General features: G+C 61.9%; 55 protein-coding genes, 1 tRNA gene and 1 riboswitch (1 of these 57 only partly in view). Of the genes, 26 read left to right on the forward strand and 30 right to left on the reverse strand.

Annotated features, from left to right (window positions below):
• Window positions 1-126 precede the first annotated feature (126 nt).
• Window positions 127-213, reverse strand: a tRNA-Leu gene (locus ACR0J1_RS03100).
• 131 nt (window positions 214-344) lie between these two features.
• Here ACR0J1_RS03100 and ACR0J1_RS03105 point away from each other — a divergent pair.
• Window positions 345-1,004: a DsbA family oxidoreductase gene (locus ACR0J1_RS03105; RefSeq protein WP_480730423.1), complete on the forward strand. Its 660-nt coding sequence runs from the start codon at window positions 345-347 to the stop codon at window positions 1,002-1,004.
• A 39-nt stretch (window positions 1,005-1,043) separates the two neighbouring features.
• Complete coding sequence (lipB, locus tag ACR0J1_RS03110) at window positions 1,044-1,700, forward strand: lipoyl(octanoyl) transferase LipB (RefSeq protein ID WP_480730425.1); 657 nt, start codon at window positions 1,044-1,046, stop codon at window positions 1,698-1,700.
• 346 nt (window positions 1,701-2,046) lie between these two features.
• Here lipB and ACR0J1_RS03115 read toward each other — a convergent pair whose 3' ends face one another.
• Window positions 2,047-2,466: an HIT family protein gene (locus ACR0J1_RS03115; RefSeq protein WP_480730426.1), complete on the reverse strand. Its 420-nt coding sequence runs from the start codon at window positions 2,464-2,466 to the stop codon at window positions 2,047-2,049.
• Between the two features lie 265 nt (window positions 2,467-2,731).
• Here ACR0J1_RS03115 and ctaD point away from each other — a divergent pair, with 265 nt between their 5' ends.
• From ctaD to ACR0J1_RS03135, 4 genes are all read left to right on the forward strand, one after another.
• Entirely contained in the window at window positions 2,732-4,390 is a 1,659-nt protein-coding gene (gene ctaD / locus ACR0J1_RS03120; protein ID WP_480730428.1) for a cytochrome c oxidase subunit I, read from the forward strand.
• Between the two features lie 171 nt (window positions 4,391-4,561).
• Complete coding sequence (locus ACR0J1_RS03125; protein ID WP_480730429.1) at window positions 4,562-5,590, forward strand: bestrophin family protein; 1,029 nt, start codon at window positions 4,562-4,564, stop codon at window positions 5,588-5,590.
• A gap of 83 nt (window positions 5,591-5,673) precedes the next feature.
• The gene (locus ACR0J1_RS03130; RefSeq protein WP_480529494.1) at window positions 5,674-6,273 is read left to right on the forward strand and encodes a DsbA family protein; all 600 of its coding nucleotides are present in this window, start codon (window positions 5,674-5,676) and stop codon (window positions 6,271-6,273) included.
• 46 nt (window positions 6,274-6,319) lie between these two features.
• A complete protein-coding gene (locus ACR0J1_RS03135) occupies window positions 6,320-6,799 on the forward strand; it encodes a DUF2244 domain-containing protein (protein WP_480529493.1) in 480 nt (159 codons plus the stop codon).
• Here ACR0J1_RS03135 and ACR0J1_RS03140 read toward each other — a convergent pair.
• The gene (locus tag ACR0J1_RS03140; RefSeq protein WP_480529492.1) at window positions 6,796-7,278 is read right to left on the reverse strand and encodes a GatB/YqeY domain-containing protein; all 483 of its coding nucleotides are present in this window, start codon (window positions 7,276-7,278) and stop codon (window positions 6,796-6,798) included. The genes ACR0J1_RS03135 and ACR0J1_RS03140 overlap by 4 nt on opposite strands.
• 183 nt (window positions 7,279-7,461) lie before the next feature.
• Between ACR0J1_RS03140 and carA the strand changes: the two genes are divergently transcribed.
• Both carA and ACR0J1_RS03150 read left to right on the forward strand, forming a co-directional pair.
• Window positions 7,462-8,628 carry a glutamine-hydrolyzing carbamoyl-phosphate synthase small subunit gene (carA, locus tag ACR0J1_RS03145; protein ID WP_480730432.1) on the forward strand — a complete coding sequence of 389 codons (1,167 nt, stop codon included), beginning with the start codon at window positions 7,462-7,464 and terminating at the stop codon, window positions 8,626-8,628.
• A 79-nt stretch (window positions 8,629-8,707) separates the two neighbouring features.
• Window positions 8,708-10,612, forward strand: a complete 1,905-nt coding sequence (locus ACR0J1_RS03150) for a glycosyltransferase family 2 protein (RefSeq protein ID WP_480730434.1) — start codon at window positions 8,708-8,710, stop codon at window positions 10,610-10,612.
• Here the strand turns inward: ACR0J1_RS03150 and ACR0J1_RS03155 are convergent.
• Window positions 10,569-11,216: a GntR family transcriptional regulator gene (locus ACR0J1_RS03155; RefSeq protein WP_480730435.1), complete on the reverse strand. Its 648-nt coding sequence runs from the start codon at window positions 11,214-11,216 to the stop codon at window positions 10,569-10,571. The two genes, ACR0J1_RS03150 and ACR0J1_RS03155, sit on opposite strands and share 44 nt — an antisense overlap.
• A 101-nt stretch (window positions 11,217-11,317) precedes the next feature.
• On the opposite strand from ACR0J1_RS03155, the gene ACR0J1_RS03160 reads away from it, so the two are divergent.
• From ACR0J1_RS03160 to ACR0J1_RS03170, 3 genes are all read left to right on the forward strand, one after another.
• Complete coding sequence (locus tag ACR0J1_RS03160) at window positions 11,318-11,962, forward strand: pyrimidine 5'-nucleotidase (RefSeq protein ID WP_480730437.1); 645 nt, start codon at window positions 11,318-11,320, stop codon at window positions 11,960-11,962.
• A 90-nt stretch (window positions 11,963-12,052) separates the two neighbouring features.
• Entirely contained in the window at window positions 12,053-12,301 is a 249-nt protein-coding gene (locus ACR0J1_RS03165; protein WP_480730439.1) for a hypothetical protein, read from the forward strand.
• A gap of 74 nt (window positions 12,302-12,375) precedes the next feature.
• Window positions 12,376-13,572, forward strand: coding sequence for a UbiH/UbiF family hydroxylase (locus tag ACR0J1_RS03170; protein ID WP_480730441.1), 1,197 nt, complete (start codon window positions 12,376-12,378; stop codon window positions 13,570-13,572).
• A gap of 30 nt (window positions 13,573-13,602) precedes the next feature.
• On the opposite strand, the gene ACR0J1_RS03175 is transcribed toward ACR0J1_RS03170, so the two are convergent.
• Entirely contained in the window at window positions 13,603-14,730 is a 1,128-nt protein-coding gene (locus ACR0J1_RS03175; RefSeq protein WP_480730443.1) for an aminotransferase class V-fold PLP-dependent enzyme, read from the reverse strand.
• Between the two features lie 231 nt (window positions 14,731-14,961).
• Between ACR0J1_RS03175 and ACR0J1_RS03180 the strand changes: the two genes are divergently transcribed.
• Window positions 14,962-15,663, forward strand: coding sequence for a GntR family transcriptional regulator (locus tag ACR0J1_RS03180; RefSeq protein WP_480730445.1), 702 nt, complete (start codon window positions 14,962-14,964; stop codon window positions 15,661-15,663).
• Here the strand turns inward: ACR0J1_RS03180 and ACR0J1_RS03185 are convergent.
• Window positions 15,660-16,118, reverse strand: coding sequence for an Lrp/AsnC family transcriptional regulator (locus ACR0J1_RS03185; protein WP_480730447.1), 459 nt, complete (start codon window positions 16,116-16,118; stop codon window positions 15,660-15,662). The two genes, ACR0J1_RS03180 and ACR0J1_RS03185, sit on opposite strands and share 4 nt — an antisense overlap.
• Window positions 16,115-16,570: an Lrp/AsnC family transcriptional regulator gene (locus tag ACR0J1_RS03190; RefSeq protein ID WP_480529482.1), complete on the reverse strand. Its 456-nt coding sequence runs from the start codon at window positions 16,568-16,570 to the stop codon at window positions 16,115-16,117. Before ACR0J1_RS03190 ends, ACR0J1_RS03185 begins: the two co-directional genes overlap by 4 nt.
• A 131-nt stretch (window positions 16,571-16,701) precedes the next feature.
• Between ACR0J1_RS03190 and ilvC the strand changes: the two genes are divergently transcribed.
• The gene (gene ilvC / locus ACR0J1_RS03195; protein WP_480730448.1) at window positions 16,702-17,724 is read left to right on the forward strand and encodes a ketol-acid reductoisomerase; all 1,023 of its coding nucleotides are present in this window, start codon (window positions 16,702-16,704) and stop codon (window positions 17,722-17,724) included.
• A 45-nt stretch (window positions 17,725-17,769) separates the two neighbouring features.
• Here the strand turns inward: ilvC and ACR0J1_RS03200 are convergent, their stop codons facing one another.
• Entirely contained in the window at window positions 17,770-18,225 is a 456-nt protein-coding gene (locus tag ACR0J1_RS03200; RefSeq protein ID WP_480730449.1) for an SRPBCC family protein, read from the reverse strand.
• Window positions 18,222-18,530, reverse strand: coding sequence for an ArsR/SmtB family transcription factor (locus tag ACR0J1_RS03205; protein WP_480730450.1), 309 nt, complete (start codon window positions 18,528-18,530; stop codon window positions 18,222-18,224). Before ACR0J1_RS03205 ends, ACR0J1_RS03200 begins: the two co-directional genes overlap by 4 nt.
• 78 nt (window positions 18,531-18,608) lie before the next feature.
• Here ACR0J1_RS03205 and ACR0J1_RS03210 point away from each other — a divergent pair, with 78 nt between their 5' ends.
• Window positions 18,609-19,511, forward strand: a complete 903-nt coding sequence (locus ACR0J1_RS03210; RefSeq protein ID WP_480730452.1) for a DMT family transporter — start codon at window positions 18,609-18,611, stop codon at window positions 19,509-19,511.
• On the opposite strand, the gene glmM is transcribed toward ACR0J1_RS03210, so the two are convergent.
• The 9 genes from glmM to ACR0J1_RS03255 form a co-directional block, all read right to left on the reverse strand.
• On the reverse strand, window positions 19,508-20,851 hold the full coding sequence (gene glmM / locus ACR0J1_RS03215) for a phosphoglucosamine mutase (protein WP_480730453.1): 1,344 nt from the start codon (window positions 20,849-20,851) through the stop codon (window positions 19,508-19,510). The two genes, ACR0J1_RS03210 and glmM, sit on opposite strands and share 4 nt — an antisense overlap.
• A 34-nt stretch (window positions 20,852-20,885) precedes the next feature.
• The gene (gene folP / locus ACR0J1_RS03220; protein WP_480730455.1) at window positions 20,886-21,884 is read right to left on the reverse strand and encodes a dihydropteroate synthase; all 999 of its coding nucleotides are present in this window, start codon (window positions 21,882-21,884) and stop codon (window positions 20,886-20,888) included.
• Entirely contained in the window at window positions 21,881-22,801 is a 921-nt protein-coding gene (locus ACR0J1_RS03225) for a dihydroneopterin aldolase (protein WP_480730456.1), read from the reverse strand. The genes folP and ACR0J1_RS03225 overlap by 4 nt, the downstream gene beginning before the upstream one ends.
• Window positions 22,802-22,904: 103 nt before the next feature.
• Complete coding sequence (locus ACR0J1_RS03230) at window positions 22,905-24,278, reverse strand: multicopper oxidase family protein (protein ID WP_480730458.1); 1,374 nt, start codon at window positions 24,276-24,278, stop codon at window positions 22,905-22,907.
• Between the two features lie 73 nt (window positions 24,279-24,351).
• Window positions 24,352-24,990: a cell wall hydrolase gene (locus tag ACR0J1_RS03235; RefSeq protein WP_480730460.1), complete on the reverse strand. Its 639-nt coding sequence runs from the start codon at window positions 24,988-24,990 to the stop codon at window positions 24,352-24,354.
• Between the two features lie 186 nt (window positions 24,991-25,176).
• The gene (locus ACR0J1_RS03240; protein ID WP_480730462.1) at window positions 25,177-27,738 is read right to left on the reverse strand and encodes a putative PEP-binding protein; all 2,562 of its coding nucleotides are present in this window, start codon (window positions 27,736-27,738) and stop codon (window positions 25,177-25,179) included.
• A gap of 36 nt (window positions 27,739-27,774) precedes the next feature.
• Window positions 27,775-29,973: a glycine--tRNA ligase subunit beta gene (glyS, locus tag ACR0J1_RS03245; RefSeq protein WP_480730463.1), complete on the reverse strand. Its 2,199-nt coding sequence runs from the start codon at window positions 29,971-29,973 to the stop codon at window positions 27,775-27,777.
• A 9-nt stretch (window positions 29,974-29,982) separates the two neighbouring features.
• Window positions 29,983-31,191, reverse strand: a complete 1,209-nt coding sequence (gene gltS / locus ACR0J1_RS03250; RefSeq protein ID WP_480730465.1) for a sodium/glutamate symporter — start codon at window positions 31,189-31,191, stop codon at window positions 29,983-29,985.
• A gap of 3 nt (window positions 31,192-31,194) precedes the next feature.
• Window positions 31,195-31,716, reverse strand: coding sequence for a DUF6446 family protein (locus ACR0J1_RS03255; protein ID WP_480730466.1), 522 nt, complete (start codon window positions 31,714-31,716; stop codon window positions 31,195-31,197).
• A 78-nt stretch (window positions 31,717-31,794) separates the two neighbouring features.
• Between ACR0J1_RS03255 and ACR0J1_RS03260 the strand changes: the two genes are divergently transcribed.
• Window positions 31,795-32,427, forward strand: coding sequence for a MarC family protein (locus tag ACR0J1_RS03260; protein ID WP_480730468.1), 633 nt, complete (start codon window positions 31,795-31,797; stop codon window positions 32,425-32,427).
• An 8-nt stretch (window positions 32,428-32,435) separates the two neighbouring features.
• On the opposite strand, the gene ACR0J1_RS03265 is transcribed toward ACR0J1_RS03260, so the two are convergent.
• On the reverse strand, window positions 32,436-33,365 hold the full coding sequence (locus tag ACR0J1_RS03265; protein ID WP_480730469.1) for a glycine--tRNA ligase subunit alpha: 930 nt from the start codon (window positions 33,363-33,365) through the stop codon (window positions 32,436-32,438).
• Between the two features lie 195 nt (window positions 33,366-33,560).
• Here ACR0J1_RS03265 and ACR0J1_RS03270 point away from each other — a divergent pair, with 195 nt between their 5' ends.
• Window positions 33,561-35,297, forward strand: a complete 1,737-nt coding sequence (locus ACR0J1_RS03270; RefSeq protein WP_480730471.1) for a serine protease — start codon at window positions 33,561-33,563, stop codon at window positions 35,295-35,297.
• A gap of 57 nt (window positions 35,298-35,354) precedes the next feature.
• Here ACR0J1_RS03270 and ACR0J1_RS03275 read toward each other — a convergent pair whose 3' ends face one another.
• The 5 genes from ACR0J1_RS03275 to metZ form a co-directional block, all read right to left on the reverse strand.
• Window positions 35,355-36,929: a thiamine pyrophosphate-binding protein gene (locus ACR0J1_RS03275; RefSeq protein ID WP_480730473.1), complete on the reverse strand. Its 1,575-nt coding sequence runs from the start codon at window positions 36,927-36,929 to the stop codon at window positions 35,355-35,357.
• Window positions 36,929-38,377, reverse strand: a complete 1,449-nt coding sequence (locus tag ACR0J1_RS03280; protein WP_480730474.1) for a TrkH family potassium uptake protein — start codon at window positions 38,375-38,377, stop codon at window positions 36,929-36,931. Before ACR0J1_RS03280 ends, ACR0J1_RS03275 begins: the two co-directional genes overlap by 1 nt.
• 51 nt (window positions 38,378-38,428) lie before the next feature.
• Window positions 38,429-39,241, reverse strand: a complete 813-nt coding sequence (locus ACR0J1_RS03285; protein WP_480730476.1) for a hypothetical protein — start codon at window positions 39,239-39,241, stop codon at window positions 38,429-38,431.
• Window positions 39,242-39,514: 273 nt separating this feature from the next.
• Window positions 39,515-40,618 carry a GTP cyclohydrolase FolE2 gene (folE2, locus tag ACR0J1_RS03290; RefSeq protein WP_480730477.1) on the reverse strand — a complete coding sequence of 368 codons (1,104 nt, stop codon included), beginning with the start codon at window positions 40,616-40,618 and terminating at the stop codon, window positions 39,515-39,517.
• Between the two features lie 182 nt (window positions 40,619-40,800).
• Complete coding sequence (gene metZ / locus ACR0J1_RS03295; protein WP_480730478.1) at window positions 40,801-41,991, reverse strand: O-succinylhomoserine sulfhydrylase; 1,191 nt, start codon at window positions 41,989-41,991, stop codon at window positions 40,801-40,803.
• Between the two features lie 58 nt (window positions 41,992-42,049).
• Window positions 42,050-42,127, reverse strand: a riboswitch (SAM riboswitch).
• Between the two features lie 129 nt (window positions 42,128-42,256).
• On the opposite strand from metZ, the gene ACR0J1_RS03300 reads away from it, so the two are divergent.
• Entirely contained in the window at window positions 42,257-42,946 is a 690-nt protein-coding gene (locus ACR0J1_RS03300) for a glutathione S-transferase N-terminal domain-containing protein (protein ID WP_480730480.1), read from the forward strand.
• Window positions 42,947-43,012: 66 nt separating this feature from the next.
• On the opposite strand, the gene ACR0J1_RS03305 is transcribed toward ACR0J1_RS03300, so the two are convergent.
• Window positions 43,013-43,417, reverse strand: a complete 405-nt coding sequence (locus ACR0J1_RS03305) for a cytidine deaminase (RefSeq protein WP_480730481.1) — start codon at window positions 43,415-43,417, stop codon at window positions 43,013-43,015.
• A 210-nt stretch (window positions 43,418-43,627) separates the two neighbouring features.
• Between ACR0J1_RS03305 and ACR0J1_RS03310 the strand changes: the two genes are divergently transcribed.
• Together ACR0J1_RS03310 and ACR0J1_RS03315 are read left to right on the forward strand one after the other, a co-directional pair.
• Window positions 43,628-43,951, forward strand: a complete 324-nt coding sequence (locus ACR0J1_RS03310; protein WP_480730482.1) for a 2Fe-2S iron-sulfur cluster-binding protein — start codon at window positions 43,628-43,630, stop codon at window positions 43,949-43,951.
• Window positions 43,951-44,727, forward strand: a complete 777-nt coding sequence (locus ACR0J1_RS03315) for an FG-GAP repeat domain-containing protein (protein ID WP_480730484.1) — start codon at window positions 43,951-43,953, stop codon at window positions 44,725-44,727. The genes ACR0J1_RS03310 and ACR0J1_RS03315 overlap by 1 nt, the downstream gene beginning before the upstream one ends.
• 93 nt (window positions 44,728-44,820) lie before the next feature.
• On the opposite strand, the gene purD is transcribed toward ACR0J1_RS03315, so the two are convergent.
• A complete protein-coding gene (purD, locus tag ACR0J1_RS03320; RefSeq protein WP_480730485.1) occupies window positions 44,821-46,083 on the reverse strand; it encodes a phosphoribosylamine--glycine ligase in 1,263 nt (420 codons plus the stop codon).
• 75 nt (window positions 46,084-46,158) lie between these two features.
• Between purD and xseA the strand changes: the two genes are divergently transcribed.
• Together xseA and ACR0J1_RS03330 are read left to right on the forward strand one after the other, a co-directional pair.
• Window positions 46,159-47,646 carry an exodeoxyribonuclease VII large subunit gene (gene xseA, locus ACR0J1_RS03325; RefSeq protein WP_480730487.1) on the forward strand — a complete coding sequence of 496 codons (1,488 nt, stop codon included), beginning with the start codon at window positions 46,159-46,161 and terminating at the stop codon, window positions 47,644-47,646.
• 3 nt (window positions 47,647-47,649) lie between these two features.
• Window positions 47,650-48,291: a glutathione S-transferase family protein gene (locus ACR0J1_RS03330; protein WP_480730489.1), complete on the forward strand. Its 642-nt coding sequence runs from the start codon at window positions 47,650-47,652 to the stop codon at window positions 48,289-48,291.
• Between the two features lie 2 nt (window positions 48,292-48,293).
• Here the strand turns inward: ACR0J1_RS03330 and ACR0J1_RS03335 are convergent, their stop codons facing one another.
• A complete protein-coding gene (locus ACR0J1_RS03335) occupies window positions 48,294-48,725 on the reverse strand; it encodes a hypothetical protein (RefSeq protein ID WP_480730491.1) in 432 nt (143 codons plus the stop codon).
• Between the two features lie 88 nt (window positions 48,726-48,813).
• Here ACR0J1_RS03335 and ACR0J1_RS03340 point away from each other — a divergent pair, with 88 nt between their 5' ends.
• From ACR0J1_RS03340 to ACR0J1_RS03360, 5 genes are all read left to right on the forward strand, one after another.
• Complete coding sequence (locus ACR0J1_RS03340; protein WP_480730493.1) at window positions 48,814-49,452, forward strand: lysoplasmalogenase; 639 nt, start codon at window positions 48,814-48,816, stop codon at window positions 49,450-49,452.
• Window positions 49,453-49,510: 58 nt separating this feature from the next.
• Complete coding sequence (gene ftsY / locus ACR0J1_RS03345) at window positions 49,511-50,647, forward strand: signal recognition particle-docking protein FtsY (RefSeq protein WP_480730494.1); 1,137 nt, start codon at window positions 49,511-49,513, stop codon at window positions 50,645-50,647.
• Window positions 50,648-50,735: 88 nt separating this feature from the next.
• The gene (locus tag ACR0J1_RS03350; protein ID WP_480730496.1) at window positions 50,736-51,638 is read left to right on the forward strand and encodes an EamA family transporter; all 903 of its coding nucleotides are present in this window, start codon (window positions 50,736-50,738) and stop codon (window positions 51,636-51,638) included.
• A 16-nt stretch (window positions 51,639-51,654) separates the two neighbouring features.
• On the forward strand, window positions 51,655-52,260 hold the full coding sequence (locus ACR0J1_RS03355; RefSeq protein ID WP_480730498.1) for an inner membrane-spanning protein YciB: 606 nt from the start codon (window positions 51,655-51,657) through the stop codon (window positions 52,258-52,260).
• A 108-nt stretch (window positions 52,261-52,368) separates the two neighbouring features.
• A complete protein-coding gene (locus ACR0J1_RS03360) occupies window positions 52,369-53,037 on the forward strand; it encodes a Crp/Fnr family transcriptional regulator (RefSeq protein WP_480529450.1) in 669 nt (222 codons plus the stop codon).
• Window positions 53,038-53,264: 227 nt separating this feature from the next.
• On the opposite strand, the gene ACR0J1_RS03365 is transcribed toward ACR0J1_RS03360, so the two are convergent.
• The 3 genes from ACR0J1_RS03365 to hflC form a co-directional block, all read right to left on the reverse strand.
• A complete protein-coding gene (locus tag ACR0J1_RS03365; RefSeq protein ID WP_480731303.1) occupies window positions 53,265-54,701 on the reverse strand; it encodes a Do family serine endopeptidase in 1,437 nt (478 codons plus the stop codon).
• A gap of 184 nt (window positions 54,702-54,885) precedes the next feature.
• Complete coding sequence (locus tag ACR0J1_RS03370; RefSeq protein ID WP_480529449.1) at window positions 54,886-55,080, reverse strand: DUF2065 domain-containing protein; 195 nt, start codon at window positions 55,078-55,080, stop codon at window positions 54,886-54,888.
• Window positions 55,080-55,713, reverse strand: partial view of a protease modulator HflC gene (hflC, locus tag ACR0J1_RS03375; protein WP_480730500.1) — the 3' portion only. It continues 260 nt past the right edge of the window; the window shows 634 of its 894 coding nt (coding positions 261-894); the start codon falls outside the window, past its right edge; it ends in the stop codon at window positions 55,080-55,082. The genes ACR0J1_RS03370 and hflC overlap by 1 nt, the downstream gene beginning before the upstream one ends.

A 55,713-nucleotide genomic window follows, 5' to 3' on the forward strand; every position in this document is an offset into this window, starting at 1 on the left:
CTCATCTTCCACTCCTCGGTGGTGACGATGAGCGACAAACACTCTCTTAGCAAATGACCCTATTTGGACCCATAAGGGCTGACGTCAGACACATTCGGTGAAGAAACCTGTTGAAAATCAAGCATTTGGTGCGGTCGAGAAGACTCGAACTTCCACGGGTGTTACCCCACAGCGACCTCAACGCTGCGCGTCTACCAATTCCGCCACGACCGCACTGTCAATAACTTGGTAGAGGGGCGTATAGACGTTGAACCGGGCGATGTGAAGAGGCAAAAACACCGGCGATTGAATTCGTACGCCCCGGCCATATCTTAGCCCGACATGCAACAATTCCGGAGCAGCCCATGACCTCGCCTGATCCCCGTCCCACCGTCCAGATTGACGTTGTCTCGGATGTTGTTTGTCCCTGGTGCATTGTTGGATTTCGTCAGCTTGATGCAGCTCTGAAACAAGAGAATGTGCTGGCCCGTCTGCGCTGGCATCCGTTTGAACTGAACCCGAATATGGGCCCCAAAGGCCAGAACCTGCGGGAACATATTGCCGAGAAGTACGGCTCGCCCCCCGAACAGAGCCAACAGGCGCGGGAGCGGTTGACCGCTTTGGGCACCGAACTGGGGTTTACCTTCAATTTCGACGACGACAGCCGCATCGTGAACACCTTTGCCGCGCATCAGTTGCTGGATTGGGCCGAAACGCTGGGGCGTCAGCACCCGCTCAAGCTGGCGCTTTTCGACGCCTATTTCACCCAGCAACAGGACATCTCGGGTTCTGAGGTGTTGTTAAACGTCGTCAAAACCGTAGGGCTGGACCCCGACGCAGCCCGCTCGGCGCTGGCCTCGGGCGCACATGCCCAGCCGGTGCGTGAGAAGCAGCAGTTCTGGACCAGCCGGGGCATATCCGGCGTGCCCTCGATGGTGTTCGGCGGCAAATACCTGCTGACCGGCGCGCAGGGCGCCGAAACCTATGCGCAGGTTCTGCAGCGCTGCCTGGCCGAGGCCGCCTGACCCCTTCCCCCTGCCCCGCAGACGGTCTAAGGAACGGTCATGGAATGGAAGACCACCGACGGGCTGATCGACTATGACGACGCCACTGCCTTTATGGAGGCGCGCGTCGCCGCGATTGCGGCGGGCGAAGCGGATGAGTGTATCTGGCTGCTGGAACACCCGCCGCTTTATACGGCGGGCACGTCAGCCAAGCGCGAAGACCTGACCGACCCCGAACGCTTTCCGGTCTATGACAGCAAGCGCGGCGGGCAATATACCTATCACGGGCCGGGTCAGCGCGTGGTTTATGTCATGTTGGATGTGGGCAAACGCGGCCATGATGTGCGCCGCTTTGTGCAGCAGCTTGAGGAATGGGTGATTTCGGCGCTGGCCGAATTCAACGTCACCGGCGAAATCCGCGAGGGCCGTGTCGGCGTCTGGGTCCAGCGTCACGACAAGCCCCTGACGGTGACCGGCCAGACCGCCGAGGACAAGATCGCCGCCATTGGCATTCGCCTGCGGAAATGGATCAGCTTTCATGGCATCTCGATCAATGTCGAACCCGATCTGTCGCATTTCACCGGCATCGTGCCTTGCGGCATTCAGGACCACGGGGTGACGTCTTTGGTCGATTTGGGCCTGCCTGTGACAATGGAAGACGTGGATGTGGCGCTGAAAAAGACCTTTAATCAGGTATTCGCGGCCGAGGGCGTATGACGGATTGACGCTGCGACCTGCGCGAATCGGCCTGATCGCGCCAGTTGAACAACAATCCCAAATATCGCGACGCTCTGTTTCGCAAACGCCCCGACTGTTTCCTTTGAATTGCCCCAATTCGCCTCAAATTCAGGGATTCTTCACATCCTCTCCTTACAAACGCCATCTGACCACATAGTATGTAAGGACCGTTCAAGAGTGAGTGGTGTGTTACCGGTGCTCGCAGGGCTGCCCAGCGAAATCCGAGAAGTGTTTTGGTTACGAGTCTGCCGTTCCGACCCCATATCGGAACGGCAATTCTCATTTTAGGGCCCCTGTTTTTTTGCAACAAAGTGACGCGCGCGCCTCAGGCCAATGCGGCGCGGATTTTGTCGGCATGTGCTGCGATCAGATCGAAATCGCCCATCTTGCCCGGCGGACGCATGGAAACACCCTCGTGCCGGGGCAGCACGTGGACATGCAGGTGAAAGACCTCCTGCCCGCCCGCGGCCTCGTTGAACTGCTGAACGGTGACGCCATCCGCATCAAAAGCTGCCTTCACAGCCCGCGCCATTTTCTGAACCGTTGCCATGACTGCCGCCAACTGCTCGGGCTTGGCGTCCAGCATATTGCGGCAGGGCGTCTTGGGGATGACCAGCAAATGACCGTCGGACCGGGGCATGATATCCATCAGTGCCACTGTATCGTCGTCTTCATAGACGCGGTTTGACGGAATCTCGCCGCGTAGGATCTTGGCAAAGATATTTTCGGGATCATAGGCGGTCATCGCGGGCCTCCGAGGGTTGGAATGTCCCCTCAGTTCTGATCCGGCCCCCAAGGCGGGTCAAGCCCCTTGAAATCACCGCCGCAATCCCCAGATACGCCGCATCCAGGGTCAAATTCCCGCGCGCAGCCCGCTGCCCGCGACAATTAATCTTGATCCAGATCAAACTCGGCCATTGAAGGTCGCCCCCTCGCATTCTAAAACCAGCAGGAATCCCACGCGTTGGAGAGGTCCAACAGCGCGGTGTAGTTGCAACAGGAGGCACCTAATGGCAGACGCAGCCATTCATGGTCACGACCATGAAGACCAGCGTGGGTTCTTTACCCGCTGGTTCATGTCGACCAACCACAAGGACATCGGGATTCTGTACCTGATCTTCTCGGCGCTCGCCGGTCTGATCTCGGTTCTGATGACCGTTTATATGCGGCTCGAGCTGATGCACCCCGGTGTTCAGTATATGTGCCTCGAAGGCTTCATGGCCGACCCGTGTACCCCGAACGGGCACCTGTGGAACGTGATGATCACCTATCACGGCGTTCTGATGATGTTCTTTGTGGTCATCCCTGCCCTGTTTGGCGGATTTGGCAACTATTTCATGCCGTTGCAGATCGGCGCCCCGGATATGGCGTTCCCGCGGATGAACAACCTGTCCTTCTGGCTGTATGTCGCTGGTACCTCGCTGGGTGTGGCCTCGCTGCTCAGCCCCGGCGGAAATGACCAGCTTGGGTCGGGCGTCGGCTGGGTGCTTTACCCGCCGCTGTCCACGACCGAGGGCGGCATGTCCATGGACCTTGCGATCTTTGCCGTGCACGTATCGGGCGCCTCCTCGATCCTCGGCGCGATCAACATGATCACCACCTTCCTGAACATGCGTGCCCCGGGTATGACCCTGTTCAAGGTGCCGCTGTTCAGCTGGTCGATCTTTGTCACTTCGTGGCTGATTCTGCTGTCCCTGCCGGTTCTGGCGGGCGCGATCACCATGCTGCTGATGGACCGCAACTTCGGCTTCACCTTCTTTGATCCGGCCGGTGGCGGCGATCCGATCCTGTATCAGCACATCCTGTGGTTCTTCGGCCACCCGGAAGTGTACATCGTGATCCTGCCCGGTTTCGGCATCATCAGCCACGTGATCGCCACTTTCTCGCGCAAGCCCATCTTCGGCTACCTGCCGATGGTCTGGGCGATCATCGCGATCGGTGTTCTGGGTTTCGTCGTCTGGGCCCACCATATGTACACCGTTGGCATGTCGCTGCGTCAGCAGGCTTACTTCATGCTGGCCACGATGGTTATCGCGGTGCCCACAGGCGTTAAGGTCTTCTCGTGGATTGCGACCATGTGGGGCGGTTCTATCGAGTTCAAGACTCCGATGCTGTTCGCCTTCGGCTTCCTGTTCCTGTTCACTGTTGGCGGCGTGACCGGCGTTGTGCTGTCGCAGGCTGGTGTGGACCGTGCCTATCACGATACCTACTATGTGGTTGCGCACTTCCATTACGTGATGAGCTTGGGTGCCGTCTTCGCGATCTTCGCAGGCGTCTACTTCTACTTTTCGAAGATGACCGGTCGTCAGTACTCGGAATTCTGGGGCAAGGTTCACTTCTGGCTGTTCTTCATCGGCGCCAACCTGACCTTCTTCCCGCAGCACTTCCTGGGCCGTCAGGGTATGCCGCGCCGTTACATCGACTATCCCGAGGCCTTCGCCCAGTGGAACTTTGTCTCGTCGATCGGTGCGTTCATCTCGTTCGCCTCATTCCTGCTGTTCTTCGGCATCGTGATCTACGCCCTGCTGCGTGGCGCGAAAGAGACCCGTCCGAACCCTTGGAACGAATACGCGGATACGCTGGAATGGACCCTGCCCTCGCCGCCGCCCGAACACACATTCGAGCAGCTGCCCAAGCAGGAAGACTGGGACAAAGGCCACGCGCACTGATCCCACCATCCAACCCGAATACAGCAAAGCCCCGCCTCGCGCGGGGCTTTGTGCTTGAAAACGCGCAGTTTCAAAATTGCGGCCCGGTGATCGTGGACAGGCGAAAGAACGGGTGGCTAATATCCCGGCATCCGCTTTCTGATCCTGATTGTTTATGAAGACCCGCATCCCATGATACTCCATAACGGCATCACTATCCGGCAAATGGCAAAAGGGTCCGTTGGCTTCATCTGCCTTGTTCTGGCGTGGATATTCCTGCTTGAATTGCTGGACGCGCTCACCCCGATGGACCTGATTTCCGGCTCCAGCCCTCCGGTCACGGTGCTGGGTTTGGCGGTGGCGTTCTTTCTGGGTTTCAAGAACACCTCGGCCTATGGGCGCTGGGTTGAGGCCCGCAAAATCTGGGGGGATCTGGTCAATGCCAGCCGCGACTGGGGCAACACGATCAGCAATCTGGTGCAGACCGACGGGCAACCAATTGATGCCGAAATCCGCCGCGAATTGCTCGAGCGTCATGTCGCGTGGCTGAACCTGCTGGCGTTTCAACTGCGCCAACCTTCGGCGACAGGCCGGACTCGCAGGCCGTGGATGTTCGGCCACAAGCCCGTCGCCGACAAAGCCGCGCTGCATCAGGACCCCGAATGCTGGCGCAGCAGCCAACTTGCCGCCGATCTGCCGCGGCTCGAGGGTAAATCCAACCGCGCGACCTACCTGCTGTATCTACAGGGCGAGCGTGTCTCGGCCCTCGCGCAATCCGGCAAGATCAACGCCTACTGGCAGGTGGCACTGATGAACCGGCTGGCCCGCTTCACCGACGCGCAGGGCCAAAGCGAGCGCATCAAGAACACGCCCTTCCCCCGGCAGGTGGCCGAGGTGGGCCGCATCTTCAGCTATGTCTTCATCTTCATGCTGCCGCTGGCGTTCAACGACGAACGCTCGATCACAATCGGGTTGGACCTGCCAGTGATCCAATCGGTGCTGCTGGACTGGTTGGTCTTTGCTCCTGTGGGTGCGTTAGTGTGTTGGATTTTCTTCGTTACGGAACGGGTCAGCGCCTCGATGGAGGACCCGTTCGAGGGTGACGTGACCGATGTGCCGATCTCGGCCATCTGCCGCATGATCGAGATTGACCTGCGCCAGATGACCGCTTGCGGTACCGCACCGTCACCAGCAAAACCCATCGACAAGGCGCTGCTCTGACCACCTGCATCGGGCAAAGATCGTAAAAGCCTCCGTTTTGCGGTATTCTGGATGGTAACGCCCCTTTTGACAGGAGCCTTGCTATGCCTGAAATCGACTTCTGGTACTCCATCGGCAGCACTTACAGCTTTCTGACGATCAAACGCCTGGACGGCTGGTGCGCGGAACACGACGCCACGGTCAACTGGTGCCCATTCAACGTGCGCACCGTCATGGCCGAGCAGCAGAACATCCCCTTCGCAGGCAAGCCGGTCAAATCGGCCTATATGTGGCGCGATATCGAACGCCGCGCCGTCAAATACCACATCCGCGCGAACCTGCCCGCGCCCTACCCGATCTCGGACCTTGCGCTGACCAATCAGGTTGCCCTGCTGGGCATGACCGAGGGCTGGGGCAAGGCCTACACGCAGGCGCTCTATGGGATCTGGTTCGAGGACGGCGTCGAGGCCGGGTCGGAAACCGCCATCACCGAAGCCCTGCATCGCTGCCAGCAGGACCCGCGCCTGATCCTTGCCCGCGCCCGCAGCCCCGACATCGTCGAGGCCCTCGAGGCCCAGACCAGCACCGCAATCCAACTGGGTGTGTTCGGCGCACCCAGCTTTGTGGTGCGGGGCGAGGTGTTTTGGGGGGACGACCGTTTGGACGACGCGCTGTCCTGGGTGCGCGTGGGGCATGTGGTCTGAAGATTTAACGCTTCGCCAATACAACCCACTGGGCTAGGTTCGCGCCATGCCATATCGCTGGAAACAAACCTCGGATACCGAACAGGAACTGCGCCTCTGGCCGCATAACTCGCTGCCCCCGCGCGGAGCGATGGGGGTTGTGCTGGCGGTGTTCCTGTTCGGCTTGATCCCGCTGTTTGCGGTGCTGGGCTCGGCCATCCTGTGGGGGCTGCTGCCCTTCCTGCTGCTAACCGTTCTGGGCCTGTGGCTGGCGTTCGAGATGAACTACCGCGCCCGCAGCGTGCATGAGGTGCTGACGCTGGACCGGACTCAGGCGCGGCTGGTACATCACGACCCGCGCGGGCGCGATCAGGAATGGTCGTGCAACCGTCACTGGGCCCGCCCCGAGATGCACACGCATGGCGGGCCGGTGCCTCACTATGTCACCCTGATCGGCGACGGGCGCGAGGTCGAGATTGGCGCGTTCCTGTCCGAAGACGAGCGGATCGCGCTGTTCGATGATCTAACCCGGAAACTACGCGCTTAGCTGCCGTTCGAGGCAGCGCACAGATGGTCCTTGACCATCGGGCCAACCTTGCCGAAATCCATCTGACCGGTATAGCGCGTCTTCAACTCGCCCATCACCTTGCCCATATCACGGATCGAACCCGCACCGGTAGCTGTGATGGCGGTCTGAATGGCCTTGCTGACCTCATCCTCGTCCAGCTGCTTGGGCAGGAATTCCTCGATCACCTCGACCTCGCGCAGCTCGCGCTCGGCCAGATCAAGGCGTCCGCCCTCTTCATAGGCGCGGGCGCTTTCCTTACGCTGCTTGGTCATTTTTCCAAGAATTTCAAGAACCTCGGTATCACCGCAGCCTTTCGCCTCTTCATTATCCGAGGCGCGCGAGGCGATGTCGCGGTCCTTGATCGCCGCATTGATCAGGCGCAGCGTCGACAGACGCTCGGCGGCCTTGTCTTTCATTGCTTGCTTCAGGGCGGCATTCACCCGTGATCGCATATCCATATGGTCTGTCCATCCCCATGGCAAAGGAACCCCGACCATATCGAAACAAAAAGGCAGGCACAACAGGGGGTGAATACAGCTAACTTGTTGATTTATAACAATAGCCCAAATTTTGAACAGTCTTGACCCGGGCCTGTAACCCCCTTAGGTATGCGTCCGTTTACCTTGCAGGAGAGTCGCGCCATGGCCCAGAACGCCCCGTCCAAGCCCACCGCATGTCTGGCATTGGCCGATGGAACGCTGTTCTACGGCGCAGGCTTCGGCGCCACCGGCCAGACCGTGGCCGAGCTGTGTTTCAACACCGCCATGACCGGCTATCAGGAAATCATGACCGACCCTTCCTACGCGGGCCAGATCGTGACCTTCACCTTCCCCCACATCGGGAATGTCGGCGTGAACCCCGAGGATGACGAGACCGGCGATCCGGTGGCCGCGGGTATGGTCGTCAAATGGGACCCGACCGAGCCATCCAACTGGCGCTCGGCGGATCAATTGAAGGATTGGCTGGCGCGTCGCGGTCGCATCGCCATCGGCGGCGTCGACACCCGCCGCCTGACTCGCGCGATCCGCCAGCAGGGCGCGCCGCATGTGGCGCTGGCCCATGACCCCGAGGGCAATTTCGATATCGAAGCACTGGTCGCCGCCGCACGCGGCTTTGCCGGGCTGGAGGGCATGGATCTGGCCAAAGACGTCACCTGCGCCCAAAGCTATCGCTGGGACGAGATGCGGTGGGCCTGGCCCGATGGCTATGCCCGTCAGGAAGCGCCTGTGCACAAGGTCGTCGCGCTGGATTTTGGGGCCAAGCGGAACATCCTGCGCTGCCTCGCCTCGGCCGGTTGCGACGTGACGGTCCTACCCGCCACCGCGACAGCAGCCGAGGTATTGGCGCATAACCCCGATGGCGTCTTCCTGTCGAACGGCCCCGGCGACCCAGCCGCCACCGGCGAATACGCGGTGCCGATGATCAAAGAGGTGCTGGACACCACCAGCCTGCCGGTCTTTGGTATCTGCCTCGGGCACCAGATGCTGGCGCTGGCGCTGGGTGGTCAGACCGTCAAGATGAACCACGGCCATCACGGCGCGAACCACCCCGTAAAGGATCTGGACACCGGCAAAGTTGAGATCACCTCGATGAACCACGGCTTCGCCGTTGATGCACAAACCCTGCCCGATGGCGTGGTGGAAACCCACCGCTCGTTGTTCGACGGATCGAACTGCGGCATCCGCATGACCGATCGCCCGGTCTATTCGGTACAGTACCACCCCGAGGCCTCGCCCGGCCCGCAGGACAGTTTCTATCTGTTTGAACGGTTCGCAGCGGCCATGGCGGATCAAAAAGCACAGGCTTAACGCCGAAATCATCAGCGTTAACTGCGCGTTAACCCTGTTTAGCAACCCTGCCCAGCGTGACTTGCGGCAGGGTTTTCTTATGGTCGAACTGAATCTCCAGCGTCAGACATCGGCGCGACCGGTGCCCGGGCCGCAATCGCGCAAGCCGCTGGGCACCTGCCTGCTGGACCAAGGCATCATCACCTCGGACCAACTGGCGAAGGCGCTGCGGATGCAGGCGCGCCAAAACGCGCCGCTGGGCGAGATACTGGTGGGCGAGGGCTGGGCCAGCCGGGCGCAAGTTCTCGCGGCCTTGGCCGAGCAAACCGGCCTGCAGATCGCCGATCTGCAGCAAACCCCGCCCTCGGCCGAGCTTTGCGCGCTGAAACCCGTTGAATTCTGGCTGACCCACAATGTGCTGCCTTGGATGCGCGTGGGTCCGATCCTGCTGGTTGCGACCGCACGCCCGGACGCATTCCCGACGGTGGCGGAGGCCCTGAAAGACAGCGGCCAGACCATCGTCCCGGTTCTGGCCGGGCCTGAGCAGATCGACGCCGCCATCGCCCATCACTATGCGATGCCACTGGCGCAGGCGGCAGAGACGAGGGTGCACGACGAACAAAGCTGCCGCAATTGGTCGGCCCGGGCACGGACCGGCCCGGTGCTGGGGATGCTGGTACTGGCCACTCTCTTTGCCCTGTTTCCGATCATCGGCCTTAGTCTATTGCTGGGCGCGACGCTGCTGACGCTGGCGCTGTTTCTGGCGCTCAGACTGTCGGGCCTGATCGCCTATCTGCTGCCACGCAAGGCGCGACCGGCTGCCGATGACCCCATTCGCCTGCCCTGCGTCTCAATCCTTGTCCCGCTCTACAAAGAACGTGAGATCGCGGATGTCCTGATCGCCCGGCTGCGTCGCCTGACCTATCCCAAGGCGCTGCTGGACGTCATTCTGGTGCTGGAAGAACAGGACGACGTGACCAAAGCGGCGCTTGAAAAGGTCGAATTGCCAAGCTGGATGCGCGCAATCGTGGTGCCTCAGCACGGGGATCTGACCACCAAACCTCGCGCCATGAACTATGCGCTGGATTTCTGCCGCGGTGAGATTCTGGGCGTCTGGGATGCCGAAGACGCGCCGGTGCCCGACCAGCTCGAAACCGTCGCCCGCCATTTCGCGACCGCGCCCGAGGATGTCGTCTGCCTGCAGGGCGTGCTGGACTATTACAACCCCCGTACCAACTGGCGGTCACGTTGTTTCACCATCGAATACAGCGGCTGGTTCCGGGTGATCCTAAAAGGCATCGCCCGGTTGGGGCTGGTTGTACCTTTGGGCGGCACTACGTTTTTCTTCCGCCGCGACAAGCTGCTCGAGCTGGGCGGCTGGGATGCCCACAACGTCACCGAAGACGCCGATCTGGGAGTACGCCTCAGCCGCGCTGGCTATCGAACAGAGATCGTCAACACCGCCACCTATGAAGAGGCCAACTTTCGCGCCTGGCCCTGGGTCAAGCAACGCTCGCGCTGGCTCAAGGGGTTCATGGTCACCTACCTGGTGCATATGCGCGCGCCGGGTCAATTGCTGCGCGATCTTGGGCCGTTGCGCTTTCTGGGGCTACAGGCGTTCTTTCTGGGCACGTTGGGGCAATTCCTGCTGGCTCCGGTCCTGTGGGTGTTCTGGCTGATATTCCTCGGCCTGCCGCACCCGTTTCAGCCCATCATGACACCCGGCTTTCTGACCAGCTGTGTCTATCTGTTTCTGGTCGCCGAAGCCGCCAACCTTCTGGTCGGGATGCTTGGCGTGATCGCCGGCAACCGCCGCTTCCTGCTGCCATGGGTGCCGACAATGGTGTTGTATTATCCTCTGGGTGTGCTGGCCGCCTACAAGGGCCTGTGGGAGTTGGCGGTCAACCCGTTCTTCTGGGACAAGACCCAGCACGGCCATGCGGTCGAGGAATCCGAAGCCGCTATTTCTCGCGCCGGATTGCATCCTGTTTCAGCCGAGTCATGAACGCGACCGAGATATGGTCCTGCAGGGCCTGCGCCGCAGCGTCTTCGTCGCGGGCGGCGATGGCCTGCACGATGCCCTTATGCTCGCTCTGCGCAATCTCCCCGCGCCCCTCGGCAGCCAATGAGGTGGTCGCCATCAGCGCCATGGTCCGATGCACCAAATCAAGCTGCTGCACCAGATAGCGGTTGTGCGAGGCCAGATGGATCTGCTCGTGAAACCGTCGATTGGCGCGTGACAACGCGGGCGGATCATTCACCAGCGCGTCATCGGCGGCGACGATCTCTTGCAGTACCCGGATTTCCTCTTCGGTGGCATGCTTGGCCGCCAGTCGCGCGGCCAGCCCCTCCAACTCGCGCCGCACGATGTACAGTTCAGCCATCTGGTTGTGGTCCAGCGAGGCCACGATCAGCGATCGTCCGTCCCGTTCCAGCAGCGATTGCGTCTCAAGCCGCTGCAACGCTTCGCGGATCGGGGTGCGGGATACGCCAAACCGCTCGGCCAGTTCGCTTTCCACCAGCCGGTCCCCGGGCTTGTAGACGCCCACATCAATCGCTTCGAGTATCAGTGTATAGGCGTCCGTGTTGGACTGTCTGGATTGGGGCATCGGCTGTATTGGTCTCCTCGTTCGGACCTGTCTAGCCGCCCCTTGCCCCCCCGATCAAGAGCGGCATTGAAAAGAAGCCGCGACCGCCCTAAACCCAAACCATGGTCAAACCTGCCTTTGCTCACGTCACCCAATGGGTGTTCGACCTCGACAACACGCTTTACCCGCCGCATATGCGCCTGTTCGACCAGATCGAGGTGCTGATGACGGATTACGTGGTGCAGGCCATCGGCGTCGACCGGCCCGAGGCCGACCGGCTGCGCAACCATTATTGGCAGCAATACGGCACCACGCTTGCGGGCCTGATGGCCGAGCATGATCTGGATCCCGATCCCTATCTGCACGCCGTCCATCAGGTTGACATGAGCCATATGGAAGCCGATGCAGACCTCGCCGCGCACATCCGCGCCCTGCCCGGTCGCCGCATCGTCTATACCAACGGATCCGCCCCTTATGCCGAACGTGTTCTGTCCGCGCGCGGGCTCAGCGGATTGTTCGACGCGATCTATGGGGTCGAGCACGCAGGCTATCGCCCCAAGCCCGAAAAGGCCGCGTTCGAGGCGATCTTTGCGCAGGATGGAATCGACGCTCAAAAAGCTGCGATGTTCGAGGACGACCCGCGCAATCTGGCTGCCCCGCACCAGATGGGGATGCGCACGGTGCATGTCGCGCCAGACCCGCATGAAGCCGACCATATTCACCATCACACCGATGACCTAACCGGGTTTCTGGGCCGCCTGCGATAGGCTGTCACACTGCGGCGATCTGCGCGTTTTTCGGGTGCAGTATTCGCCCCATATCCACCCTAGCGACGAACAGATAACCCGGAGACCCCAATGACCGCGCTCGACATCCGCGCGCGCCCGCCCCTGTGGCAGCGCCTTTTCTTTGCAATCCCCTTGTTTGGCTGGCTGGCCCGCGACGCCGCTCATGGGCAGGCCGAAGACCTCTATTACTCCGCAGCCGCGCTTGTCAGCATGTGGGGCTGTTCGGTAATGCTGTTCGGTTTGCCCGGCCTCTATATCCCGGCCCTGATGATGGTGCCGGTGATGTTCCTGATCCTCATCCTGATCTCTCGGGGATAAGACACGAGACAGGATGTCACTTGGCGCCCGCCGCGCATCGGCACTAGGGTCTGCGGCAACGGAGAATTGCCCCCATGACTGACAGCTGTGACATCCTGATTTCCGGCGGCGGCATCGCCGGACTGACCGCCGCCGCCACCTTTGGCGCCGCCGGGTTCGACGTGATCTGCGTCGACCCCACCCCGCCGATCACCGAGCGGGACGTGGACGGGTCCGATCTGCGTACCACCGCTTTTCTTCAGCCCGCCCATGGGTTGCTGGAACAGTGCGGTCTCTGGGCCCGGCTGGACGCTCATGCCGCGCCGCTGCAGATCATGCGTATCGTGGATGCGGGCGGCGATGTGCCTGAACCCCGCGTCGTGCGCGATTTCAACGCCGCCGATATCTCGGACCAGCCGTTTGGATGGAACCTGCCCAACTGGCTGCTGCGTCGCGAGATGGTGGCGCGTCTGGCCGAGTTGCCCAATGTCGACTTCCGCCCCGGCACCGGCACCGTCAGCCTGTTCACCCGCACCGCCGAGGCGCGCGTGGGCCTGAGCGACGGCAGCCGCATCCGCTGCAAGCTGGTAGTGGCCGCCGACGGGCGCAATTCCCCCATGCGCGAGGCCGCCGGGATCAGCGTCCACACAACGCGCTACGGACAAAAAGCGCTGGCCTTTGCCGTCACGCATCCGATCCCGCATGATAATGTCTCGACCGAGATCCACCGCTGGGGTGGTCCCTTCACGTTGGTGCCGCTGCCCGACTGGCAGGGTCAGCCGTCGTCAGCGATCGTGTGGATGGAACGCGGCCCTCGCGCGGTTGAGTTGCTGAACCTCGACAACAGCGCGTTCGAGGCCGCCATGACCGAACGCTCCTGCGGGTTGTTCGGGCCGCTGAAACTGGCGTCACGCCGGACCATCTGGCCGATCATCAGCCAGTCAGCGGAGCGGCTGTCCGGCGAACGCCTCGCTCTGATGGCCGAGGCCGCGCATGTTGTGCCGCCCATCGGCGCGCAGGGGTTGAATATGTCGCTGGGTGATCTGCGCTGCCTGCTGGAACTGGCGCAGGCCCGCCCCGAAGGTCTGGGCGATGCGCAAATGCTGGAGGCCTATCACAAGGCCCGCCATACTGAGATCGAGTTGCGCGTCAAAGGCATCGACCTGCTGAACCGCGCCTCGATGATCGAGGCGCGTCCGCTACGCGATGCGCGGGCGATGGGGCTAAATGCGCTCTATTCGCTGCCACCTGTGCGCAAAACACTAATGCAAATGGGCCTCGGTGTCCGGTAAACATAGGGCGGGCTTCAGCACGCCGCCCCGTCAAAGCACCTGATCCAGAACGCGTTTCAGCCGCGCAATCGTGCCATCCACATCATACAGCTTATCCAGCCCGAACAGCCCCAGACGGAAAGTGCTGAACCCTTCGGGCTCGTCACATTGCAGCGGCACACCAGCGGCGATCTGCATCCCCAAAGCGGCGAACTTCTTGCCGTTCTGCACCTCGGGGTCAGCGGTATAGCTGACCACCACGCCAGGCGCACCAAAGCCTTCGGCGGCAACCGACATGACGCCCTTATCCTTCAGATAGGCACGCACCCCATCGCCTAACGCCCACTGTGCCACGCGTAGCTTTTCGAACCCGTAATCGCGCGTTTCAGCCATGGTGTCACGGAAGGCACGCAGAGAATCCGTCGGCATGGTCGCGTGATACGCATGACCGCCATTCTCATAGGCCTGCATGATCTGCCGCCATTTCTTCAGATCGATCGCAAAACTGTCCGAACTGGACTGCTCCAACCGCGCCTCGGCACGCTCGGACAGCATCACCAGACCGGCGCAGGGCGTTGCGCTCCATCCCTTTTGCGGGGCCGAGATCAGCACGTCCACGCCCGTCGCCTTCATGTCGATCCACGCACAGCCCGAGGCGATGCAGTCCAGCACCATCAACGCCCCGACCTCATGGGCGGCAGTTGCCATCGCGGTCACGTAGTCATCTGGCAGAATCACTCCGGCAGATGTCTCGACATGCGGCGCAAAAACAATATCCGGGCGATTTTCACGAATTGTCGCCACAACCTCATCAATCGGTGCAGGCGCAAAAGGTGACGGGCTGGCATTGCCGGTTTCACGCGCCTTCAGCACCGTCGCCTGCGCGGTGAGCGCGCCGGATTCGATGATCTGGCTCCAGCGATAAGAAAACCAGCCGTTGCGCACCACCAGCACATTGGCGTCGCGAGCGAACTGGCGTGCGACGGCCTCCATCCCATAGGTGCCGCCTCCGGGGATCACGGCAACGCCATCGGCATTGTAAACCTCGCGCAACATGCCAGAGATATCGCGCATCACCTGCTGAAAGCTGGCGGACATATGGTTCAGCGAGCGATCCGTGAACACCACCGAGAATTCCTCAAGGCCGTCAGGGTCAACAGTTTCCAGCAACGCAGCCATCGTACATCCTTTCTTTTGGGTCACCTGTTTCTGCCCTGTCCGGGGGCTTGGGTAAAGCACCAAAGACCACGCGTCATTGACCCAAGGGAAACCGCAACCCATGGTTTTATTTTGATATTTCCCATGCAACAAATAGCAGAAATGACGCCAAACAGTGTCACTCCATCTTTACACTCTGACGTGTTTCTGAACAGATACACTCACTTTGAACAAGAACAGGCATTTCAGCACGTGACTGCGCAAAAGCGGATTAGTTTTCAGGTCGTCCGGGACGAAGTTAAGCGGCGGATTGAATCCCGTATCTGGCCCCAGGGGTCGCTCTTGCCCACCGAAACGCAACTTGCCGAGGAGTTCAACTGCGCCCGTGCCACGGTCAACCGCGCCCTGCGGGAACTGGCCGAACAGGGCTTTGTCGAACGCAAGCGCAAAAGCGGAACCCGGGTCAAGAAAGAGCCGCGCCGCCAAGCCAAGCTGGAAATCTCGCTGGCCCGGCAGGCTGTGGAAAATCAGAACTCGGCCTATCGCTACGCGCTGGTGGAACGCAAGGTGGTGCACAGCCCCGGCTGGCTGACCTCGCAACTGAATGTCGGCCCTGACGCCCGCGTTCTGCACGTGATCTGTATGCACTATGCCGACAACCGCCCCTTTCAGCTTGAAGAACGCTGGATCAACATCGAAGCCGTGCCCGATGTCGAGCATGCCGATCTGAACAAAAGCGGCCCGCATGAATGGCTGCTGAACGCCGCGCCATTTACCGAGGCCGAGATCGTCTTTTGCGCCATCTCAGCCGACAGCCGTCTCGCGGAATTCATGGGGACCACCACCGGCACTTCGATGATCCAGCTTGAGCGGACGACGTGGAAAGAGGGGCAACCGATGACTTTCGCCCGAATGACGCATCATCCAGGGTTCCGCATCCGCACCAAATACTAACCAATCGGCCCCGGCAGACGTTCTTCGCTCAGCAGCACGTTGGCCTCGACCTCTCCGGCGCCAGGCAGCGTCATCACCCGCCGCCGCAGCACCCGCTCGAAATCGGCCAGATCCCGCGCCACAACGCGCAAGCGGTAATCATAGAGCCCAAGCACATGCTCGACCGTCTGCACCTCGGGGATGGCGCTGACGGCGCGTTCGAAATCCTCAAGGCTCACCTGCCCCTTGCGCGCAAGCTTCACCCCCAGAAACACGGTCACGCCAAAACCAAGCGCCTCGGCATTCAGGCGCAGCCGTCGCCCCTTGATAACCCCCGCCTGTTCCAACCGTCGAATCCGCCGCCATGTCGCGGGCTGAGATAAGCCAAAGCGCCGCCCCAACGCGCCCGCGCTTTGCGTGGCATCCTGCACCAAGGCACGCAGGATCTTACGGTCGATCTCATCCAACTCGATCATACCGGCAGCACCTCATCCCGTTTGACCCGGGCGATATGCATCAGCGCCTCGATATCGGCGATATGCGGCAAGGTCAGGATACGGTCGCGATAGACCTTCTGATAATGGTTCATGTCCCGCGCCAGAACCGACAGGCGCACATCGACCCGGCCCAGAAAGGTCTGGATCTCGATCACCTCGGCCACCTCGCGCGCCGCTGCGGTGAATTCGTCGAATGCCCGCGCCTGCGTCTTGTCCAGCGTTACCCGCAACGAGACCTCGACCGCATAACCCAATGCAGCCCAGTCGATGACAGCCTCCTGCCCTTCGATCACTCCTGCGGCCTGCATCTTCTCGATCCGCCGCCAGCAGACGCCGGTACTGATGCGGCAGCGCTCGGCCAATTCCGCGGTGGTCAGGCTGGGTTCGGCCTGAAACTGGCGCAGAATACGCCGATCAACATCATCAAGCATGATTTATTCACAATCGTCTCGTTTTAAGAATTATTCTTCATCTTTTTCTCAAATACTCAATCCCAACGCTCTCGCCAATACCGAAACCTCAGGATAGAACCACCGCAATCGAAACAGAAAGGACCGGCAAAATGCGCGTCTACTACGATCGCGATTGCGACATCAACCTGATCAAAGACAAGAAAGTGGCGATTCTGGGCTATGGCAGCCAGGGCCACGCCCACGCGCTAAACCTGCGCGATTCGGGCGCAAAGAACCTTGTCGTCGCCCTGCGCGAAGGCTCGCCCTCGGCCAAGAAGGCCGAAGCTGAAGGCCTTCAGGTCATGAGCATCGCAGATGCGGCCGCCTGGTGCGACCTGATCATGTTCACCATGCCCGACGAATTGCAGGCCGAGACCTACAAGAAATACGTCCACGACAACATCAAGCCTGGTGCGGCCATCGCATTCGCCCACGGCCTGAATGTGCATTTCGGCCTGATCGAGCCGAAAGAAGGCGTCGACGTCATCATGATGGCCCCCAAAGGCCCCGGCCACACCGTGCGCGGCGAATACACCAAAGGCGGCGGCGTGCCCTGCCTTGTCGCTGTCGACAACGACGCAACCGGCAAGGCGCTGGAAATCGGCCTGTCCTATTGCTCGGCCATCGGTGGCGGTCGTTCCGGCATCATCGAGACCAACTTCCGCGAGGAATGCGAAACCGACCTGTTCGGTGAGCAGGCCGTTCTGTGCGGCGGTCTGGTTGAACTGATCCGCTGCGGCTTTGAAACGCTGGTCGAGGCCGGTTACGCGCCCGAGATGGCCTATTTCGAGTGTCTGCACGAAGTGAAGCTGATCGTTGACCTGATCTACGAAGGCGGCATCGCCAACATGGATTACTCGATCTCGAACACGGCTGAATACGGCCAGTACGTCACCGGCCCGCGGATCCTGAAATACGACGAGACCAAAGCACGTATGAAAGAAGTTCTGAACGACATCCAGCAGGGTAAATTCGTTCGCGACTTCATGCTGGAAAACGCTGTTGGCCAGCCGACCATCAAAGCGTCGCGCCGCGCCAATGACGAGCACATGATCGAAGAGACCGGTGCCAAGCTGCGTGGCATGATGCCGTGGATCTCGGCCGGTAAAATGGTCGATAAAGAAAAGAACTAAGTCTGGCGTCAGTCAGCGAAGGGCGGCCCCGGTGGCCGCCCTTTTTCATGCGGCGGCGGCGTCGGCGAAGCATTCGCCCAGCACATGATCCCAACCACTGTCGTACCCACGGCGTTTGTCTGGCGCCTCGGCTGCCCAGACCTCCCATCCGGAATGGGTCAGCGTCACCTCTGTCTGCCCGGCGCCATGCGCCTCGAACGCCACCTCGACCCGCGTCGGGCGATCCTTGTTGGTGCCGGGATGCCAGCTGAAGGCCAGACGCCTGCCTTCGTCAAAGACCAGAACTGTGCCCCAATCCGCGCGGGTGCCGTCGAACATGGTCTCGTAAATCGCACCCCCCACGCGGGGCTCGATCACCACCGCCAGCGCGGGCTTACCATGTGACGCCGAAACCGCGTGCCCGTCCAGCGGCCACCATTTCGCGATGCGGTTGACGAACACATCAAACGCCCGCTCTGGCGATGCGTTCACGACAACAGTTTTGACAATAGGTCCGGTCATGTGTCCCGCCCTTCATTGATCTCGTTCGCGAAATGGCCCAGCACATCCGTCCAGTACCGTTCCAGCCACGCCCGCATTTCCGCCAGACCTTCGGGCCGGGCGGCATAGATCCGGCGAGTGCCCTCGGCTCGGCACACCACAAGCCCGGCCTCTGACAGAACCTTCAAATGCTGTGACACCGCCGGGCGGCTGACGGGCAGGTCGGCGGCCAATTCTCCGACCGCCCGGGGGCGATCCGCGACCGCCTCGAACACCTGCCTACGGGTCGCGTCGCCCAGTGCTGAAAATACTTCTTTGTAAGCCATTACTAACCGTAAGCTAAGACTAACGCAAAGTCAAGATCAGCACGTGACATGGCCCGGGGCGCGGGATAAGGGGATGGAATGGTTCAACAACCCAACCACCGAGACTGGGGCGGCGTGATCGCTCTGGGCCTGATCTGGGGCGCTACGTTTATGGTCGTCGCCATAGCGCTGGAAGGCTATGGCCCGGTCACCGTCGCAACGGCCCGCACCACGCTGGCTGCGATTACACTGCTGGTGCTGATGCGCCTGACCGGGCGCAAACTGCCGGGCGGCGATGCGGCCCTGTGGACATCGATCATCGTGATCGGAGTGCTGTCGACCGCCCTGCCCTTCGTTCTGCTCAGCTGGGGTCAGCAATATGTGCCCTCGGCTTTTGCGGGGCTATCGATGGCCTCGATCCCGCTGATGGTACTGCCGCTGGCGCATTTCTTCTCGGACGAGCCGATGAACCTGCGCCGGTTGGTCGGTGTATCGCTGGGTTTCTCGGGGGCGCTGGTGCTGATCGGGCCGGGTCTGGCGCAGCTGGGTCAGGGCACCGAACCGCTGGCGCAGCTGGCCTGCATCGGGGCGGCGCTGTGTTACTCTTTCGCATCGATCTTCACCCGCCGCTGCCCGCCGATTGATCCGGTGACTCTGTCGGCGCTGACGCTGGTTGTGGGCGCGGTCATTCTGCTGCCGATCATGCTGACGACCGAAGGGTTGCCCACATGGCAAGGTGCCCGCCCGGGTCTGGCGCTGATCACACTGGGCCTGATCCCCACCGCCTTTGCCACGCTGCTGCGGGTGTCGATCATCCGCAGCGCCGGGTCGGTCTTTATGACTCTGGTGAACTATCAGGTGCCCATCTGGTCGATGATCTTCGGCGCGTGGGTCCTGTCCGAGGCGCTGCCGCTGCGGTTCTACATCGCGCTGGTCATGATCCTGACCGGGCTGGCGATTAGTCAGTGGTTCAGCCTGCGCAAGATGCTGATCGGACGCTAGCCCGCAACTGCCTCGACCTCGGCCACGATACCGTCGACCACCTGCGTCAACAGGGCCGCGTCCTCACATTCGGCCATCACGCGGATCAGGGGCTCGGTACCCGACTTGCGGATCAACAGACGACCCTGCCCGGTCAACCGCGTCTCGGCCTCCGAGATGGCGGTCTGCACATTGGCCGCCTCCAACGGAGCTTGCCCGGCCGTGAACCGCACATTCTTAAGCAGCTGCGGAACCGTTTCGAACTGATGCGCCAGTTCCGAGGCTTTCTTTTCCGACAGCACCATCTCAGCCAAGAAATGCAGACCTGCCATCAAGCCATCGCCGGTGGTCGCATAGTCGCTCATCACGATATGACCCGATTGCTCACCGCCCAGATTGAAGCCGCCTTCTCGCATCCGTTCAACCACATAGCGGTCGCCAACCGCCGTGCGTTCAAGCCGCAGCCCCTGCCCGGCCAGATGCCGCTCGAGCCCCAGATTCGACATCACCGTCGCCACCAGAGCCCCGCCTTTCAGCCGATCAGCGCGCGACCATGCGCCCGCCAACAAGGCCATCAGCTGATCGCCATCCGCAACGACGCCGGTTTCGTCGATCACCACAACGCGGTCGGCGTCGCCGTCCAAACAGATCCCCACATCGGCCCCATGGGCCACCACCGTTTCCGCCGCGACCCGGGGTTGGGTCGAACCGCAACCCAGGTTGATGTTCTTGCCATCCGGCGCGACGCCAATCGGGATGACGTCCGCACCCAGCTCCCACAGCACCTCGGGCGCGGTGCGGTGTGCAGCCCCGTTGGCACAATCAACAACCACCTTCAGCCCATCCAGCCGCACATCCCGCGGCAACGACGACTTCACCCGCTCACCATAGCGGAACCGCGCATCATCAACCCGGCGCGCTCGCCCAATGTTCTTGGCCTGCGCCGGGCTCACGCCTTCTTCGATCAACCGCTCGATCTCAAGCTCGGCTTGATCGGACAGCTTGAACCCGTCCGGCCCGAAAAACTTGATCCCGTTATCCTCGGCCGGGTTGTGACTGGCCGAGATCATTACGCCCAGATCCGCCCGCATCGACCGGGTCATCAACCCAACCGCCGGCGTCGGCACCGGCCCCAGCAGCAGCACGTTCATCCCGGTCGAGGTCAACCCTGCCGTCAGCGCATTTTCCAGCATATAGCCCGACAGCCGCGTGTCCTTGCCAATCACAACCCGGTGCACACCGCTTGCATCCCGGCGGAAATACCGGCCCACAGCGGCCCCCATACGCAATGCCATTTCAGCCGTCATCGGATGCGTGTTGGCGGTGCCCCGCACCCCGTCGGTTCCGAACAGCTTGCGCATGAGCTTTAACTCCTGAAAATTCCTTATGCCCGGGTTACCGGACGGCAGCCCACAGACGCAAGGCCTGAGCGGTCTCGGCCACATCGTGGACACGTATAATCTGCACGCCCTGTGACAATCCCGCCAGAGCTACAGCGATTGAACCTGGCGCACGGGCATCCTTGCGCGGCTCTTTGCCGATTTCACCGATGATCCCCTTGCGGGACACGCCCAGCAGGATCGGGCAACCCAGCCCGTGAAACAGGCTGAGATTGCGCAGCAGGGTTAGGTTATGCTCGGTGTTTTTGCCAAAACCTATGCCCGGATCGACGATAATCAGATCGCGGCTCAGCCCGAGGCTTTCCAGATGCGCAATCTGCGCCTCAAGGAAGTCATAGACGTCCAACAGCACGTCATCATACTGCGGATCGTCCTGCATCGTGGCCGGATCACCCTGCATATGCATCACGCAAACCGGCGCTCCGATCCGGGCACAATACGGCGCAAGCTGCGGATCAAAGGTAAAGCCCGAGACATCGTTGATCAGCCCCGCACCGGCCTGATGCGCGGCACGAGCGACGCTGGCCTTGCGCGTATCGATTGAGATCAGCGCATCGGTCTCGGCCCGAATGGCTTCGATCAGAGGCTGTGTACGGGCGATCTCTTCGTCCTCGGGCACAAAACTGGCACCGGGGCGCGTTGATTCCCCGCCGATATCCAGAATGCTTGCCCCATGGGCGACCATCTCGGCGGCGGCTGCACGGGCGGCTTCGACCGAGTTGTGCACGCCTCCATCCGAGAAGCTGTCCGGCGTAGCGTTCAGAATGCCCATGATCTGCGGTTGCGCCATATCCAGCCCGGAAACAGGCGCGCGCAGCCGGGTGAGCTTATGCAGATAAGCCTCTGGTATTGAACTAATATCAACCACGCGGGACACCTTGCCCCGCTGCAGACATTCAGCATGCGTAAACCACAAGGGTCGCCCGGCCAACGACACGGCTCCCTCCGGACGCAGCGGCCCATGCTGCACCAGCGGTCGGTAGTAGACGGTCACAGCTGCGCCTGCTCCACCGGAACCGCGCGCAGCGGTGTTTTGGGGGCCTCGGGCAGGTCGCCGCCGATAACCAGCATCTCGCTGGCCTCGAAGGTCGCCGCGAACCATGCCGCCAGCGCCACCGCGTCCGACGGAGCCGCCGAGGGGCCGTCTACGGCATCCAAAACGATCTTGGACGGGGCCCAGACGCAAATCTGACCGTTCTTCATCGCCCAATCCAGCTCGGTCCGGGTCGAGACCACGACGCAGCGATGATCCCGCGCCGCCAGTACCCAGGCATTCTGCTCAATCGCCAGCAGGTCGATGCGGCGCTGAGTCATCCCGTGCCCCGTCTGCGATACCGCCAGATCAGAGGCACCGACGCACAAAATCAGCGGGCGCTGGCGGTTCTCAAGCTGGTCGATCCAGCCGGTCAGATTGCCCGAGGCAATCGCCTCGTTCGACAGGAACACCAGCCGGGGATGGGGGCGTTCTTCTTCGGTGATTTCATGATGGCCCGCATCTTTCCCGCGCACAATCTCGACCCCCAAAGCGCCGGGCCCGCGATCCAGTTTTTCAATGCGAACAAAAGCTCTTACAGCCTGAGGCTCAAGCAATATCCGCTCGGCCACCCGGTCCGCCAGCGTCTCAAGCAGGTTGAGGCGTTCAGCGGCCAGTTCGAACGCGATGGCCTCGGTCACCCGGTCATAGGACAGGATGCGGTCCACGTCGTCGTCAATTGGGTCGGTCAGCGGGCGCACCTCGACCACGATGTTGAAACAGATGCGCTGCGTGGTGCCGCGTTCAGCCTGAAAGGCCCCGATCTCGACCTCGACGATATGATCACGCAGCGAGATGCGATCCAACGGACCACGCGATGCGGTCGCCTCAGAGCGCTCGGACGGGTGCGCAAAGGCTAGGCGGATTTCAGAACTCATCTGACGGACCTTTTCGGGCTCGGTTGGACTGATCAGCCCAATTTACGCGTTTGCCGGGCGTATAACACCGCAACAAACGCCTTTCCAGCCATCGAATGCGGCGTCAGGTGACCCGAAACCAGCTCATCATCCCCGATGCTGCATGGCCCAGCATGTGGCAATGCAGCAGCCAGTCGCCGGGATTGTCGGCCACCAATGCAATCTGCCGGGTCTGGCCCCGATCGACCAGAACCGTATCGCGCCACGGCCCCAGACTGCCATCGGACAGGATCAGCCGGAAATGATGGCCGTGCAGATGCATCGCGTGCGGGAACGCTGTTTCGTTCACAAATTCAACGATATGAGCGCTACCCAACTGCGCATCAAGAAACGGATCAGCGGGCCGTTCTGCATACCCGTTCAGCGCCCAGAACCGCCCCAACTGCGCCAGTTCGCGGCCCGAAAGCGTGGTCTCACCCAGAACGGCGCTTTCCAGCCAGCGCATTGCCCCGCCCTGCAGCGTCATGCGATGCGTTTGCGCATCCTGCAACTCCACCGCGGGCAGCGGGTTCGCGGGTAAGGGCCGAACACCGCTCCGCGCCACCGTCGCTGATGCCCCGACCACGTCGAACCGAACCAACCCGAACGCCCCGTCCCGCTCGACGCTCACGACACTTGCGGTCTGCCTGTCCTCGGCCATGACATCGACAACCAGATCCGCGCGCTGTGCAGGAGCCAGCGGAAAGCTGTCTTCGATGGGCAACGGGACCTCAAGTGGCATCCCGTCCAGCGCCACGATCCATCCCGTCAGCCCGTCCAGCGCCACATCGAAAATCCGCGCGTTGGCGGCATTGATCAGCCGCAGGCGCAGGCGTTCGGCAGATTTCACCGGATAAGACGGATCAAACCGCCCGTTCACCGCAACAAGATTACCCAAACGCCCCGCGTGACTTTGATCATGACCATTGTCAAAATCATCGGTGATCTGCCCGGTTTCGGGGTCCAGCCGCCAATCGTCCAGCATCAACGTCAGGTCCTGATCGACATCCGGTCGGGCGGCCTCATCCACGATCAACGGGCCATAAAGCCCCCGCGCCACCTGCTCGACCGAGCGGTTATGGGCGTGATACCAATAGGTTCCCGCATCCGGCACCACGAAATCATAGTCAAAGCGGCCACCCGTCGGAACCGCGTCCTGCGTCAGCCCGGGCACGCCATCCATGGCGTTGTCGATCCGAATACCATGCCAATGGACCGAGGTCGCCTGAGGCAGAGTGTTCTCCAGCCGCCGCTGCACCCGCGTGCCTTGCGGCAGGCGGATTTCGGGGCCGGGAACGCCCGCGCCATAGCTCCAGACCGAGGTCGCGGGATAGCCGTCAGGCGCGATCTGTTGCGTCGCTTGCTGTGCAACCAACGTCTCGCCAGACGCCAATACTGCACGCGGCAGCATCGACACAGCCAGTGTAGAACACAGGAATTGTCTGCGGGAAAATGACATTGCGGGCCTCCTGGCCCGCAACATAAGGCGAAAACCGGATCACACCAGCACCCTTCCAGCGCTGGTGCGTCAATCAGTTACTCGCAGTGCGATAGTTGTGCTTATAGAAAATATGCACACCGATCCGCGCGGTTTCCTTGTAGACCCGGGACCAGGACGGCTTGACCGCCTTGGTGTGGTAATGCGTGGCCCCCGCGGTCATCTCTTCGGCCATGCCGTCGATCGCGGCGCGGGCCACCTTGGACACACGCTCATAGGCGCGTTTCTCTTGGATGACCTCTTTGTGGCCGTCACAGGTATAGGTGAACTGGCATTGATAGCGCTTGCCCGTTCCCTGCTTGATCACACCGCACAGCGAATCCGGAAAGCGGCCACTGTCGACCCGGTTCATGATCACCTCGGCCACGGCGAACTGGCCGCGTACGCTTTCGCCGCGCGCCTCGAAATACAGCGCCTCGGCCAAACACAGGAAATCTTCATCCCCCGAAGCCTTGGGCTGCTGATCCAGCCAATCCTTGGTATAAGCGATCTCGATCCGTTCCGGCGATTTGCGCGGTTTGAACAGGCTCAGATAGTCACGAAAGCTCTGTCCCGGCAACTCGTTACGGGCAACCAGCTGGGCAGACGGATCGGTGTCCGGCTTCTCAGCGACGGACAAATTCGGCAGCAAGGCTGTGGCCCCCACGGCAACAGCCAATATGTAGCGTCTCATCAGATAACCTCGCACAGGCACAAACGCGCCAAACCCTCCCCCGGCGGGCGCGACGAGGCTGATACCCCACTTGGGGGTACACGTCCAGCTTTGTTAAAAAAGCAAGAAAAAAACCGCTCACGCGGTCAAAATTCATCGACAGCGGAACGTATCAGAAACCACTATTTCTAGAGGAGAGACAGTTAGTCAACCCCCAAGTTTGGACGAAATCGCCAACTGAGCGGCAGACAGCCGAGCGACCGGCACTCGGAACGGAGAGCAGGACACATAGTCGAATCCAAGCGCCCGGCAGATGGCGATTGATTCGGGGTTGCCGCCATGCTCGCCACAGACAGAAAGTGTAACGTCTGGTTGTGCTTGGCGGCCACGTTCAGCCCCCAGTTTCAGCAGCTCTCCCACCCCGTCCGCATCCAGAACGTGAAACGGATCTTCGGCAAACACGCCTAAGCGGACATATGCCGACATGAACCGCCCCGCATCGTCGCGCGACAGGCCATAGGTCATCTGGGTCAAATCGTTGGTCCCGAAGCTCAGGAATGACGTATGCGGTGCGATCTCATCCGCCCGCAGGCAGGCACGCGGCGTTTCTGCCATCACACCCAGCCGATAGTCGAACTCCTGCCCGCGTTCCGAGGCAACCTCGGCCGCAACCGCATCGATGCGCGCCTTGACCAGCTCCACCTCGCGCTTGGCCGAGACCAGCGGGATCATCACCTCGGGCACAACCGGGGCACCGTCTTTGCTGGCATCCAGGGTCGCCTCAAAGATCGCGCGGGCTTGCATGTCGTAGATCTCCGGCACGGTCACGCCTAGACGCACCCCGCGCAAGCCCAGCATGGGGTTGTATTCCCGCATCGCCTCGACCCGGCGTTCCACGTCCGAGACTGGCAGGTCCAGCGCCTCGGCCAGCTCACGCTGACCGCTGCGGGTGGTGGGCAGGAACTCGTGCAGTGGCGGGTCGAATAGGCGGATGCAGACCGGCTGCCCTTCCATGATACGGAACAGTTGCACAAAGTCCTGTCGCTGCATCGGCAGCAGACGTTCCAGTACCGCTGCCCGGCCCGAGGGCGTTTGCGCGAAGATCATCTCGCGCATCACAGTCAGGCGACCGGGATCAAAGAACATATGCTCGGTCCGGCACAGGCCGATCCCCTCGGCCTGAAAATTCCGCGCTGTTTGCGCATCCGCAGGCGTGTCGGCATTGGCACGGATGGCGATGTCACGTTCGGCATCCGCCCAGCCCATCAGGGTCTGAAAACAATCGTCCAGCGCGGCCTCAAGCATCTCGGGCTGTCCGGCCAGAACCTGACCCGAGGTGCCATCGATGGTCAGGATGTCTCCGGTCTTGAATACTCGCCCATCAGGCGCGCTCAGCATCTTCTTTTTGGTCTGAAACCGCATCTCGGATGCGCCGACGATGCAGGGCAGACCCAGACCCCGACCAATCACCGCCGCATGGCTGGTAATACCGCCCTTTTCGGTCAGCACCGCGACCGCCGCGTGCATTCCACGCACATCCTCGGGCGATGTTTCGCGGCGCACCAAAACGCAAGGCTCACCGCGCGCGGCGCTGGCCTGCGCCTCGGCAGCAGTGAATACGATCCGACCAGTGGCCGCGCCCGGGCTGGCGGCGATGCCGGTCGTCAGTACATCCCGCTCCGCCTCGGGGTGGACCTGCCGGTGCAGCAGCTCATTCAGTGAATGTGGGTCGATCCGCATGACGGCCTCTTGCGGCGGGATGATTCCGTCTTCGGCCAGCCGAACGGCAATCCGCATCCCAGCGCGTGATCCACGCTGAACTCGGACCCCATCCAGAATGTGCACATCGCCATTCTGGACCACAAATTCCACCTGCATTTCTTCGCGCAGCTTCTCGCGCATTAGGGCCGCGTGCGCCTTGAGATCGGCAAACGCCCCGGGCGCCACATCCTCAAGCGAGGGCCCCCTCTCATCTTTCTCCAGATACAGCGCCGAGACCCCTTCCCCCAGCGCATCGCGCCCCTGACTCTGACTCAGGTACCGACCGGTGATCTGCGGCATTCCCGTCGCCGGGTCGATCAGTTGCAACACGCCCGAGCCGCATTCACCCTGCCCGACACCGGGGATCATCTCTTGAATGACCAGCCCCAACCCCGCATCCGCTGGCGCCCCCTTGGCCTGCCGCAGCAGGCGGGCCGAGGTTCCATCCCAAGCCCGCGCCATCGACCGCAGCACACCAATCAACTGCTCACCGCGATCCTGCGGAAAGGTCTCGTCGGTTTCATCTTCGTAAGCGCGCAGCGATAGGCTGAGCCCTTCGCGGCCATCCGCCTCGATATCATCGAACAGGTCCGCATCCAGACGCGCCACGTGGATGGCATAGCTTTGCACGAACCGCAGATACAGCGCCGCCGCCGCGTCCGCGCCCATCGCCCCCGACAACTCGACATATCGGGCATCGTTCATACCGATATTCAGAACCGCCCCCGGTCCGCCCCAATCGGGGTCTTCCGAACTGGGCCGCACGCATAACAGCGCCTCGGCGTCGAACTGCTCCATTATGGCCGCCATGTCGGGCATATTGCCCTTGGCGATCCGCTGCACCGCGTCAAAGGACAACGCAACCGTGCGTGGCACCGGCATGTCCAAACGGACTAACCGCTGCAGACATTTTGCCCGCCCGCCATGGGTGTTGGCGGCGACGGGAGCTTTTGCGGTTATCAGCGTGGTCTGCGTATTATTCTGCACTGCGGCACCTTTTGGTTTCACCGCAGCATAAGCCCCTGCGCCCTTGGCGCAAGGGCGTTATCCCTCGATCTTGGTCAGATCGGCGACGCTGGAACAGACCTGCCGGATCTGGCTCAGCAGGTTCAGTCGGTTGCGGCGCAGGATGTCATTGTCGGTATTGACCTGCACATCCTCAAAGAACGCATCGACCGGAGCCCGTAGCGCGGCCATGGCAGCCATTGCAGCCGGGAATTCTTCGCCCTTCAGGGCCGGATCGATCTGCGCCTGCGCCTGATCGAGGGCGGCAAACAACGCCTTCTCACTGTCAGTTTCGGCAAATTTCACATCCGCGCCGTAGGAGTATTCCACCCCATCCTTTTCCTCGGCCTGAGACAGGATGTTGTTGGCCCGCTTGAATCCCTGCACGAGGTTTTCGCCATCCTCGGTCGCAATCACCGCGTTGAGCGCGCGGGCACGTTTGACCAGCAGATTGAGGTCATCATTGCCGTCCATCGCGATACAAGCGTCGATGACGTCGTGGCGAATACCTTCGTCGCGGAGGAAGACCTTGAGGCGGTCGTGGAAGAAGGACAGCAAATCGGACGGGGCTGATGATACAATCGAAGTCGCCGCCTCAACCTGATGCGCCAGTCCGTGTACCTGTTGGGCGGCGGCGTCTTTATCTTCGGCTGTCGCCTGATTGGCCTTAGCCTCCAACAGCGCTGCTTGCCATTCCGGCAACTTCAACAGAGTGCCCAATCCTGACGCGAAGGTGTCTTTCAGAGAAAGGCGCAGGTCGTTCGTCAGCACCAAACGAATAACCCCCAACGCAGCACGGCGCAGGGCAAACGGGTCCTTCGAGCCGGTCGGTTTCTCATCAATCGCCCAGAACCCGGTCAGCGTATCCAGCTTGTCGGCCAGCGCCACAGCCACCGAGACCGGCGCGGTTGGCACGTCATCGGAGGGGCCCAGCGGCGAATAATGCTCCTCGCTCGCCTGCCCGACTTCCGCAGGCAATTCAGCGGCATCCGCATAGTAGCGGCCCATCAGACCCTGCAACTCAGGGAACTCGAACACCATCTCGGACGACAAATCCGCCTTGCACCCCTGTGCCGCCATCATCGCCAGCGCCGGATCGGCGCCAACCACCGGAGCCAGTTTGTGCGCCAGCGCCGCGATCCGGTTCACGCGTTCCCCCTGCGATCCCAGCTTGGCGTGGAAGGTCACCGCATCCAGTTTTTCGACCCACGGCTCGAACCCGTCGGACTGCACGATGCGCAGGTCGTTCTCCCAGAAGAATTTCGCATCCGCCAGACGGGCCGACAGCACCTTTTGGTTCCCCGCCAGAATGGTCGCGCCATTGTCAGCAGTTTCCCGGTTCGCGACGGTGATGAAGCGCTCGATCCGTCCGGTCTTGGGGTTCTTCACCGAAAAGAACTTCTGATGCTCTTTCATCGAGGTCTGCAGCACCTCAGGCGGCAGGTCGAGGAATTCGTCATCGATCTGCCCCATCAGCACCACGGGCCATTCGACCAGACCGGCCACCTCGGCCAGCAGACCCTTGTCATCGACCACTTCCAGACCAGCGGCAAATGCGAGGTTCTGCGCGTCGTTCCAGATATGCTCGGCACGCTCGCTGGGCGACAGCACCACAAAGGCGCGCTTCAGCTTGGCGGCGTAATCGTCAAACGAGGTGACCGCGAACCGGTTCGGAGCCATGAACCGGTGGCCTGCGGTCGTGTCGCCCGACGTGATCCCTTCGACCTCAAGCGGCACGACCTGAGCGCCCGTTTCATCGCTGAGGATGCACAGGATCGAATGCAACGGCCGCACCCAGCGCATCGAACCAGCCCCCCAGCGCATCGATTTGGGCCATGGGAAGTTGCGAATGGTGGCCTCAAGCACCTCGGCCACGATGTCCGCTGCCGGACGACCAGCTTTTTCGATGGTGGCGAAATAGACCGCGCCTTTGGGGGTCTCGCGTTCTTCCAACTGATCGCGGGTCAGGCCCGCGCCGCGCAGGAAGCCTTCGATTGCCTTGTCCGGCGCGCCCACTTTCGGGCCTTTGCGTTCCTCGCGAATGGTCGGACTTTCTGCCAGCAGCTCCTCGATGGCCAGCGTCAGGCGGCGCGGCGTGGTCAGCGCGGCAGCAGAGGCGTAGGTCAGACCGCCCTCGACCAGACCATCGGTGATCCGCTTTTTCAGGTCCTCACCGGCGCGGGCTTGCATCCGCGCGGGGATTTCTTCGGAAAACAGTTCGATCAGCAGGTCGGGCATAGTCGGTCCTTAGAAACTTACGATCGTCTGGATGACGATGGCATTGGCGATATCCACAAAGAATGCGGATACAAGGGGCAGCACAATAAAGGCAATAGGCGACGGGCCATATCGCTTGGTAACTGCGGTCATATTCGCGATGGCGGTCGGGGTTGCACCCAGCGCAAAGCCCCCGAACCCGGCAGCCAGCACGGCGGCGCGGTAGTTCGACCCCATCAGCGGGAACAAGACCCACAGCACGAAGGCCACCGCGAACAGGGTCTGGGCGGTCATGATCACCGCGATGGCGAAGCCAAGCTCTGCGATCGTCCACAGTTGCAGGCTCATCAGCGACATGGCCAGAAACGCGCCCAGAGCGAATTCCGAGATCAGCGCCAAGGACGGTGTGCGCGACACGGGCGACGCTTTGGGGAACAGCGCGGTGCGCAGGTTGGCGATGACAATGCCCATGATCAGGCAGGGCACGAACAGCGGCAGTTTCAGCCCCGCCGCGCTGATAATATCGCTGAGGATATAGCCCGCGATGATCGCAAGATTCAGATACAGCAGCACCCGCATGATGGTCTGATGATCAATCGCCGTTTTCGCGTCCGCCTCATCGGGTAGACCGACGGTATGCTCTTCCTGGGGACGGTTGGGGCTCAGCTTGCGTCCCTCAACCAACAGCCGCGCGATGGGGCCGCCGACCAGTGCCGCCAGCACAAGACCCAAGGTCGCCACCGCCACGCCCAGTTCAGTCGCGCCCGCCAGCCCTGTCGCCTCGGCCACTTCGGGCGCCCATGCAATCGCGGTGCCGTGGCCGCCGATCAGCGCGGCGGAGCCGAACAACACGCCGGCCTGCGCCGGGTATCCGAACAAAACCGCCCCACCAGCACCAATCACGTTCTGTGCAACGATGGTCAGCAGCGTCAATATCAACAACAAAAGCAAAGGCTTGCCGCCTGCAATCAAATCCGACAGGCGTGCATTCAAACCAATCCCGGCAAAGAACAGCACCAGCAGGAAGTCCCGCGCCGTCAGGCCAAAGGAAAGTTCAATACCGAACACGAGGTAGAGCACCAGCACCACCAGCGAGGCCAGCAGCCCTCCGGTCACCGGCTCGGGGATGTTAAAATTGCGCAAGGTCGCGACACGGGCGTTGATCTCGGCCCCCAGAAGGTAGACCGCAAAGCCCAGCGTTGCGGTCAGAAAATCCGGGATCGCGACGACCTGCCCCATGGGCTATTCCTGCGGTCGGGGCGGGCATTCTTCGCCCACCACCGTGCCGTCATAGGCTTTCTCGCCGCAATTGTTCAGCGCGTGCCAGACATAACCCTTGCCGTCCTGCGTGATCGCAACGATGCGGTCGACACCATAGTGGATGTTCTTCGCGCCCATGAACGCCTGCGCCTGCCCTGATTTCAACGCATCGGCCAGCGCAACCGCGTCATAACAGTCAAACCAGCCCGGCGCGGTCAGGGGTTCGGGGTTCTCGACAGAGGTAAAGCCGCTCAGTTGATCCGGCGTCAGCTCGGTCTCGAAACACGCCCGATACCGGATCGGAGAACTGTCGGCGTCAATCGCCTGAAACGCGTCATAGCTAATCGTCTCGGGCGCATCGCCCCCTTGCGCCAGCAGCGCAACATCCTGCCCGGGACGCGGCTCGACATCGTAGTAGAACCCGTAAACCTGCAGGTAGTACATGCCAGCTCCGGCCAGCACGGCAGAGAACAGAAGGATCAGAGCCAGCACTTTCCCGGTCATCTCTTACGCAGCCTCTTTCATGTTGCGCGGAAATAGGACAGATTTCAGACCATTACGGGCGGATATAAGGCGACAGATATGGAAACCACCCTTGCCGTCGGGTTCTTCGGCGCGCTGTTCGCGATCATGAACCCGATCACCAACCTGCCCGTGTTCCTGAGCGTCACTCAGAACCTGCCCCCTGCGGATCAGCGCAAGGTTGCCTTGAAAACAGCGCTTTATTGCATTGTTCTGGGCAGCGCCTTCGCCTCGGTCGGCAGTCAGGCGCTGGGGCTGTTTGGCATCAGCGTCGATCACCTGCGCGTCGCGGGCGGTCTGGTCGTTCTGATGATCGGGCTGAACATGCTGAACGGCAACGAAAGCAGTTCGCATCACGGCACGGACGGGGAAAAGCAAAGCTACCCCGAACCCGAGACCGTCGCGTTCTACCCGCTGGCCTTTCCCATTCTGGTTGGCCCCGGCACGATCACTACGCTGATCCTCTATGCCCACCACATCAAAACCCCGGTCGAAGCCATTGCTTATGCAGGCGTTTTCCTGACAGTCGTTGCCCTGCTTCTTGTCACCTTCTGGAACGCAGCATGGCTGGCCGAAAGGCTCTCGGACAACGCTCGTGTGATCATGAGCCGTTTTATGGGCATGATCCTGTCGGCCATTGCCATCAGCATGATCGCTGACGGCCTCAAGGCGCTGCTGCCCGGTCTGGCCTAGGCGGGTCATCAGACCTCGTACCCGGCGGCCTCGGTCTGCACGAACGCATCGGCGCATTGCTTGGCCAGTGCGCGGACGCGGCCGATATAGGCCTGCCGCTCGGTCACCGAGATCACCCCGCGCGCGTCCAGCAGGTTGAAGATATGAGACGCCTTGATGCACTGATCGTAGGCCGGATGCGCCATCACGATGCGCTTGCCGGTCTTGGGATCGTCATGTTCCTGCGCCAGAATGGCGGCACACTCGACCTCGGCCTCTTCGAAATGGCGCAGTAGAACCTCGGTGTTGGCCACGTCGAAATTCCAACGGGCGTATTCCTCTTCGGTCTGCTTGAAGATGTCGCCATAGGTCAGTGGGCTGGGCGACTGAGGATCATTGAACGGCATATCCATCACGTGATCGATGCCCAGCACATACATGGCCAGACGCTCCAGCCCATAGGTCAGCTCACCCGAGACCGGCGCGCAATCATGACCGCCTACCTGTTGGAAATAGGTGAACTGGCTGACTTCCATGCCGTCACACCAGACCTCCCAGCCCAAGCCCCAAGCGCCGAGGGTTGGGCTTTCCCAATCATCCTCGACGAACCGGATGTCGTGCAGGTCCATGTCGATGCCGATGGCCTGCAGCGAGCCCAGATACAGCTCTTGCAGATCCGGCGGGCTGGGTTTGATCAGCACCTGATACTGATAGTAGTGCTGCAACCGGTTCGGGTTCTCACCATACCGCCCGTCCGTCGGACGACGCGAGGGCTGCACATAAGCTGCGGCCCACGCCTTGGACCCCAAAGCCCGCAAAGTCGTCGCCGGGTGGAACGTGCCCGCGCCGACCTCCATGTCATAGGGCTGCAGGATCGCGCAGCCTTTCGACGCCCAATAGGTCTGAAGCCGCAGGATGATCTCCTGAAACGAACGAGGTGCGCTGCTGGGTTCGGTCATATCATTCCCCTTGGACGGGTTCCGGTGGGTTCGGCCCTTCCTATGCAAGCCACCAAGGGGCGTCAACGGGCCAATCCGCCCTTGCTGTCGCTGCGCAGCCACACCCAGAATTCCCCGTATTCCGGGCATGGCAATCGGGCCGCGATTCCGCGTACTCTGCGCCAAAGTGAAAACACTGCATAACACGGGCAGACAATGACACGCGTATTTACGGTTATTACATTCTTTTTCCTCTTCGGCCTGCGCGCCGCTTTTGCTCAGCAGGACGCTGGAGTCTGGGTTCAGGTCGAGGCACAGCCCTCGCTGCGCGAAGCGCAGGACCGGGCGCAGGCTTACGCCAATTCCCTGCCAGATGTGAACGGATTTCGCCTGAACTCTGGGTGGTATGCCATTGCTATTGGGCCTTATTTGCGCGACGATGCCGAGCAGGTCCTGCGCGTCTACCGGGCCGAGCGCCAAATCCCCGCGGACAGCTTCATCGCCTTTTCCAGCACCTTCGGGCAGCAATTCTGGCCCGTCGGCGCCAACATCCTGAATCGCGGCGTGATTACACCCCCGGTCCAGCCCGAACCGCAGGAACAGCCGCAGGCTGGTCTGACGCCTCAAGCCTCGGACGAAACCCGCGCGCAAGCGCTGCAGGGCGAACGCCTGCTGACGGCGCAAGAGCGCAAAGACCTGCAGACCGCGCTGCAGGCCGCCGGCTTCTACAACTCGACCATCGACGGAGCTTTCGGTCAGGGCACGCGGCGCTCGATGAGCGATTGGCAGCGGTTCAACGGGTTCGAGGCCACTGGCGTTCTGACCACCCTGCAGCGCAAGACCCTGCTGGACGATTACAACGCTCCGCTGATCAGCGTCGGGATGGAGCAATACACCGACCCGCAAGCCGGGATCGCACTGAACCTGCCGCTGGGCGTTCTGGAATTTGACCGTTATGAGGCCCCCTTCGCCCATTTCAAACCCAGCTCAGATCAGGACGCTAAGGCGCTGCTGATCTCGCAAGAGGGCGCACCCGCCACCCTCCGCGCGCTCTATCAGGTGATGCAGTCGCTTGAGATCATCCCGCTGGATGGCGAGCGCGCCCTGCGCGGCAACAGCTTTACCATCGAAGGACGTGGCAACGGGATCGTATCCTACACGCAGGCGGGGCTGAAAGACGGCAAGATCAAAGGCTTCACGCTGGTCTGGCCCGAAGGCGACGACGCCCGCCGTGCCCGCGTTCTGGCGGCGATGCGGGCCAGCTTCGCCACTACCGACGCAGTGCTGGATGCCGATGCCGGGGCGGATGCGGAACAGCGCATCGATCTGGTCTCGGGCCTGCAAATCCGCAAACCGCGCCTCTCGCGCTCGGGCTTCTTTGCCGACACCAACGGCACGGTCCTGACCGTCGCCGAGGCCGCCGACAGTTGCACCCGCATCACGCTGGACGGCGATCAGGAGTTGCAGGTCGCATGGCAGGACGCAGCTCTCGGCATCGCCGTTCTGCGCCCCAAACAGACGCTCGCGCCGATTAGCGTTGCCGAGTTCCGGGCGGATCAGCCGCGCATCCAGTCTCCGGTCACCGTTTCGGGCTTTTCCTACGAAGGCGCGTTGGGAGCCCCTACCCTGACCTTTGGCGAGATCGCAGATATTCGCGGCCTGAATGGCGAAGATGGCGTCAAACGCCTCGCACTGGCGTCGCAGCCCGGAGACGCGGGCGGACCCGTCTTTGACGACAGCGGCAGCGTCGTCGGCATGTTGCTGCCCAAGCCGTCGGACGGGCGCGCCCTGCCCGGTTCGGTCAGCCTTGCCGCCAATGTGGATCGTCTGACCGAAGTTCTCACCAAGGCAGGCATCGCAGGCCAACCCGCGCAGGCTTCAGCCCAGATTTCACCGAATGAGCTGAGCCGTCGCGCCAATGGCATGACCGTTCTGGTTCACTGCTGGGACTAAGCTGTCGAGATTGATGAAAAGGCGCTGCACCCAGGTGCAGCGCCTTTTTTGTTGGGCTTACAGGATGTCCGGCGTCACCCGGATCAGCGTTGGCCCCTCGGCCTCGAACGCGGCGCGCACGGCCTCTTGCATCTCATCCAGCGTCCCCGGCGCGGCGGACAAGGCCCCAAATGCCTCAGCCAGTTTGCAGAAATCCGGGTTGCGCGCGACGACGGCATTGGGCGCGATCTGACCGCGCACCATACTGTCCTCGATCTCTTTCAGCTTGCCGTTGTCCCACAGGATGATGGGCAGCGATAGACCAAGTTCCACAGCAACGCCAAGCTCTTGCATCGTGTAGTGGAACCCGTAATCCCCCGCGATCACCGCCGTGGGCTTACCCCGCCGCGCCACCGCTCCACCGATCCCGGCAGGCAGCGCGTAGCCCAGCGTGCCAAACCCGGTCGGGTGGTGCCAGTGATAGGGCACGGCCATGTCCCAGACCTCTTTGGCGACATAGGCGAATTGGGTCATGTCCGAATAGATCATCGTCTCGGCAGGCATCGCCGCGCGCAAGGCGTCGATCACCGGCATTATGCCCGGCCGTCCGGCATCCACCTCGGCCCGCCAACGCGCGCGGGCGGCGCTGACTTCGGCTTCGGACCAGCCGGTCGCAGGCTTCACGGTCTCAGCCGACGCCCACAGCGCATGGGCGAAGCTCTCACCATCGGCCTGCAGCTTGACCGCCGCGCGATGGCTGTCCGACAGGACCTCGGGGTCCAGATCGACGCGCACCATGTTGGCGGTGTGCCCCAAATCATGCCGCCAAAGATCGACCTCACCCAGTTCGGCCCCCACAACCACAACCAGATCAGCCGAGGCGATCACCTCAGCACTGCCCGGTCGCGGCAGCATGGACCCAAAATCCAGCGGATAGTCGGCCCCGACCAACCCGCGCCCGGCAAAGGTGGTGAAACAGGCCGCCCCCAACTGCGTCAGGATCTGCCGCCACAGGTTCGACCGGCACCCACCGCCCAGAATAAACAGGGGCCGCTGCGCGATATTCAACAGCGACAGAACCGAGGCCACGTCTGGCGGCAGCACCTTGTTCCGCAACGCGGGCTGGTTCGGGAAGGGCGCAGGGTCTGCGTCCCCTTCCAACTGCGCGATGGGCACCTGAATATGCTTGGGACGTGGACGCGACAGTTCGAATTCCTCGAACGCCCGTTCGATCAGCCCATAGGCGGCCTGCGCGTCCTGCGCCTGACAGGACCAGTCGGCCACCGTCTCAGCCGCGGCGCGCTGATCCTTCATCTGGTGCAGCTGTCCGCGCTGCGCCTGCACCTCGTCCAGACAGGATGACAGCACCAGCATCGGCACCGAATCCGAATAGGCCTGCCCCATCGGCGTCATGATATTGCACAGCCCCGGCCCGGTGATCACATAGGCCACACCCGGCTTGCCGGTGGCGCGGGCATATCCGTCGGCCATGAACCCCGCCCCCTGCTCGTGCCGGGCCAGAACATGGGTGATCCCGGCCTCTTCGATGCCCCGATACATCTCTTGGTTATGAACACCGGGAATGCCAAAGATCACGTCAACACCGCGATCCTTCAGCATATGAGATATCTGAGCCCCCAGAGGTCGCTTCATCACCCTCTCCAGAATTGACGTGTGAAGATTGCATAGACGGCCAACAGCTCAAGCCGACCGACCAGCATCCCGATGGTCAGCAGCCACTTGGCTCCATCATTCAGCCCGGCGAAATTACCCGCTGGCCCGATCTGATCCCCCAGCCCCGGCCCCACATTGGCCAGCGCCGTGGCCGCGCCCGAGACAGAGGTGATGAAATCCAACCCCGTCAGCGCCAGTGCCCAGGACAGAACGCCCATGGACAGCACAAAAAACATGAAGAAACTCATGACCGAGGTCAGAACGTCCCGACTGATCGCCCGCCCGTCATAGCGCGGCACGAATACCCCATGCGGCGACCGGATGCGCCGGATCTGGGTTTTGATCGAGGCAAACAGCAGTTGATAGCGGAAGATCTTGATCGAACACGCGGTCGACCCTGCGCAGCCTCCGATCAGGCCGATCAGGAAGAACAGCATGATCGGGAACGAGCCCCAGCCCATGTAATCGACACTGGCATAGCCGGTGCCCGAGATGATCGAGGTGATGTTGAACAGCGACTCGCGCACCGCCTGTTCCCAGTGATGCGGGAAGACCGAGGTCAGGAATATCGACATCACCAGAACCAGAACCGCAATGGTCGCCAGAAACGCCCGGATCTGGCTGTCTTTCCATAACGAGCTCGTCTGGCCATTGGCCAGCTGCACATAACGCACGAAGGGCAGCGCGGCCAGGATCATGAACACGGCGGCGGCATATTCCGCCGGACCCGAGAACGTCCCAAACGAGGCGTCGTAGTTCGAGAACCCTCCGGTCGAAATGGTGGTCAGCGCATGAACCACCGCATCGAAGAACCCCATCCCCAAACCGGCATAGACCAGCGCGCAGACGACGGTCAGAAACACGTAGATCAGCGAAATCTGCCCCGCGATCTCTTGCGCGCGGGGCAGGATTTTCCCCATGGTCTCAAAGCCTTCGGACCGGAAGATCTGCATGCCCCCCACTCGCAGTTCGGGCAGGAAGACCATGGCCACGACAATGATACCGATGCCGCCCAGCCACTGCAGCACCCCGCGCCACAGCAGCAGGCCATGCGGCAGGTCGTCGAGCCCCGAGATCACGGTTGAGCCGGTGGTGGTCAGGCCCGACATCGCCTCGAAATAGGCGTCGACAAAGCGCAACTCGGTCTCGCCGAACAGGAAGGGGATGGCCCCGAAGACCGGCAGGGCCACCCAGACGCCCGAGGTCAGCAAAAAGGTCTGACGGATGGTCAGACCTTCTCCAACCCCGTTGGAGCAACTCATCGCAAGAACACTGCCGGTCAGCAGCGTGATGACCGCGCTTTCAAAGAAAACGTGCCACTCGCCCCGGCCCTCGATCAGGTCGGCAAGCATCGGCAGCAGCATGGTCGCCCCAAGAATGGCGACCAGCAGGCCAATCACATATCCGACCGGGCGAAGATCCATCATGACGGGCAGCGTTGGCGCGCCAACCCGACAGTGTCAAGCAGATGATCCGCGTCAGGTGTCGGATTTTGCCGCAGCGGCCGGCATCGCAGGCGGTTTTGACGGCGCGCGCGTCCGGCGATTTGCGGGTTTGGGCGCTTCGGCACTGGTTGCGGCGACAGGCTTGGGCGCTGCCGTCTTGACCGGAGCGGGCTTGGCAGCAATCGGTTTTGCCGCCTCTGCAACGGGTGCAGCCTTGGGCGCGGCGGGTTTTGCGGCGGCAGGTTTGGCCGGTGCGGGTTTCGCAGCAGGCTTTGCGGCAGCAGTCTTCACTGGCGCAGGTTTCGCAGCAGGCTTAGCAGCTACCGGCTTGGCGGGCGCAGGTTTCGAGGCCGCCGCAGGTTTCGGCGCGCTCGGGGCCGCCTTGGTTTTGGCCGCAGCCGCCGATTTCACCGCCGCAACAGCCTTGGCAGCGGTCGAGACCGGCTTAACCGGTGCTTTGACGGGTGCCTTCGCCGGAGCAGCCTTAGCGGCAGGTTTCGCCGCAGGCGCGGTTTTGACCGCAACAGGTTTCGCCTTTGGCGCAGCCTTTGCCTTGGGGGCAGCGGGCTTGGCAACTGCTTTGGGCTTGGCAGCCTCGGCTTTCGGTTTGGCCACAACTTTCGGCTTGGCTGCAGGCTTCGCTTTGGCCGTAGGTTTGGCCGGAGCCGCCTTGCGCGGCGCAGGCGCAGGCGCCCCGGTTGTCTTCAGCCCCTGCAGCGGCGCCATCGGCAGTTCAAACGCCGCACGGGTCATGATCTGCATGATCTCCATCTGGCTGGCCATCGCGTAACCGGCCATTCGGATGGCCGCTGCCTGAAACTCAAGCGGTTGGGAAATCGGATTCATTGCATGTCTCTCCTGATAAAACCGATGCAGCGCGGAAAAGGCCCCCAGCCGCCCCGATCGCCGGGGGCGGTTCTGCAGGTTCGCGGTCCAAGGCTTGGCACGTCCCGGCTTCCTTTCGGGCTGCACACCGGACAAAACGGGCGCGCAGCAGCTGCATTCGGGCTCAGTCTAACGCGAATCTTGACGCAGCTGCAGCATTTCTTGCTGCATTGCGGCAATAAAGCGCCAACCGGCTATTTTTGATTGATTTTACAGCATCTTCCGTACGGTCAATTAGCCTACATGAAACAGGGTCGTGAACAACCTGGGGTCCAGGCTGGCGGAATCGAAGGTGGGGCCTTCGGTCAGAATCGACACAGCATCATGGCTGTGCAGGCTTTCCTGATGGCTGGCGATCACACGGAAATCACCGACGTGATGATCGGCCTGCAATTCGGCACAGAACAGACGCGCAGCATCTTCGACAAAGATCGGGTTGGCTGCGTTCAGTTCGGCAAAGGCCTGTTCATCCTCGCGTTTGACCATCACCTGAGTCTCGGTCGGCACAGCGCGACGGCACAGTGCGATCAGATCCTCGAACCACAGGCAATCGGCGTTGCAATCGACCACCACGGAAATCCGCGCCACCGAACGCTGCGAATGCGGCGTCGCCAACTGCCCACGGGTCGCACGCGCATGTTCGCTCAACTCCAGCGAACAGGGGCAGGTCGAGGAGTAGACATAATCCAGATGCATGATCTTCAGACGCTCGCCGCCCCGCTCGACGAGCTCCAGCGCGATGTCGTAATACTGATAGCCCGACAGGCCCGAACGCAGGCTCTCAACCCGGTCGGGATAGGAAAACCGCATCTGAATACGCGCATCCAGACTGTCCAGATCGGACATATAATCGTTCAGCGCGGCCTCCATCACCTCGAAACTAAAGGTCCGCTCGGCATGTTTGTAAAACGACCGCATGATCCGGGACATATTGATGCCCTTCTTTTCAGCCTCAAGGCTGACGGACCCGGTCACCGAGGTCTCAAGCGCCAGATCCTCTCCGCCCTTGCGGTGGAACCGGATCGGCAAGCGGAAGTTCGAGATGCCAACATGCTGTATCTGCTGTTTCGCACCGCGGATCAGGCTGGACGGGCCGTTCTGAAGATCGGGCAGCGTGGCCTTGTACGCCGCATCCGCCTCAAAACCCTCGGGGTACTCGCGCGACAGGGCCGGATAATTCGATGCCATCAGCCCGGGCACAAGCTGCGCCACCGCCGGATCAAGCTGGCTGATTTCCGCAGCTGACGCGGTTTTCGCCCACTCACGCAGAAGCTTTAGCGCAGCGGCGGCCTGATCGTGATCGGGTGTGTCGTCAATATCGCGCGGATGAATGTTCATAGGCACGGGTCCCTTTCTAGGCCGACGAACTATATACGACCGGGGTTTATTTACCAGTACGGAACGATACGCGCGGGATAGCATCCCGGATCGAAATTAGAGGCGGGAAACCGTCACTTTTCAACCGAAAACGCCCAATCAGGCGGTTCCATGCCGCCTGACCGCACGTCACAACCCTGCGCTTAGCCCTGTGAGGCCGCCAGCGCGCGTTCGATATCCGCCAGCAGATCGCCCGCATCCTCAAGCCCCACCGACAGGCGGATCAGGCCCGGTGTGATGCCCAGTTCATCGCGTTGATCCTCGCTCAGGCGCTGGTGCGTGGTGGTGGCCGGGTGCGTCGCAATCGACTTGGCATCGCCCAGATTGTTCGAAATCACCGGGATCGTCAGCGCATTCAGGAACGCAAAGGCCGCCGCCTTGCCGCCCTTGATATCCAGCGACAGAACCGTGCCGCCCTTGCCACCCAGCTGCTCCTGCACCAGTGCATTCTGAGCATGGGTTTTCAGACCGGGATAGAGCGTGCGCTCCAACGCGGTATGCCCTTCCAGCGCCTCGGCAATCTTCTGCGCGCTCTCGGCCTGCGCATTGACGCGCAGCGCCATGGTTTCCAGCCCCTTTACCATGATCCAGGCGCTGAACGGGCTCAGCGCGCCGCCCGTGTGCTTCATATAGGGCTCAACCGTGCCGCGAATGAACTCCTTGGTGCCGATGATCACACCGCCCAGCGCGCGCCCCTGCCCGTCGATATGCTTGGTGGCCGAATACACCACCACATCCGCACCCTGTTCGATCGCGCGCGAGAAGACGGGGGTCGAGAATACGTTGTCCACGATCACAACCGCACCGACCGCATGGGCCAGTTCAGAAACCGAAGCGATATCAATCACCTCAAGCGTCGGGTTCGACATAGATTCGAAGAATACCGCCTTGGTGTCGGGCCGGATCGCGGCCTTCCACGCATCCAGATCAGTGCCGTCGACAAAGGTCACCTCAACCCCATAGCGGGTCAGGATATTCTCAAGGATATAAAGACAAGACCCGAACAGCGCTTTGGCTGAAACAACATGGTCTCCCGCCTTCAGCATCGAGGTCAGCGCGCCGTTCACAGCCGCCATCCCAGAGGCCGTGGCAAAGGCATCCTCGCCCCCTTCCAACGCAGCAATGCGTTGTTCAAACATCGACACGGTGGGGTTGCCATAACGGGCATAGATGAACTCATCCGGGCCGGTCTCGATGAACCGTGCCTCGGCCTGCTCGGCATTGTCGTAAACGAAGCCCTGCGTCAGAAAGATCGCCTCGCTGACCTCGTTATATTGACTGCGACGAATACCGCCATGGACGGCTTGGGTACGCTTATTCCAGCTCTCGCTCATGTCATTCCTTTCAGCCCCTCAGGGCAAACAAAAAACCCCAGACGCGGCCAAGCGAAAGGGGTCTTTCATCCTGACCTTTTAGCGGTGTTGTTTAGCGTGGCCCGCAATCCGGTAACAAATCGCCACGTGGCGCCGAAGCGTTTACGCCCCGCCCCGACCATCGTCAAGCCCGGCGGCGCATTGGTCACGGTTTCGTAACACGGCTGCGCGCCCTCTTGCCGAATGGCCCTAAACCCTCATGATCACACCAACCGCAGGAGGCCCCATGATTGATCTCTATTTCTGGCCCACGCCGAATGGCTGGAAGGCATCCATCGCTCTGGAAGAGCTGGACCTGCCCTATACCACCCACCTGATCAACATCGGCAAAGGCGATCAGTTCGACCCCGAGTTTCTGAAAATCTCGCCCAACAACCGCATGCCCGCCATCGTCGACCCGGATGGCCCCGATGGCGCGCCGGTGTCCGTGTTCGAAAGCGGCGCGATCCTGATGTACCTGGCCCGCAAGACCGGACGGCTCTATGGCGAGACGGAACGCGACCGCATCGCCGTCGAGGAATGGCTGATGTGGCAAATGGGCGGCGTTGGCCCGATGGCCGGTCAGGCACATCACTTCCTGAAATACGCCCCTCAACTAGACCCGCCCCAGCACCTGCCCTACGCTCAGGACCGCTATCGCACCGAGGTCGGACGCCTGTATGGCGTGCTGGATCGCAGACTGGCCGACAACGAATACGTCGCGGGCGATTTCTATTCCATCGCCGACATCTCGATCTGGGGCTGGGCCAGCCTTTGGGAAGGCCAGCAACAGGTGCTTGAGGACAAGCCCCACTTTACCCGTTGGCTCGAGATGATGAGCGCCCGCCCCGCGGTACAGGCAGGCCGCGCGCTGCATGCCGACCTGCGCAACGATCACCGGGACAAGCAATCGCAGGGGGTCTTGTTCAAGCGGTGAATGGCAATCGCAGCATGTCGGATCAGGGCCTTGCGCCAAGTATCAAACCGTTAACGCAGTTGCCGATCATCTTTGCCGATAGGCATCAGACCAATGATAGTTTTGCAATTCCGCCAACGATCTGAATATCAGCTCGTTGCCGGGATTGGTAACCGCAACCTGAACATCAGCCCCCCAGAATCGAAGTCGTTCCTGACAAACTCCGCAAGGGCTGAGAAACCTGAATGGGGCCTGTTCGTTTTCCCTGAAGATGCACAGGCTATGCGTGACCGGTAGGTTCTGCTTGTGCGCTTCAAGAAACCCACCAAGCTCCATGCAGGCTGACACAACGTCCAGGTCGGTGTCAGGGGCAACACTGGTCACAACCTCGCCAGACGTCAACCGAACCGAGGCCGCGCCACCCCAACCTTTGGGATAGCGATGCTTGATAAGGCTGACGGCAGCCTCGTACATCTGAGGTCCAATCGTCATCTCGCACCCACCTGTCGATCTCGATAACAGGATTTATGTCTCTTTTTAGGCTCAGGTAAAGCTCTGCCATGCAACCAACCAGCCCAAAACAAACGTCAAATGACTTCACAAATGGCCACCCAAGACACTCCGGGTCGTAATTCCCACTGGAAACACCTAACTCCCTTGACTAAGGAAGAATTCGAACATCGCAGAAGGAAAACGCACGCAATGGCAAAAATCACATATGTCGAGCATGGCGGTACCGAGCACACGGTCGAGGTCGCCAACGGACTGACCGTCATGGAAGGGGCCCGCGACAACAACATCCCCGGCATCGAAGCCGATTGCGGCGGTGCCTGCGCCTGCTCGACCTGCCATGTCTACCTCCACCCCGACTGGGTCGAAAAGGTTCCGGCCAAGGACGACATGGAAGAGGATATGCTGGATTTCGCCTACCAGCCCGACCCGGTACGATCGCGGCTGACCTGCCAGATCAAGATCACCGACGCGCTGGACGGCCTGATCGTGCAAATGCCGGAAAAACAAATCTGATGCACTCCAAAGCGCCGCGCCCGCCCATCCGCCTATGGCAACGCCGGGCCCGCGGCGCGCTTCTGGCCTTGTGCATGTGGCTGGCCGGACAAGTCCCTGCTTCCGCCGCCGAAACCATCACCTCTGCCCGATATACCGAGCCCACCTCACGCTATGCCCATGGTGTGCTGGGCGACGATATCGAATATGGTGCACTGGAAATCACTGTTGAAAACACCGACCCCACGGAACGGTCGAACGACCAGACGGTGCTAACGATCCGATTGCCACAAGACCGGGTGTTCGAGGACCTCGCCCCCCGATTGTCAGACGTTGATCTCGATGGAACAAACGAGGTCATCGTCGTCGAATCTCAGAACAACACCGGAGCGCAACTCGCCATCTACAACGCACGCGGCGAAAAGATAGCGGCAACACCTCATATTGGCACGCGCAACCGCTGGCTCGCCCCTGCAGGGATTTGGGATTTGGACAATGACGGCCAAATCGAAATCGCCTATGTGGATCGCCCACACCTGGCCAAAACCCTGCGTATCTGGCGCTACTCAGACGGCAACCTGACCGAAATCGCAACCCTTCCCGGCCTGACCAATCACCGTATCGGAGATGCCTTTATCGCTGGCGGGTTACGCTACTGCGCAACAGGTCCCGAACTTATCCTCGCAAGTGCAGATTGGTCCCGCATCATCAGCGTTTCCTACAAAAATGGCTGGCAAACCACCGACCTCGGCCCGCTGCGCAACCGCAAAGACCTGACCTCAGCCCCAAACTGCTGATCCACCCTTCATCTGGCCACAAATATCCCGGGGAGCGCGAGGGGCAGCGCCCCTCGTCCCGCAGACAAAGCCGGGCGCAGCCCGACAATCAGATCACAGCGCCCGCCAGCCGATATCCCGACGATAGAACCCCTCGGGCCAATCAACCCCATCGACCATTGCATAGGCCCGGTCCCGCGCTTCCTGCAAGCTCTGCCCCCGGGCAGTCACATTCAGAACCCGACCACCTGACGCCACAATCTGCCCATCCGCCGCTTTGGTCCCCGCGTGAAATACCATATTGCTGCTGTCCTCGGGCAGATCCGCCAGACCACCAATGGCCGAGCCCTTCTCATAAGCCCCCGGATATCCTTTCGCCGCCATCACCACCGTAATCGCATGATCGTCCGCCCAGTTCACGCGCGTCTCGCCCAGCCGCCCTTCGGCAGCGGCATGCATCAGGTCCATCGCCTGCGCGCCCAGCCGCATCATCAGCACCTGACACTCGGGATCGCCGAACCGGACGTTGTATTCCACCAGCCGAGGCTGCCCGTCCTTGATCATCAGGCCCGCATACAGCACCCCCTGAAACGGCATCCCGCGGCGCTTCATCTCGGCCATGGTCGGGCGCACGATTTCGTCCATCGCGCGCGCCTCGACCTCGGCGCTCAGCACCGGCGCCGGAGAATAGGCCCCCATGCCTCCCGTATTCAGCCCGGTATCGCCCTCGCCCACACGCTTATGATCCTGCGCGGTGCCAATCGACAGTACCTCTTCGCCATCGCAGAGCACGAACAAGGATGCCTCCTCGCCCTCCATGAACTCCTCGATCACCACCTCAGCCCCGGCACCGCCGAAAGCACCACCGAACATATCGTCAATCGCGTCCAGCGCCGTCTGCTCGTCCATTGCAACGATCACCCCCTTGCCCGCAGCCAGCCCATCGGCCTTCACGACAATCGGAGCCCCCTGCGCCCGGATATACGCCTTTGCCGGTTCGGCCTCAGTAAACCGTGCATAGGCCGCCGTGGGCGCACCGGCAGCATCGCAAATCTCCTTGGTAAAACTCTTCGACGCCTCCAACTGCGCGGCCGCTGCCGAAGGGCCAAAGACCAGCACCGCGGCCTCGCGCAAACGATCTGCAACCCCTGCCGCCAAAGGTGCTTCGGGACCCACGATCACGAAATCAATCGCGTTTTCCTCGGCAAAGCTGACCACAGCGCCGCCATTCTCGATATCCAGCGCCGCGCATTCAGCAATCTGCGCAATCCCGGCATTGCCCGGTGCCACGATCAGACGGTCGCATTTGGGGTTCTGCATCACCGTCCAGGCCAGGCTGTGTTCACGCCCACCGCTGCCGAGAATAAGGATGTTCATGAAAGCTCTCCGATCTGCTTGGCCTCGCCTTGCGCGCGTTCTAAGCTGCGCCAGCAAATGACACAAGGCGCTGAAATGTCCGACCTGCTTGACGACCCCATTCCCGGCCAAAACACCCCCGAATACACCGTCTCGGACATCTCGGGTGAGGTGAAGCGCACGCTGGAAGGCAGCTTTGGCCGCATTCGCGTGCGCGGCGAGGTCGGGCGGGTGTTCAAGGCGCGCTCGGGTCATCTCTATTATGACATCAAAGACGACCGGAATGTGCTGGCCTGCACCACATGGAAGGGCCAGATCTCGGGCCTGTCCGTGGTCCCCGAAGAGGGGCTTGAGGTCGTCGTCACCGGTCGGCTAACCGCATTCGGCGCGCAGTCCAAGTACAACCTGAATGTCGATGAGGTCGCCGTCGCCGGACAAGGCGCGCTGATGGCGTTGCTGGAAAAACGCAAGAAACAGCTCGAATCCGAAGGTCTGTTCGCGCCCGAGCGCAAGAAACCCCTGCCCTATCTGCCGCAGATCATCGGCGTGGTTACTTCACCTTCGGGCGCGGTGATCCGCGATATTCTCCACCGCCTGCGCGACCGGTTCCCGCGCAAGGTGCTGATCTGGCCGGTCGCCGTGCAAGGCGCAAACTGCGCCCCCGAAGTTACCCGCGCCATCGAAGGCTTCAATCAGCTCACCCCGGGCGGGGCCCTGCCGCGCCCAGACCTGATCATCGTCGCCCGCGGCGGCGGCTCGATCGAGGACCTCTGGGGCTTCAACGAAGAAACCGTCGCTCGCGCCGCTGCCGCCTCGGACATCCCGCTGATCTCAGCCGTGGGGCACGAGACCGATACCACGCTGATCGACCACGTCTCGGACCGCCGCGCGCCGACACCCACCGCCGCCGCTGAATTGGCGGTTCCCGTCCGTATGGAACTGCTGGCCTGGACCGGTGAGCAAGGCGCGCGCCTTTCGCGGGCCGCCACCGACGCCGTACAGCGCCGCAGCCAGCGCCTGCGCGACCTGTCCCGCGCCCTGCCGCGCCCCGATACGCTGTTGGACAGCCCTCGCCAACGGCTCGATCAGGTGGCCGAACGCCTGCCCAACGCCCTGATCCGGGGCGTCCAGACCCGTCGCGTCAAACTGCTGGACAGCTCGGCCCATCTGCGCCCCTCGGCCCTGCGCGGCCTGGTCGAAACCCGCCGCGACCGCTGGCGCAACCTGTCCTCACGCCTGTCGCTGCGCCCCATCCAGCGCGAGCTGCTAACCCGCCGCGACACGCTGAGCCGCCTGACCGAGCGTCTGAACACCGCCCAGACCACCCGTCTGGATCGCCTGCACCAACAGCTCGAGGCCACCGACCGCCTGCGCGAAACCCTCAGCTACAAGGCGACGCTCGATCGCGGCTATGCCGTCATCCGCGCCAACGATCAGGTTCTGACCCGCAAGGCCGAGGCCGAGAAACACAGTACCTTCGAGATCGAATTCGCCGACGGCACCCTCAGCACCGCCCCCGGCAGCCCGGCCAAACCCAAACGCACCCCCAAGCCCCCCGCACCGGATCAGGGGTCGCTGTTCTGATCCATGCTGACGATCTGGGGGCGCAAAACATCTTCCAACGTAAAGGCGCTGATGTGGTGCGTCGGCGAACTGGGCCTGACCTATCGGCGCCATGATGCCGGCCACCGGTTCGGCGGGCTGGACAGCGCCGAATTCGCGGCGCTGAACCCGAACCGAACCATCCCGGTTCTACAGGACGGCACTGCGGCCCCGATCTGGGAAACCGGGGCCATCCTGCGTTACCTCGCCGCCCGATACGGAGATGCCCAGTTCTGGCCCCCGGACCCGATGCAGCGCGCCGCGGTCGACAAATGGGCCGAATGGGCCAAGATCAACGCGGCGATGGCGTTCACCGTGCCGGTCTTCTGGCGCGTTGTCCGCACAGCCGCACCCCAGCGGGACACCGCCGCCATCACTCAGGCCGTCGCCGATCTGGAACTGAAACTGAAGATCGCCGACCACCAGCTGTCGCAGACCGCCTACCTCGCCGGATCGACCTTCACGTTGGCCGATATTCAGCTGGGCCATATCCTATATCGCTACTACGACATCGAGATTCGGCGCGCCGCGCTACCGAACCTGCAGCAATATTATCGAAACCTCACCGAACGGCCCGCATTCCGAGACCACGTGATGATCGGATACGACGAATTGCGCGTTCACTGAACTCAGACCCCGACCTCCGGCCCATAACAAACCATCTCCGCATCAACTTCCCCGGCCTCATAAAGCTCGGTAGCGGTCTGACCATCTTCGCGCTGCGCGGTCAGCCGCCCCCCGGATTCGGTGAAAACCCAGCATTGCGGATCGGCCCGCCCCTCATAGGCAAAACAGATCTGCCCCTCATGCGGGTACCAGATGCCTTGCAGACAATCGCCGTCCAGATAAGACCAGATAACGCGCCTGCCGGGCAGATACCTCTCGGCCCCATAGACCTGCCCGCCAAACCCGAAAAACAACGTCTTGCCCCGAGTATGGGCCTCGAACTCGGCCCCTGACATAGGCGACTGCGCCGCGACAGAAGGCGCAGTCAGAGCCAGCAGAATCATCCACATCCTGACCATGCCCACAGTCTGCCAGATGCCGCCCCAACGCGCCATTCACCCTTTCGCGGGCGGCTCCCCCGACGTCACATCTTGCCCGGTCCACGTAAACATGCGGACATGCGGCAAAAATCGGGGACAGACCATGCCGACATTCCTGCTCTGGGCCGCCGCCGTCCTGGCGCTGGCCTACCTGCCGCTGACCGCCCGCCCGGCCAGCCCCCTGCGCACCGGGCTAAAAACCGCCTCGGTCGCGCTGCTGGCCCTGATCGCTACGCTCACCAACGCGCCGGGGCTGCTGATCGCCGCCCTCACCCTTTGCGCCATCGGCGACGCACTACTGTCGCGCGAGACCGAGGCCACCTTCATGGCCGGCATCGCCGCCTTCGCCGCCGGACATCTGGCCTATATCGCCCTGTTCCTGACCCATCCCACCAGCGACCCCGGCCTGATCCTGACCCAACCCGCGATCTTCTGGTCCCTGCTGATCCTCGGCATCGTCATGGCCACCCTGCTCGGCCCCCGCGCCGGAGACCTCAAAGTCCCCGTGCTGGCCTATATCCCGATCATCCTCGGCATGGGCGTCACCGTTTTGGCCCTTCCCGATACAGGCTCCCTCCGCTGGGCCCTGCCCGCGGCCTTGGCCTTCATCGCCTCAGACCTGATCCTCGCGACCGAGAAGTTCCTGCTGCCCGCCAGCCACCCCGCCCTGCGGTTGACCCCCTATCTGGTCTGGCCGCTCTATTGGGGCGCACAGGCCGGGTTCCTGATCGCCTTCACCTGACCCTTTGCAACTGCCACCAATCCGCATTAGGTGAAGGGACCACCTGCGGAGACCAAAAATGGCATTTTTCTCAAAGCTCAAGGACAAGCTGTTCAAATCCTCCTCGCGCCTCGAACAGGGGCTGGACGCGATTGTCGAGGATGGCGGCGAGGAAACCACACCCGATCCGGTCATCCCTCAGCCCGAACCTGAACCGCAACCGGTCCCCGAGGTTCCCGCGCCAGCACCAGTACCGCAACCAACAGAACCCCCTGCGCCCACTCCGGCTGATCCGACACCCGCAGCACCTCCGCCTGAAGTACCAGACTCCAAGGGCCTGCTGAGCCGTCTGTTCAAACGCACCGATACCCGAACCGTTGTGCGCCGCACCCTTGACGACGATATGCTGGAACAGCTCGAAGAGCTTCTGATCGCCTCTGACATGGGCGTCGACACCGCCCTGCGCGTCACCGCCAACATGGCCGAGGGGCGCCTGGGCCGTAAACTCTCCACTCAGGAAATCAAGCAACTGCTGGCGCAGGAAGTCGCCCGCGTGATGGAGCCGGTGGCCAAACCCATGCCCCTCTACCCCAAACGCCCGCAGGTCGTGCTGGTCGTGGGCGTCAACGGCTCCGGCAAAACCACCACCATCGGCAAGCTTGCCAGCCAGTTCAAAGCCGCTGGCAAAAAGGTCGTCATCGCCGCCGGAGACACCTTCCGCGCCGCCGCCGTCGAACAGCTGCAAGTCTGGGGCGACCGCGCGGGCGTACCGGTGCTCACCGCCCCCGAAGGCTCCGACCCCGCCAGCCTCGCCTTTGACGCCCTGACCAAAGCGCAGAACGATGGCGCAGACCTCTTGATGATCGACACCGCAGGCCGCCTGCAAAACCGCGCCGACCTGATGGAGGAGCTGGCCAAGATCGTCCGCGTCATCCGCAAGGTCGATGATACCGCTCCGCACAACACCCTGCTGGTGCTGGACGCCACCACCGGCCAGAACGCCCTCAGCCAGGTCGAAACCTTCCGCAAGCTGGCCGATGTCTCGGGCCTCGTGATGACCAAGCTCGACGGCACAGCCAAAGGCGGCGTGCTGGTGGCACTGGCCGACAAGTTCGGCCTGCCGATCCACGCCATCGGCGTCGGCGAACAAATCGACGACCTCGCCCCGTTCGACCCCGAAGATTTCGCCGCCGCCCTGACGGGCCTGCAATCCTGATCCAGACCTTCATCTGGCCAGAAATATCCTCGGGGGGTGTGGGGGGCAGACAGCCCCCCACGCTCTCCACCCAGACAAAGGCCCGCAGTTGAGCACCTGGCTGATCTCCCTCGAAGGCACCGAAGCCGGCCATCACCTCGCCCTCGGCCTCGCACTGATGGCCGCCTTCCTGCACGCCGCTTTCGGAGCGCTGCAAAAGGGCCGCCACGACCCGTGGATGTCGCGCGGCGCAATTGACGCCTGCTATTGCCTGATGGCCATGCCCTTCGCGCTGTTCGTGGCGCCATGGCCCGAACCCTATATGTGGCCCATCTTCGCCGTCGTCTGGCTCATCCATATCGGCTACAAAGTGCTGCAGGCCGCCGCATATACCAAAGGCTCGTACACGGTCGTCTACCCGGTCGTCCGCGGCACCGGCCCGCTTTTCACCGTGATCGGAGCCTACCTGCTGTTTCAGGAAACCTTCACGGCCATCCAATGGCTCGGCGTTGCCACTCTGATGGCGGGCATCTTCGGACTTGCCGCCTACAATCTGCGCTATCTCGAAACCAACCGCGAGACGTTGGGCATCGCCCTAGGGCTGGCGCTGGCCACGGGCCTGTTCGTGGCGCTCTATACCACCTATGACGCCTACGGCATCCGCGCCACCGCCGACCCGTTCACCTTCCTTGCGTGGTTTTTCATGATCGACGGCGCGGCCTTACCGTTCTATGCCGCGCTCAGATACCGCGCCATGATCCACCGCCCCGCGCTTGGGCCGCTGATGCTGCGCGGGCTGGCGGGCGGCATCATCGCGCCACTGTCCTTCGGCTCAATCATGCTCGCCACGCGCCTCGACAAAGTGGGCGAGGCCGCGATCCTGCGCGAAACCTCCACCGTCTTCGCCGCACTCATCGGCTGGCTTGTGCTGAAGGAAACCGTCGGCCCAAGGCGCGTCGCGCTCATGGCATTGATTGCACTCGGCGCCGTAATAGTTGAAATGGGCGGGTAAGCAGCAGGTCGGAATCATGGCAGAGAAAAAAGACATCAACCCTTTCCTCAAACAGGTGCTGGAACTCGGGCCTCCGCTCGCCTTCTTCTTCATCTACCTGCGCCTGCGTGATGACAATTTCGTGATCGGCGGCACCGAATATTCGGGCTTCATCGTCGCCACGATCCTGTTCGTACCCCTGATGCTGGCCGCCATGGGCATCCTGTGGTTCCTCACGGGCAAGCTCAGCCGGATGCAGATCTTCACCGCCTTCATGGTGATCTTCTTCGGCGGCCTCACCGCCTGGTTCAATGACGAGCGGTTCTTCAAGATGAAAACCACGCTGGTCTACGGCTTCTTCTCGGCCATCCTCGGCATCGGTCTTTTGCAGGGGAAATCCTATCTGGCCTACGTCCTGGACGAGATGCTGCCCATGCGCGACGAGGGCTGGATGATCCTGACCCGACGCCTTTGCGCCTGCTTCGCGGTGCTGGCGGTGGCCAATGAACTGGTCTGGCGCACGCTGTCGACCGACCTCTGGGTCAAGATCGAAACCTTCGGATTTCCCATCGCGCTGATGGCCTTCCTGATGCTGCAATTCAGCATGTTGCAACGCTACATGGACGACCCCGACCAGCAATAGCGGCGGGCCGGGGCGGCTGAAATATCCGATGAAATTGCTTGGCTTAACGCCAAAGCTGTGGAAAGCTGGGTCACCACCCACACCACTCAGCCGGAGAAACCAGCCCGAATGATGGCCTTTCCCAACAGCGGATTCCTCTCCGAGGCATCGCCGGAACTGCGCGCCATGCTGGCCGCGCAGGCGTCCGAGGTCACGCTGGACCGGGGCGATATCCTGTTCGAACAGGGCGACCCGGGCGAGGCGCTCTATGCCATCCTCTCGGGCACGCTCGAGGTGTCCTTTCTGGCCATGAGCGGGCGCAAGCTGTCGCTCAGACTGATGCGCCCCGGCGAGGTGTTTGGCGAGATCGCGCTGTTCGACAGCGGCCCCCGCACCGCAACCATCACCGCGGCGGAACCCGCAAGCGTGCTGAAAGTGCGGCACAAGGATGTGATGGACCAGATCCGCCAGCATCCCGATCTGGCGGTCGACCTGATCCGGCTGGCCGGGCTGCGGATGCGCTGGATGGGCGATCAACTGAACGAGCAGGTGTTTCTGCCAATGCCGATCCGGCTGGCCCGCAAGCTGCTGCATCTGGCCGGTCAGCAGGACACGCCATCCGCCCGCATCACCCTATCGCAAAGCGAACTGGCCGAATTCGTCGGCGCCACGCGCGAGGCGGTGTCGAAAACCATCTCGACCTGGAAACGGAACAATGTGGTCGAAGCCTCTCGTGGGGGGCTGCAGATTCACGATTTCGACGCGCTGCGACAACTGGCCGAATCCGATTTAATCTAAATTTTCGGCACAGATGTGATCCGCTTCACATACGCCAACCTAAGATTGCCCTAACGTCAATCCTGTTACCGTAGGAGGTCGGTTTTATCATCCCCGATATCTGTCCACCGACCTCTCCCTGTACGAAAGCCATATGCCTTCCCGGGCATATGGCTTTTTCCTTTTCCAGCCCGAAAAAGAAAAAGGCCGGGACGCTGATCCCGGCCTTTGTTCCTTATCGGCGTCCTCTATTCGAGGCTCAGCGCGACAAATCTGGGCTCACCGCCCCGGCGCACCAGTAACAGCAGCGACTTGCGCCCCGCCTCGCGCGCCTCATCCATCCGCGCCTCAAGGTCTGAAATCGAGGTCACCTTCTGCTGCCCCGCCTCGGTGATCAGATCACCGGCGCGCAGGCCTTTCTCAAAGGCTTCCGACGCTTCATCCACATTGGTCACCAACAGCCCTTCGGCATCGGCGTCCAGCCCCAGTTCCTCGCGCTGGCTGTCGCCCAGCGGCGCAATGGTCAGGCCCAGAATATCCTTGTCCTCTTCGACCGGCGCTTCGGCCTCGGGCTCTCCGCCCTCTTCGGCGCGCTCGGCATCCTCGCGGCGGCCCAGCGTCACCAGCACGGTCTGCGTACCGCCATCGCGATGCACCACGACGCGCACCGATTTGCCCACGGTGGTCTCTCCGACCTGCCGCACCAGCCCGCGCGTATCCTCGACCTCGACCCCGTCAAAGCTGATGATCACGTCACCGGCCAGCAGACCGGCCTCTTTCGCGGGGCCGTCCGGCACGTCGCTGATCAACGCTCCGCCGGGTTTTTCCAGCCCCATCGCCTCGGCCATGTCTTCGGTCACGTCCTGAATACGCACACCCAGCCAGCCGCGGCGGGTCTCACCGAACTCGCGCAGCTGATCGACCACCTTGATCACCACATTCGACGCCATCGAGAACCCGATGCCGATCGAGCCACCATTGGGCGACAGAATCGCGGTGTTCACCCCGATCACCTCGCCATTCATGTTGAACAGCGGCCCGCCCGAGTTGCCCCGGTTAATCGCTGCATCTGTCTGGATATAATCGTCATAAGACCCGCTCAGCGCCCGATTCCGGGCCGAGACGATCCCGGCGGAAACCGAGAACCCCTGCCCCAGCGGGTTGCCCATCGCAATCACCCAATCGCCGACGCGCATGGTGTCGCTGTTGCCGAATTTCACGTATTGCAGCGGCCCTTCGGCCTCGACCTTCAGCAGCGCGATGTCGGTCTTTTCGTCGGTGCCGATCACCTTGGCCACCAATTCCTTGACCGGCTGCCCGTCGCCCGGGAAGAACTCGATCAGGATCTCGTCAGCTTCGGCAATAACGTGATTGTTGGTGACGATGAACCCGTCCTCGGAGATCACGAACCCCGATCCCAGCGCATTGCTGCGGCGCGGGCGGTTTTCGCCATCGCCGCCGTTGCGGTCCTGAAATTCACGGAAAAAATCCTCGAACGGAGAGCCCTCGGGCACGATCCCCTGCGGACCGGTCTGGCCCTCGATCAGGGTCGATGTGGTGATGTTCACCACCGCCGGGCTAATCTGCTCGGCCAGCGGCGCAAGGCTTTCACGCGCCTGCGCGGCCACGGTCTGCGCCAGCACCAGCAGCATTCCCACCAAGGCCAGCCACATCAGCCGCACCATTCCACCAACCTCGTCCCGCCGGACGGACACAACGCGCGCTTTCGCCTGCACTTGGGGTTCTCCTTGTCGAAACCTGTTCACGGGGACCTAGCTTGCAGCCCACCCTTGGCAACCAATGTAGTCAGTTTGGCCAAGCCCGCAACTCGGGATCGCGGGGAAATCACCGGCACGTGAGGGCCAGACGCTAAAACCCCACCTGATATGCGCCCCACAACAGGATGAAACCGCTGACCACGCACAGCAACCCCATCAGCCGCCGCGCCTGTTCGGGCAGCGCGCGCAACGCTTCAAGCATCCGTTCAATAAGCGAAGGGGCCAGCGCATAGGCCAGCCCCTCGACAATCAGCACCAGCCCGAAGGCCAGAAGGATCATACCCATTATTCAGAGGCCGCAGCCGGTGCCCGCCGTCCGGTCGGCGAGGCGAGATAGTTGAAGAACTCGGAATCCGGGCTCAGGATCAACGAACTGTTGCTGCCCTGCAGGGCATTTTCATAAGCCGTCAGTGAGCGGTAAAATTCAAAGAACTCCGGGTCCGCGCCATAGGCTTCGGCAAAGATCGCGTTGCGCTCGGCGTCGGCCTCACCGCGAATGATCTCAGCCTCGCGGTTGGCGTCCGAGACCAGTTCGACCACGGTACGATCCGCCTGCGCACGCACACGCTGCGCCGCTTCGTTACCACGGGCGCGTTCGTCGGTCGCCTCACGTTCCCGTTCGGCTTTCATCCGGTCAAATGTCGCCTCAAGGTTGGCCTGCGGCAGATCGGTCGCCTTCAGGCGCACGTCGATCACGTTAACGCCCAGCGCGCGGGCTTCGGCAATCGCGCTGTTCCGAATACGCAGCATCAGCGCGGCACGGTCGGAACTCAGGATGTCACGGGACGAGACCGAACCCAGAACCTCACGGGTTTCGGCGCGCAGGATGCGGTCCAGACGATCTTCGGCGACCGGAATGCCACCGACACCAACGGCCTGACGGAACTGTTCGAGATCGGAAATCCGGTAACGCGCGAAG

The sequence above is a fragment of the Ruegeria sp. CJ3 genome (assembly GCF_056536725.1).

What these genes read in the sequence shown, in the direction of transcription:
- ACR0J1_RS03105 (WP_480730423.1), top strand. Translation starts at nt 345, where the DNA reads ATGACCTCGCCTGATCCCCGTCCCACCGTCCAGATTGACGTTGTCTCG.
- lipB (WP_480730425.1), top strand. Translation starts at nt 1,044, where the DNA reads ATGGAATGGAAGACCACCGACGGGCTGATCGACTATGACGACGCCACT.
- ACR0J1_RS03115 (WP_480730426.1), bottom strand. Translation starts at nt 2,466, where the DNA reads ATGACCGCCTATGATCCCGAAAATATCTTTGCCAAGATCCTACGCGGC.
- ctaD (WP_480730428.1), top strand. Translation starts at nt 2,732, where the DNA reads ATGGCAGACGCAGCCATTCATGGTCACGACCATGAAGACCAGCGTGGG.
- ACR0J1_RS03125 (WP_480730429.1), top strand. Translation starts at nt 4,562, where the DNA reads ATGATACTCCATAACGGCATCACTATCCGGCAAATGGCAAAAGGGTCC.
- ACR0J1_RS03130 (WP_480529494.1), top strand. Translation starts at nt 5,674, where the DNA reads ATGCCTGAAATCGACTTCTGGTACTCCATCGGCAGCACTTACAGCTTT.
- ACR0J1_RS03135 (WP_480529493.1), top strand. Translation starts at nt 6,320, where the DNA reads ATGCCATATCGCTGGAAACAAACCTCGGATACCGAACAGGAACTGCGC.
- ACR0J1_RS03140 (WP_480529492.1), bottom strand. Translation starts at nt 7,278, where the DNA reads ATGGATATGCGATCACGGGTGAATGCCGCCCTGAAGCAAGCAATGAAA.
- carA (WP_480730432.1), top strand. Translation starts at nt 7,462, where the DNA reads ATGGCCCAGAACGCCCCGTCCAAGCCCACCGCATGTCTGGCATTGGCC.
- ACR0J1_RS03150 (WP_480730434.1), top strand. Translation starts at nt 8,708, where the DNA reads ATGGTCGAACTGAATCTCCAGCGTCAGACATCGGCGCGACCGGTGCCC.
- ACR0J1_RS03155 (WP_480730435.1), bottom strand. Translation starts at nt 11,216, where the DNA reads ATGCCCCAATCCAGACAGTCCAACACGGACGCCTATACACTGATACTC.
- ACR0J1_RS03160 (WP_480730437.1), top strand. Translation starts at nt 11,318, where the DNA reads ATGGTCAAACCTGCCTTTGCTCACGTCACCCAATGGGTGTTCGACCTC.
- ACR0J1_RS03165 (WP_480730439.1), top strand. Translation starts at nt 12,053, where the DNA reads ATGACCGCGCTCGACATCCGCGCGCGCCCGCCCCTGTGGCAGCGCCTT.
- ACR0J1_RS03170 (WP_480730441.1), top strand. Translation starts at nt 12,376, where the DNA reads ATGACTGACAGCTGTGACATCCTGATTTCCGGCGGCGGCATCGCCGGA.
- ACR0J1_RS03175 (WP_480730443.1), bottom strand. Translation starts at nt 14,730, where the DNA reads ATGGCTGCGTTGCTGGAAACTGTTGACCCTGACGGCCTTGAGGAATTC.
- ACR0J1_RS03185 (WP_480730447.1), bottom strand. Translation starts at nt 16,118, where the DNA reads ATGATCGAGTTGGATGAGATCGACCGTAAGATCCTGCGTGCCTTGGTG.
- ACR0J1_RS03190 (WP_480529482.1), bottom strand. Translation starts at nt 16,570, where the DNA reads ATGCTTGATGATGTTGATCGGCGTATTCTGCGCCAGTTTCAGGCCGAA.
- ilvC (WP_480730448.1), top strand. Translation starts at nt 16,702, where the DNA reads ATGCGCGTCTACTACGATCGCGATTGCGACATCAACCTGATCAAAGAC.
- ACR0J1_RS03200 (WP_480730449.1), bottom strand. Translation starts at nt 18,225, where the DNA reads ATGACCGGACCTATTGTCAAAACTGTTGTCGTGAACGCATCGCCAGAG.
- ACR0J1_RS03205 (WP_480730450.1), bottom strand. Translation starts at nt 18,530, where the DNA reads ATGGCTTACAAAGAAGTATTTTCAGCACTGGGCGACGCGACCCGTAGG.
- ACR0J1_RS03210 (WP_480730452.1), top strand. Translation starts at nt 18,609, where the DNA reads ATGGTTCAACAACCCAACCACCGAGACTGGGGCGGCGTGATCGCTCTG.
- glmM (WP_480730453.1), bottom strand. Translation starts at nt 20,851, where the DNA reads ATGCGCAAGCTGTTCGGAACCGACGGGGTGCGGGGCACCGCCAACACG.
- ACR0J1_RS03225 (WP_480730456.1), bottom strand. Translation starts at nt 22,801, where the DNA reads ATGAGTTCTGAAATCCGCCTAGCCTTTGCGCACCCGTCCGAGCGCTCT.
- ACR0J1_RS03230 (WP_480730458.1), bottom strand. Translation starts at nt 24,278, where the DNA reads ATGTCATTTTCCCGCAGACAATTCCTGTGTTCTACACTGGCTGTGTCG.
- ACR0J1_RS03235 (WP_480730460.1), bottom strand. Translation starts at nt 24,990, where the DNA reads ATGAGACGCTACATATTGGCTGTTGCCGTGGGGGCCACAGCCTTGCTG.
- glyS (WP_480730463.1), bottom strand. Translation starts at nt 29,973, where the DNA reads ATGCCCGACCTGCTGATCGAACTGTTTTCCGAAGAAATCCCCGCGCGG.
- gltS (WP_480730465.1), bottom strand. Translation starts at nt 31,191, where the DNA reads ATGGGGCAGGTCGTCGCGATCCCGGATTTTCTGACCGCAACGCTGGGC.
- ACR0J1_RS03255 (WP_480730466.1), bottom strand. Translation starts at nt 31,716, where the DNA reads ATGACCGGGAAAGTGCTGGCTCTGATCCTTCTGTTCTCTGCCGTGCTG.
- ACR0J1_RS03260 (WP_480730468.1), top strand. Translation starts at nt 31,795, where the DNA reads ATGGAAACCACCCTTGCCGTCGGGTTCTTCGGCGCGCTGTTCGCGATC.
- ACR0J1_RS03265 (WP_480730469.1), bottom strand. Translation starts at nt 33,365, where the DNA reads ATGACCGAACCCAGCAGCGCACCTCGTTCGTTTCAGGAGATCATCCTG.
- ACR0J1_RS03270 (WP_480730471.1), top strand. Translation starts at nt 33,561, where the DNA reads ATGACACGCGTATTTACGGTTATTACATTCTTTTTCCTCTTCGGCCTG.
- ACR0J1_RS03275 (WP_480730473.1), bottom strand. Translation starts at nt 36,929, where the DNA reads ATGAAGCGACCTCTGGGGGCTCAGATATCTCATATGCTGAAGGATCGC.
- ACR0J1_RS03280 (WP_480730474.1), bottom strand. Translation starts at nt 38,377, where the DNA reads ATGATGGATCTTCGCCCGGTCGGATATGTGATTGGCCTGCTGGTCGCC.
- ACR0J1_RS03285 (WP_480730476.1), bottom strand. Translation starts at nt 39,241, where the DNA reads ATGAATCCGATTTCCCAACCGCTTGAGTTTCAGGCAGCGGCCATCCGA.
- folE2 (WP_480730477.1), bottom strand. Translation starts at nt 40,618, where the DNA reads ATGAACATTCATCCGCGCGATATTGACGACACACCCGATCACGATCAG.
- metZ (WP_480730478.1), bottom strand. Translation starts at nt 41,991, where the DNA reads ATGAGCGAGAGCTGGAATAAGCGTACCCAAGCCGTCCATGGCGGTATT.
- ACR0J1_RS03300 (WP_480730480.1), top strand. Translation starts at nt 42,257, where the DNA reads ATGATTGATCTCTATTTCTGGCCCACGCCGAATGGCTGGAAGGCATCC.
- ACR0J1_RS03305 (WP_480730481.1), bottom strand. Translation starts at nt 43,417, where the DNA reads ATGACGATTGGACCTCAGATGTACGAGGCTGCCGTCAGCCTTATCAAG.
- ACR0J1_RS03310 (WP_480730482.1), top strand. Translation starts at nt 43,628, where the DNA reads ATGGCAAAAATCACATATGTCGAGCATGGCGGTACCGAGCACACGGTC.
- ACR0J1_RS03315 (WP_480730484.1), top strand. Translation starts at nt 43,951, where the DNA reads ATGCACTCCAAAGCGCCGCGCCCGCCCATCCGCCTATGGCAACGCCGG.
- purD (WP_480730485.1), bottom strand. Translation starts at nt 46,083, where the DNA reads ATGAACATCCTTATTCTCGGCAGCGGTGGGCGTGAACACAGCCTGGCC.
- xseA (WP_480730487.1), top strand. Translation starts at nt 46,159, where the DNA reads ATGTCCGACCTGCTTGACGACCCCATTCCCGGCCAAAACACCCCCGAA.
- ACR0J1_RS03330 (WP_480730489.1), top strand. Translation starts at nt 47,650, where the DNA reads ATGCTGACGATCTGGGGGCGCAAAACATCTTCCAACGTAAAGGCGCTG.
- ACR0J1_RS03335 (WP_480730491.1), bottom strand. Translation starts at nt 48,725, where the DNA reads ATGGCGCGTTGGGGCGGCATCTGGCAGACTGTGGGCATGGTCAGGATG.
- ACR0J1_RS03340 (WP_480730493.1), top strand. Translation starts at nt 48,814, where the DNA reads ATGCCGACATTCCTGCTCTGGGCCGCCGCCGTCCTGGCGCTGGCCTAC.
- ftsY (WP_480730494.1), top strand. Translation starts at nt 49,511, where the DNA reads ATGGCATTTTTCTCAAAGCTCAAGGACAAGCTGTTCAAATCCTCCTCG.
- ACR0J1_RS03355 (WP_480730498.1), top strand. Translation starts at nt 51,655, where the DNA reads ATGGCAGAGAAAAAAGACATCAACCCTTTCCTCAAACAGGTGCTGGAA.
- ACR0J1_RS03360 (WP_480529450.1), top strand. Translation starts at nt 52,369, where the DNA reads ATGATGGCCTTTCCCAACAGCGGATTCCTCTCCGAGGCATCGCCGGAA.
- ACR0J1_RS03365 (WP_480731303.1), bottom strand. Translation starts at nt 54,701, where the DNA reads ATGGTGCGGCTGATGTGGCTGGCCTTGGTGGGAATGCTGCTGGTGCTG.
- ACR0J1_RS03370 (WP_480529449.1), bottom strand. Translation starts at nt 55,080, where the DNA reads ATGGGTATGATCCTTCTGGCCTTCGGGCTGGTGCTGATTGTCGAGGGG.